Genomic DNA, 57671 nt, shown 5'->3' with positions numbered 1-57671 from the left:
AACGACATCTGCTATATATCAAAAGTTAGAAGCTTTTATAAAGAAATATTACACGAACGAATTGATAAAAGGAGCACTTCTTTTTATTGGTTTTGGATTATTGTATTTTCTGTTTACGCTTTTTATTGAGTATTTTCTTTGGTTAAAACCAGTTGGAAGAACGGTTTTATTTTGGATGTTTATTGGAGTAGAAGTTTTCCTTTTGTTCCGGTTTATCTTGTTTCCAATTTTCAAGTTGTTCAAACTTCAAAAAGGAATTGATTATAATCAGGCTTCTAAAATTATTGGAAACCATTTTACAGAAGTAAGTGATAAGCTAACGAACTTTTTGCAATTATCATCTTCTGAAAATTCAGCAGAAAGTTCAGAGTTAATGTTGGCTTCTATAGAACAAAAAGCGAATTCGTTGCAGCCAATTCCTTTTGGGAATGCAATCAATTTTAAAGCAAACAAGAAATATTTACCATTGGCTTTGATTCCAGTTTTGCTTTTTGCTGTGTTTTATATTTCTGGAAACAGCAATATCATTTCTCAAAGTTTAAATAGAGTGGTGCATTTCAATGCTACCTTTTTGCCACCGGCTCCCTTCAAATTTGTGGTTTTAAATTCGAATTTACAAACGGAACAAAACAAGGATTTCGTTATCAAAATGGAATCAGTTGGAAAGATAGTTCCGGAGAATGTGATGATTCATATTGGAGATGAAAGTTATTTTATGGAATCATCTCAGCCAGGAAAGTTTGAATTCAAAATTGAAAAACCAGTTGATAATGTTCAATTTTCTTTTGAAGGAAATTCGGTTTCATCAGACGAATATGAATTAAAAGTTATTACAGTTCCATCAATTGCGAACTTCGAAATGGTGTTGAATTTTCCATCTTATTTAAAAAAGAAATCAGAAACTATTCAAGGTACAGGAAATGCAATTGTTCCAGAAGGAACTTTGGTAAGCTGGAAAATGAATACACAATCGACTCAGGAGATTGTTTGGAAGGATGAGAATGCAGTTTATAAGTTCAATAAAGCTGAAAACGAGTTTAAATTGGCTAGAAATATCAGTCAAAATACAGAATATCAAATTCTTACTTCAAATAATAAGGTTAAAAACTACGAAAAACTGGATTATCAACTGTCAGTTATCAAAGATCAGCATCCAACGATTACCGTTTCGCCTGCACCGGACAGTTTAAAATTAGATAAGAATTATGTCTTGGGAAGATTGGGAGATGATTATGGTTTGTCGAAATTACAGATTGTTTACTACGAACGTAACAAACCAAATACAGCGAAGCGTGGAACCATTCCTGTAAAGCAAGCCGTATTTGATCAGTTCGTTTTTAATTTTCCAAGCAACCTTGCAGTAGAAGAAGGGGTGTCTTATGAATATTATTTTGAGGTTTTTGATAATGATGCGCCACATCATTTTAAGAGTACAAAGTCTTCTGTTTTTTCAGATAGAGTTGCTACTACAGATGAAGTTCAGGATATGGAATTGCAACAGCAAAATCAGAACATAAATAGTTTGGAGAAATCTTTAAAGAATCAGAACAAGCAATTTTCTGAAATGGATAAGATTCAAAATACCGGAAAAGAAAAAGATAATTTAGAGTTTAAAGATCAGCAAAAAATCAATGATTTTATCAAACGTCAAAAGCAACAAGACGAATTGATGAAGCAGTTTGCTGAGAAAATGAATCAGAATTTAGATAAGTTCAAAGACGAGAAGAAAGACAAAACAGCTGAAGATTTACAAAAGCGTTTAGATAATGCAGAGAAAGATTTGGAGAAAAACCAAAAGCTTTTGGATGAATTAAAGAATCTTAACGATAAATTGAATAGTGAAGATTTGTTTGATAAGATGGAAAAGTTCAAACAAATTAGTAAAAACCAATCTCGCAACTTAGAACAATTAGTTGAGTTGACTAAACGTTTCTATGTAGAGAAAAAAGCAGATCAGGTTGCTGAAAAATTAAATAAGTTAGCAGACCAACAAGAGAAGCTTTCTAATAAAGACAGTGAAAATACAAAAGACAAACAAGATGAAATCAATAAATCTTTTGATAAAATTCAGGAAGATTTAAAGGATTTGAAAGAAGAAAATAAAACTTTAAAAGCGCCTTTAGATATTCCTTCTGATGCTTCAAAAGAAAAAGATGTTGATTCTGATTTGCAAAAAGCTTCTGAGGAATTAGCTAAAAAGAATACTTCTTCGGCTAAGCCAAAACAAAAAAGTGCTGCTCAGAAAATGAAGAGCATGGCACAACAAATGCAGTCGAGCATGGAAGGTGGAGATCAGGAACAATTAGAAGAAGATGTTGCAATGCTTCGTCAGGTTCTGGATAATCTTCTGGCTTATTCTTTATCTCAGGAAGATGTGATGAAACAATTTAAGTCGATGAAGTTGGGTTCTTCTGCATATACAAAAAACATTAAAGTACAGCAGAATTTGAAACAACAGTTCAAACATGTTGATGATAGTTTGTTTGCTTTGTCTTTAAGAAATCCAAAAGTAGCGGAAGATGTAACGAAGGAAATTGGCAACGTACAATATAATGTAGACAAAGCTATAGAATCTTTAACCGACGTTCAGGTTCCAAAAGGAGTTTCACATCAGCAATATGCTGTTTCATCTGCAAACAAATTAGCTGATTTTTTAAGTGACTTATTAAATAACATGCAGATGTCAATGTCGAAACCGGGTGCGGGAAAACCAAAACCAGGAGAAGGACAAGGAATGCAATTGCCAGATATTATTCAAAAGCAAAAAGGTTTGGCTGATAAAATGAAGCAGGGAATGAAAGAAGGAAATAAACCGGGAGAAGGAAAAGAAGGACAAGGTCAAAGTGGAGAAGGAAAACAAGGTCAGGGAAAAGATGGAAAAGGTAAAGACGGAAAGGGAAATCAATCTGGTGGAAAAGGAAACGAAAATAAAGAAGGAAATGATGGGGAAGGAGATGCCGAAGCGATTATGGAAATATATAAGGAGCAGGTAAAACTTCGTGAAGCGTTACAAAAGGAATTAGCAAAGCAAGGTTTAGACTCTCAGGGAAAATCTGTAATTGATCAAATGAAACAATCTGAAAAGCAACTTTTGAATAAAGGTTTTAAGAATGAGAACCTTCAAAGGATTTTAAATATTCAACAAGAATTATTAAAATTAAACAACGCAGTTCAGCAACAAGGTCAGGATACGAAGCGTCAATCTGAAACAAACAAAGCTGAATTTTCTAATCGTTCGAATGCTTTACCAAGTTCACTTTTGGAATATTTAAACAGTGTAGAGATTTTAAACAGACAATCACTACCTTTGCGCTCGAATTTTAATCAAAAGGTTCAAGAATATTTTAATACAAAATGATCAATTTTAATTACGAAACCGAATTTACTTTAGATAACGAACAAGCCTTTTCTGATTGGTTAAGCGCTGTAATCGTTTCTGAGAATAAAAACGAAGGAGAGATAAATTATATTTTTTGTGATGATGAATATCTTCATAAGATAAATGTAGAATATCTGGATCACGATACGCTAACAGATATTATCAGTTTTGATTATACAGTTGGTAACGAACTGAACGGAGATATATTTGTTTCCGTAGAAAGAGTAGAAGATAACGCAAAGGATTTTAATGTTTCTTTTGAAGAAGAATTGAAACGTGTTTTAGCTCATGGTATATTACATTACTGTGGTTATAAAGATAAATCAGATAAAGATGCTGAGTTAATGCGTTCAAAAGAAGATGAAAAAATTGCAATGTTTCACGTGGAACAGTAGATTAAAAATCCAATTTTTTAGATTCCAAATTCCAATTGTTTCACGTGAAACATATAATGAGTTTGAAATAAAAAGATGTTTCACGTGGAACATTTGACTTGAAGTTTGAATTTGAAGTTTGAATTTGAAGTTTGAATTTGAAGTTTTTTTAAGGTGTTCCACGTGGAACGTTGGTAACTTGAAAACTCAGTTTCTGAAGTGAAGACTTACAATGTTTCACGTGGAACAGTTTTCTTTTCTATTTGGAATTTGGAATTTGCCAAATTCGTAATTGCGAGTCAGCACCGTTCCACGTGGAACAAAAGAATAAAGAATTTAATTCTGAGAGCCAACTTAAACGGTTTCCCAGAGAATAGAAAATAAAATGTTTTTAGAAGAATACGATGTTATAGTAGTTGGTGCAGGTCATGCTGGATCTGAAGCCGCGGCAGCGGCCGCAAATTTGGGATCGAAAACCTTATTGGTTACGATGAGCCTGCAGAACATTGCGCAGATGTCTTGCAATCCAGCGATGGGTGGAATTGCAAAAGGACAAATCGTGCGTGAGATTGATGCGCTTGGAGGGTACTCTGGAATTGTTTCAGACCGAACCGCAATTCAGTTTAAGATGTTGAACAAATCAAAGGGACCTGCAATGTGGTCGCCGAGAGTTCAGAGTGATCGAATGCGTTTTGCTGAAGAATGGAGAATGATGTTGGAGGGTACTCCGAATTTGGATTTCTACCAAGAGATGGTAAAAGGTTTGATTATCGAGAACGGAAAAATAAAAGGAATCAAAACTTCTTTGGGAGTAGAGATTCGATCTAAATCTGTTGTGTTGACAAACGGAACTTTTTTGAATGGTTTGATTCATATCGGAGAAAAACAATTTGGAGGAGGAAGAGCAGGAGAAAGTGCCGCAACCGGAATTACCGAAGATTTAGTTAAAGCAGGTTTTGAATCGGGAAGAATGAAAACAGGAACGCCTCCGAGAGTGGATGGACGTTCTTTAGATTATTCTAAAATGAATGAAGAAAAAGGTGATGCAAAACCGGATAAGTTTTCTTATTCTGATTTGACAACTCCATTGACGCATCAAAGATCTTGTCACATGACATACACGTCTTTGGATGTTCATGATATTTTGAGAGAAGGTTTTGATCGTTCACCAATGTTCAACGGAAGAATCAAAAGTCTTGGTCCAAGATATTGCCCTTCGATTGAAGATAAAATAAATCGTTTTGCTGATAAGGAACGTCACCAGCTTTTTGTTGAGCCGGAAGGATGGAATACTTGTGAAGTATATGTGAATGGATTTTCGACTTCGCTTCCAGAGGATATTCAATTTAAAGCTTTGAGTTCTGTTGCCGGTTTCGAGAAAGTGAAATTTTTTCGTCCAGGTTATGCAATCGAATATGATTATTTCCCGCCAACGCAATTGAAACATACTTTGGAAACAAAGTTGGTTGAGGGATTATATTTTGCCGGACAGATTAATGGAACGACAGGATACGAAGAAGCAGCTTCGCAAGGATTGATGGCTGGAATAAATGCGCATTTAAAAGTGCATGAAAAAGCACCATTAATTTTAAAACGTGATGAAGCTTATATTGGAGTATTGATTGACGATTTAATTACGAAAGGAACGGAAGAGCCTTATCGTATGTTTACATCAAGAGCAGAATACAGAACATTGTTGCGTCAAGATAATGCGGATTTCAGATTGACTCCAATGTCACATGAAATTGGTTTGGCTTCTGAAGCTCGTTTGCGCCGAATGGAAAAGAAATTAAACGAGTCTGAAAAAATGGTTGCCTTCTTCAAAGAGACTAGTGTTTCGATTGCGGAAACGAATCCAATTTTAGAAGCAAAAGAAACGGCTCCAATTACACAAGGTGATAAAATGTTCAAAGTATTCTCTCGTCCGCAAATTGATTTGGAGGACATGATGAAGTTTGCAAAAGTAAAGGAGTATATCGAAGCAAATGACGTTGATCAGGAAATTTTAGAGCAAGCCGAAATTCAGGTTAAATATTCTGGTTATATCGAAAAGGAGAGAAACAATGCTGATAAACTTACTCGTTTAGAAGAAGTAAAAATTCCGGAAAATTTCGATTATGATAAAATCAAATCGATGTCGATTGAAGCAAAACAAAAATTGAGCAGAATTCGTCCTGTGACAATTTCACAAGCGTCAAGAATCAGCGGAGTTTCTCCGAGTGATATTTCGGTTCTTTTGATTTATATGGGAAGATAAAATAATATTGTTTCAGGTTTCAAGTTTCAGGTTTTGCCGGAACGTGAGAACTGAAACAAATTTAGTTTTGATACCTGAAACTTGAAACAATTTTTTAATTGTTCCACGTGAAACTATTTATAAGCCTTAAAAATATATTTTACCAAATCCTATTAAAAAACCTATAATATAAAATGGACGTTTTAAATAAAAAACATTTTCTTACTGTAAAAGACCATTCTGTTTCGAAAGAAATTTTTGAGTTGTATCATGATGAAACTTTAGACATGTTGATTACATCTCCACAACCCGCTTTGGAAAATCTTGGGAGATATTATGAAAGCGAAGATTATATTTCGCACACGGATAATAAACGTTCGCTATTTGAAAAAGCGTATCATTTTGTAAAAAATATTGCGCTGAAAAATAAATTGAATTTAATAAATTCTGAACAACAGCATAAAGGAAGAATTTTAGACATTGGTGCCGGAACTGGAGATTTTTTATTGACAGCAAAAAATGACGGTTGGGAAACTGTTGGAGTGGAGCCAAGCGAGCGGGCAAAAAATATTGCGATACAAAAAGGAATTTCTTTCGTGAACGAAATTGATGCACTTAAAAATAATTCTTTTGACGTGATTACAATGTGGCACGTTTTGGAACACGTTCCAAATTTAGAACTTCAAATTCAGGAATTAAAGCGTTTGCTAAAACCAACTGGAACATTAATTGTTGCGGTTCCAAATTTTAAATCATACGACGCAAAATATTATAATGAATTTTGGGCAGCTTATGATGTGCCAATTCATTTTTGGCATTTCTCAAAAAAAGCCATTCAATCGCTTTTTGAAAAAGTAGATATAAAATTGGAAAAAGTGCTTCCAATGAAATTTGATTCTTTTTATGTGAGTTTATTATCCGAAAAATACAAAACCGGAAAAATGAACTATATCAGTGCTTTTTTGGTCGGATTAAAATCAAATTTAAAAGCGAGTAGTACAAAAGAGTATTCATCCCACATTTATGTCTTAAAAAACAAGCAAAACGTAATTTAAGCGCGTTTCTGGCATCTTTTTGCCTTTATTGAGGGGAATTTATGTCTTTTTTGAGAAAACGTTTCTAATAAAAGCTATTAAAGCCGGTTTTAATAGTGTTGAATTATTGACATTTTTCTTTCCATAAATAAAAACAATATCATAAAATTATAGCATTTTTTAAACTTTATGTTGGTGCTATTTATTTTTTTATATTTTTGTCTTCAATACATTAAAAAAATAGAAATTTAGAAAATGAAAAAAGCATTAGTAATTATCGCACTTTCAATTTTGGTTGTTTCGTGTAATAAAGCAACAGAGGTTAAGGAAGTAAAAACAGCTTACGTTGATACTTCAGTTTTAATGAAGGAGTACACTGAAGCGAAAGATCTTGAGGCAAAATACAAAGCTCAGGCAGAAGAAAAAGGAAGACAGCTACAAGCGGAAATTACTCGTTTTAAACAAGACGCTGCTAATTTTCAAAGTCAGGCACAAGCAAACGGACAAGCTTGGGCACAACAAAGAGGAGCTGAATTGCAAAAAAGAGAGCAACAATTGGGTTATGCTCAACAAGCATTATCTCAACAATTGCAACAAGAAAGTGGTGTTGAAATGGATTCTCTAATCAGTGGAGTTAAAAAATTCATCAAAGATTACGGTAAGAAAAACGGTTATTCTTATATCTACGGTACAGGAGATGCAGCATCTATTTTATATGCTGAAGAGAAATATGACATCACAAAAGACATCATTAAAGCTTTGAACGATAAATATAAAGCTGAGCCTAAAACGGAAGCTCCGGCTAAAGAAGAAGCTAAAAAATAATACCAAACAAACTAACTAAATTTAAAACCTAAATCTGCAAAGATTTAGGTTTTTTCTTTTATAAAAAGGCGATACTTTTGGTATTTCAATACACGCCCAATGCAAAACGTTTCAGAAGCTGCTGCTTACACCTTACAATTCATCAATCAAACGCAAAAATCTATATTTCTGACTGGTAAAGCAGGTACAGGAAAGACGACTTTATTGCGCGAAATCATTGCGACTACACATAAAAACACCGTGGTGGTGGCACCTACCGGAATTGCAGCCCTAAATGCTGGCGGCGTGACCATTCATTCGATGTTTCAACTTCCATTTTCGGCTTTTTTACCGACTTATGAGGAGAGTTCACAGTTTACAGAAACGGTAAAATTTGAAAATAAAGAGTCGTTACGCAGGCATTTCAAAATGAATAATGTAAAGCGTAATGTGATCAGAAACATGGAATTGCTGATTATTGATGAAGTGAGTATGCTACGTGCCGATTTGCTTGATGCGATTGATTTTATGATGCAGACGGTTCGCCGAAATACACGTGCTTTTGGAGGTGTTCAGGTGCTGTTTATTGGGGATTTACTGCAATTGCCGCCCGTAATTCGGGATGAAGAATGGCGCACTTTGCGTAATTATTACAAAGGAAAATTCTTTTTTCATTCGCATGTAATTCAGCAAAATCCACCTTTATACATTGAATTATCGAAGATTTATCGCCAGAGTGATGATAAATTCATTTCGGTTTTGAACAATCTCCGAAACAATCAGATTACACCACAGGATATTCAGATTTTGAATGAATATGTAAAACCCGATTTCGATTTAAAGAACAATCCTGGTTATATAACATTGACCACACATAATGCGAAAGCTGATTCGATGAATGAACAGGCTATAGGTGATTTAGCGGGTAATGAATACGCTTATCAGCCTTTTGTGGTGGGAGATTTTCCTGAAAAAATATTTCCTGTTGAAGAAAATCTGAAGCTAAAGATTGGCGCACAAGTTATGTTTGTAAAGAATGATTTGTCTTTTGAAAAGCGCTATTTTAATGGGAAAATGGGCGTTATCAAATCCCTTTCGCCCGAAGAAATTTTTGTTCATTTTCCGGAGGAGAATAAAACGATTGAAGTGGAGAAGTACGAATGGAAAAACATTCGCTACAAAGTAAACGAGCTCACAAAAGAGATTGAAGAGGAAGTTTTAGGCACATTTGCGCACTATCCGCTAAAATTGGCCTGGGCGATTACGGTGCATAAAAGCCAGGGATTAACTTTTGAGAAAGCTGCGCTCGATGTATCGCAAGTTTTTGTTCCTGGACAAGCCTATGTTGCATTATCGCGTTTAACGTCTTTAAACGGCCTTATTTTGCTTTCTCCGCTGCAAATGAATGGTATTTCGAACGACCAGGATGTAATGGACTATGCTTTGAATAAAGCGACGGAAGAAGTCCTGAAAAATTCATTGCACTTTGAAACTAAAAACTTTATTCATAACTATTTGATTAACAGTTTTAACTGGACAGATTTAGCTCAGGAATGGCGAAATCATCGTTTTAGTTATAATGAAAATGCGGTTAATTCAGAAAAAGCGAAACATTCCGTTTGGGCACACAAGCGTTTAGAAACAATCGATTCGTTGGTTGATCCTTCGCAGAAATTCATTCAGCAGCTCAATAAAATTTTCAGCAAAGAAAATGTCGATTTATATTTTGTGCAGGAAAGGGTAGTGGCGGCCTACGATTACTTTTTCAAATCTATGGACAAGCTGGTAACCGATCTTTTGCAGAAAATGGCTGAAATTCAGAAGTTTAAAAAAGTAAAGGAATTTTACGAAGAACTAGCTCTTTTGGACGATTTGCAGACCAAAGCTGTTTTGCGCTTAATGAAGGCCAAATTACTCATCGAAATTGTTGTTGCAGGTGAAACCATCTGTAAAGAGAAATTGACGTCTACAGCGATTAAAAACTATAAAACGGACAAGGTTTCTAAGATACGCGAGGAATTTAATATGTTGAATACTGATATTTTTAAATTGGATGAACCTACAGTGCGTTATACAGCCAGAAAATTAGATAAAAGTACGCCAAAAGAAATAAAGAAGACTACAGTTGAAGAAACGCATGATTTATGGCTGGAGAAAAACTCCATTCAGGATATTGCCAGAATTAGAAAACTTAATGTTCAAACTATTGAATTGCATTTGGTTAAATTAATTCAGGCGAAGAAAGTTGATATTTCTGATGTCCTGTCGTACGATAAAATCCTGGCTTTAAGAGAAGCTTTTGAGTTTTATCAGGAAGAATCTCTGAATGGTCTGAAAGAGAAACACGGTGATGAATTCACCTGGGACGAACTTAAAATGTTCAAAGCCAGCATCAATTGATTTTCTATTTTGTAACTTAGTGTTTGAAAGTAGAACAAATCATTCAAACATTATGTAAAATAGAAAATTATGAGAAAGATAATTTACATCATATTTTTTGCTTTAGGCATTCAAAATATTTCCGGTCAGGATTTAAAACCAGCCTATCAAAAATTCGTTAAAAGCTTTATTGCCAATATAAAAAGTAACAACAAAGAAGGAGTGGCAGCTTTTATTCGTTATCCGCTTGGAAGAGAATATCCAATTCCTGCCGTTAAAAATAAAGCCGATTTTATAAAAAGATACGACCAAATTTTTGATGCAACGCTGAAGAAGGAAATCATAAGTTCAAATCCCGCAAAAGATTGGTTTGAAATGGGTTGGCGTGGCATTATGCTAGGTCAGGGTGATATTTGGATGGATACAACCGGCAAAGTAAGTACAATAAATTACCAATCGCAGGCCGAGAAAGATCTTAAAAACAAATTGATTGCAGGCGAAAAAGGAAAACTACACCCATCAATAGCCATTTTTAAAGCTCCGGTTTATGTTTTAGAAACTTCTAAATTTAGAGTTAGAATTGATGACTTAGGAAACGATAATTACAGATATGCTTCCTGGGCCATTAAAAAGCCTATGAGTCAAAAGCCTAATTTGATAATCACTAACGGAAAATGGATCTCAGATGGAAGTGGAGGTAATAGCCATTACGAATTTAAAAAAGATGCTTATTTGTATGAATGTTATATCATTGTGATTGGTACAGATGATTCTCCTCCGGCTTATTTATCAATCTCACAGAATGGAAAAGAGATACTCAATCAAAACGCAAAAATAGTGACCAAATAAGAAAGAACCTGTTTCATGTGGAACAGGTTTTTTGGTTTTTATCAAAATAATAATGAGCTGAATTAATGCGTTATAACCTTAAAGTTTTTTATGTGAAGACATAAATTAATTACTTTTATATTTGGAACTTAATAATCAGATTAATAATCAATTAAAGTGTTTTTAATATGAAAAAAGTAAATCTGTTTCTGGTTTTAGTACTGTTTTTGTGTGGTTTCGTTTCAGCTCAAACGGTAAAACCTGAGTATCAAAAATGTATAAAAAGCCTTATCGATACCATTAAAAGTGATAAGAAAGACGCTATTGCGGACATGGTTGCTTATCCTTTAAAACGTGAATATCCAATACCAGATGTTCTTGATAAAGCTGATTTTATCAAACGTTATGATGAAATTTTCGATACCACTTTAAAAAATGAAATTACAAAATCGGATCCCGCAAAAGATTGGACTGATATGGATTGGCGTGGTATAATGCTAAATAAAGGTAATGTCTGGATGGATTTTGACGGACGTTTGACCAGTGTTAATTACCAATCAAAAGCAGAGATTGACCTCAAAAAGAAACTGATTGCTGCTCAAAAGAAGGAACTGGATTCCAGTATTGCCTTTTTTCTAAAACCGGTCTGTGTTCTGGAAACAGAAAAATTCAGAATCAGAATTGATAATCTGGGAAATGAGAATTATCGTTATGTTTCCTGGCCAATTGAGAGGGCGATGAGTGAAAAACCTGATTTGATAATTTATAGAGGGAATTTTGTTGTAGAAGGGAGCGGAGGAAACCATCAATATGAATTTAAGAAGGAAAATTATACATATGAATGTGCCTTTATAGTAGCTGGCGAAAAAAATGAGCCTCCGGCGAAACTAACTATTTATCAGGGCGGTAAGGTGATTCTTTCTCAGAACGCTAAGATAATTGCCAAATAAAAAACCTGTTCCACATGAAACAGGTTTTTAAGGAATAAATTAAAAAAAAAGCCTAATCTTCTGATTAGGCTTTTTGAATGTTATAAATTTTCGACTAGAATCCAGGCATCTGGATTTTCACCTTTTTGTATTTCTTTTTGTGCTTTTTGAGCTTCAGACATTGTAGCATAACTTCCGTATAAAACCGGGAATAAGCCGTGCTTGTTTTCACCAAGCATTCGGGCCTCATAACCATCTTTAATCAGTTGATTATACGCTTTTCTTGCATTTTCTTCACTTCTGTATGCACCAGCCATAATATGATAAGGCATGACTTTTACAACTTCTGTTTTTGCAGAATCGACAGATAAAGTTACTGCAGGCAAAGGATTCTCAATAAAGAATGTAGCTTCCTGAATTTTATTCTCTACTTTTTTCTGAACCGCATTTTCTACTACAAGTGTTTTTGTAGTTATCTGATTTTGGTACAAAGGATAACCGATGCTTCCTGTAATTCCAAGGCCTAAAACAAAAATTGCCGCGTATTTCAGTAACGAATTTGAAGATCTTGATTCCTCTTCAGAATCGTGTAATTGATATACTTTCGATTCTTCAATTTCCTGTATTTTTTTCTCAAAAATTTCTCTTTTTACCATAGGAGCAACAAACGGACTAAGACCGAAAGAACTCGTTAGATAATTAGTTTGATCACTTGGAGTGAAAACCATATTATTATCGGCATTTAGACGAATATCACCGATGTTTTTGATATTTAAAACACCAGATTCCTCTAACGTCTTTTGCCAGCTTAAGACTTCAAATGCAATAGCACTTACAGCAAATCCATATGATGTTTTTTCTGTTAGCGCGATGTGATTTGCCAACAAACCATCATTGTTTTTCAAAAGACTGTTAAATGCGATCGTTTTTCTCGGTGGAGAAAACGAATTTGTACTTGAATTAAGCTGCGCCGATTGAATTTCGGTTAAAAATGCTCCAAACCCTGGAACCGTTACACACTGATAACGATACAATAACTGTGCTATATAAGTTTCGATTTTCATAGTAACAAAGTTATACATCCAATATAGTTATCAAAATTTTATTCACAATTTTTATTAACAATTCTGATAATTTTATAGACAATTAGTTTTCAGTTACTTAAATAAAAGTAGCTTTTTGTCAAAACTGGTGCGAAATCTTTAATATTTATTTTTTTATAAGAATTTACTTCTAATTTATATATTTGCGCTTCTTTTAATTTCAAAATAATTTGTTTTTAAAAGATATTTTTTATCCTTTCAATAATCTTTTTCGAAGCCATGTCAGACCAGGAATTATTTTATTTATTAGCCTTATTAAAAGTAGATGGCATTGGTGATATTATGGCCAAAAAATTATTGACGCATTTTGGGAATTCTGAAGCTATTTTCAAAGTAAAAAGTAATCAAATTGCTGGCATTGATGGAGTTGGTTCGGTTTTGTTACGGAATCTAAAAGATAAGACTGTCTTTGAAAAAGCGAATAAAGAATTAGAATTTATTAAATCGAACGCTATAAATGTTTCTTTTTTTCAGGATGAACATTATCCCGATCGACTCAAACATTGTATAGATTCTCCTGTTTTGATCTTTACCTCTGGAAATATTAATTTAAAAAACAAAAAGTTAATCAGTATTGTCGGAACAAGGCAGATTACCTCATACGGAATGGAATTCTGTAAAAAATTTATTGAAGATTTGGCGCCGCTTGAGCCTGTAATCGTTAGTGGTTTTGCTTACGGCGTTGATATTGTTGCACATCAATTGGCGATGGATAATAACTTACAGACTATTGGAGTTTTGGCACACGGCCTGAATCAGATTTATCCCAAAACGCACAAAAAATATATTGCCAGAATGGAAGAAAATGGTGGATTCATAACCGAATTCTGGAGTTCCTCAAATCCGGATAAGGAGAAATTTGTACGTCGAAATCGTATTGTGGCCGGAATGACAGAAGCCACAATTGTAATCGAATCTGCAGATAAAGGTGGGTCTTTGATCACGGCCAACTTGGCGAATGATTATAACCGCGACGTTTTTGCCGTTCCAGGGCGTGTTACAGACAAGTACAGCCAGGGCTGTAATGATTTGATCAAAACGCAAAAAGCAAACGTTCTGACAAGCGCTGCAGATTTGGTTTATGTGTTGAATTGGGACATTGAAAACAAGTCAAAACCCGTACAGAAACAATTGTTTGTAGAATTAGAAGTAGAAGAGCAAAAGATTTATGATTTCCTGCTCAAGAACGGAAAAGAATTACTGGATGTTATTGCACTTCAATGTGATTTTCCGATTTATAAAATCTCAGGTCTCCTTTTAAATATGGAACTTAAAGGAGTAATTCGGCCTTTGCCAGGGAAATTGTTTGAAGCAATTTGATTAAAAAAAGCCAAATAGAACCGTTCTATTATATCCGTTCAGTTTTGAATCTCCACTTAATTATCGGGTTCTTTATAATTCCAAAAAGCTTCCTCTATAGCACCTTCAAGAAGGCAAGAAGCAGTATATGATATATCAACTAACCAATCATCAATTTTTGATATTTGTTCGTTAGTAATCAAATTATTACTTTGTAACATTCCTTCAGGATAAAGTGCCCACATTCTTGCGTAATGACAAATTCCCCAAACAGAAGAGATTATTTTTTTATCTACAAAATCTTTTTCTAATTCTGGTGCCAAAACTTTCAAAGCCTGCATAATTAAATGATAATTTTCTTCATGTAGAATTCTGTTAAATGGACGTAATTGACCGAGAAAACCATTTTGCCATCTTTCACTGGTTATATTTTCATGTTGGGCGCTTTGGTACATTAATTCTTCTATTGCATCTTCTTTTGTCATAATTTCAATATTTTAAAGAATGATTATTTTCCAAATCCAAGAACTTCTCGAACTTTGGCCAAAACACCATCGGCAACAACAGAAGCTTTTTCAGCACCTTTTTTCAATAAGGCATCAACCTCTTCAAGGTTTTTTATGTAGTAATTGTATTTTTCTCTTTCGGTTTTAAACTTTTCGGTAATCAATTCAAACAAAGCTTGTTTGGCGTGACCGTAACCGTAATTTCCACCTAAATAATTTGCTCTCATTTCCGCAATTTGTTCTTCAGTTGCTAATAAAGAATAGATCGCAAAAGCGTTACAGGTATCTGGATTTTTTGGTTCTTCAAGTGGTGTACTATCGGTTTCAATACTCATTACCTGCTTACGCAACACTTTATCATCCAGGAAAATATTGATAATATTATTGGCAGATTTACTCATTTTTCCGCCATTTGTTCCCGGAATCAACATACTGTCTTCTTGTATTTTAGCCTCAGGAATTACAAAAGTTTCTCCCATCTGATGGTTGAAACGCGAAGCAACATCACGCGTAATTTCTAAATGTTGTAATTGATCTTTTCCAACAGGAACAAATTCAGCATCATACAATAAAATATCGGCAGCCATTAACATCGGATAAGTAAAAAGTCCGGCATTAACATCGTCTAAACGATCTGATTTATCTTTGAAAGAATGTGCCAGAGTCAATCTTTGGAAAGGAAAAAAGCAACTTAAATACCAGGTTAATTCGGCTGTTTGAGTCACATCAGATTGTCTGTAAAAAGTAACTTTATCTGGGTTTAAACCACAAGCAAGCCATGCCGCTGCGGTGCTATAAGTATTTTCTCTTAATGTTTTGCCGTCTTTAATTTGTGTAATCGAATGTAAATCAGCGATAAACAAATAAGATTCGTTTGCAGGATTATTCGATAATTCAATTGCAGGTATGATTGCTCCTAATAAATTTCCCAAGTGTGGCGTTCCAGTACTCTGAACACCAGTTAGTATTTTTGCCATTCTAGTTTTTCTTGATCTTTAAAAAGCAAAGGTCGTGATGTTTTTTTTAACCGCAAAGCCCGTAAAGATTTTACCAAATTTTTTAGAAAAGTTTTTGGCAAGTTTTTTTAACGCAAAGCGCGCGAAGGATTTTCGCAAAGGAAAGAAGGTGAATTACTTTGAATGATTGCTTTGCAATAAGTTCGCAAAGCTTTATTTATAAGTTGTTTACAACTCTTCTGATTCCGTTTTTTAAAAGTGTTTCACTAAAATTTATGAGTAGGCCTAATTTGTAATTTCCAAGTTTTAAATAAGTCAATGTTTGTGCTAAATGATTAACGCTAAGTGATTGTACGCTTTTTATTTCGATTAGAAATTTGTTTTCAACAAGCAAATCAATTCGGTACCCACAATCAAGTTTAACTTCTTCAAAAGTTAAAGGCATTGCTTTCTCTTTTTCTACCAGAAGTCCGCGTTGCGTAATTTTATAAAACAAACATTCTTTATACACATTCTCTAATAAACCAGGCCCAAGTTTTTTGTGAATTTCAATTGCGAGTCCAATTATAATATTTGATATTTCGTTTTCTGTCATTTGTGTGTGAGTCTTTTTAAACAATGTGTAAATTTAATAATTAATTTCTTATTAAATTTTAATTAATTAAATAAGCAAACAATTAAAGGATCAGGTACATCCATCCTCCCCGAACTTATTGCAAAGCAATTCTATTATACTATTTTAACTTCCTTCCTTTGCGAAAATTCTTAGTGCACTTTGCGTTAAAAAACTATAGATTTCGCGCTTAAAAAAAATCTTTATTAAAATTCGTTTCGCTTTTCTTACATTTGAAACCATGAAAGGAATTAAGATTGTTTTTTGGATTTTGTGGCGCATTTGGTTTTACGTTGTAATGGCCATTCCGATATTGATTATGCTGCCATTTCTGCTGATTTCGATTATATCTGAGAGTGGATATCCCTATTTCTTTAAAATGGCCCGCATTTGGGCTAAATTCATCCTTTTTGGGATGGGGTTCTATTACTTAGTCGAACGCCAACAGAAACTCGAAAAAGGAAAGAGTTATATGATAGTCGCGAATCATACTTCAATGACAGATATTATGCTGACATTAGCGGTGGTGCGAAATCCGTTTGTTTTTGTTGGAAAGAAAGAGCTGGTTAAGATTCCGTTATTTGGATTTTTCTATAAAAGAACTTGTATTTTGGTTGATAGAAATTCTTCAAGAAGTAAGAATGAAGTTTTTAAAAGGGCACAAAGCAGACTTAATCAAGGACTTAGTATTTGTATTTTTCCGGAAGGAGGAGTTCCAAACGATGAAAGTATTTTATTGGATGAATTTAAAGACGGCGCTTTTCGTTTAGCGATTGATCATCAAATTCCCATTGTTCCGATTGTTTATCCGGACAACAAGGAAAGATTCTCCTATACTTTTTTAAGTGGTAGCCCTGGAAAAATGCGTGTAAAAATATTACCTTTTATAGAAACTAAAGGATTAACCGGAGAAAGCAGGAAAGAACTTCGGGATAAAGTGAGACAAGTCATCTACAAAGGTTTACTCGAGTTTCAAAAAGTAAAAAATTAAAGAATAATTTAAAAGCCGACTAATTGTAATAATTAGTCGGCTTTTCTTTTGAATTAAAACCCCCCATTTTATATTCAAAAACTTATCTGTGGATAATTTTTTCTGAAATAAATCGTAATACTTTTTTAAATTTTAGCCTGGTTTTTTTACGGTTTTTATTCAACAACACTTCTAGTTTCTCTTTCATAATAAAAAAATCTTAAGGTTGATAATAAAGAGTTTTAGTTACAACTCAAGTTAATGTTACAATATTACAGATAGTGAAAAATGAAAAAGGTTGCGTCGAAATGAAATCATTTTTGTTAAAAGAATAAAAACCCGTCAGCACCAAACAAGCCAACGGATTTTTATTTAAAACAAATCAACCAAATTTATTCTAAAAACCTTCAAATTGGGTACCTATTAAGTACCAAACTCTTATGTCTCTTTATAAGATGAATTAGTTTTAAAAGGTTGCGTCATATTTTAATTTTTTTTTAAAATAAAAAACCCGACAAGTTTTAAGTCTTGTCGGGTTAGAATGTAAAGTCTTGTTTTAAGGTGACTTATATATGAATTATGCGTTTGCTAATTCTTTGATATGTGCTTTAATTTTAGCTTCTAATTCATCAGCCAATTCCGGATTGTCTTTAATTAAAGCTTTTACAGCATCACGACCCTGACCTAATTTAGTATCGCCATAACTGAACCAGGATCCTGCTTTTTTAACGATATCAAATTCAACAGCCAAGTCAAGAATTTCTCCTGTTTTAGAAACACCTTCTCCATACATAATGTCGAATTCGGCAGTTTTAAAAGGCGGAGCTACTTTGTTTTTAACCACTTTTACTTTAGTTCTGTTTCCAATTACGTTTTCTCCATCTTTAATTTGAGAAGAACGACGAATATCTAAACGTACAGAAGCGTAGAATTTTAAGGCATTACCACCCGTTGTAGTTTCAGGATTTCCAAACATAACACCAATTTTCTCTCTCAACTGGTTGATGAAGAAAACAGTACAGTTTGTTTTACTGATTGTTCCCGTTAATTTTCTCAAAGCCTGAGACATCAAACGTGCATGAAGACCCATTTTAGAATCTCCCATTTCACCTTCGATTTCACTTTTTGGAGTCAAGGCAGCAACCGAGTCAATAACCACAATATCAATTGCTCCTGAACGAATTAAGTTTTCAGCAATTTCCAATGCTTGTTCCCCATTGTCTGGTTGAGAAATGATTAAGTTTTCGATATCAACGCCTAATTTTTCAGCATAATTTCTGTCAAAAGCGTGTTCTGCATCTATAAAAGCAGCTATTCCACCAGCTTTTTGAGCTTCGGCAATTGCGTGTAAAGTTAAAGTTGTTTTACCAGAAGATTCCGGTCCGTATATTTCGATAATTCTTCCTTTTGGATAACCGTTTACTCCAAGCGCTAAATCTACACCAAGAGAACCTGAAGAAATAGTTTCAACTTCTACAATGGCTTTATCGCCCATTTTCATTACGGTACCTTTTCCGTAAGTCTTATCTAGTTTGTCAAGCGTAAGTTGTAACGCTTTTAATTTGGCATCTTTCTCTGAACTCATCTCTTTTTTTTCTTTTTCTTTCATCTAAATTTTTATAATTCTTTCATTCTCAAAACAAATCAGAAATTAAATATCGTACTGACTTAGATTTGTATCAGGCTTGTAATTTTGTAAAAATACTTCTTTTTTTTGAAGTTTCATTGTTCCAAATTGTATCAAAATGCACTATAAAAATAGCGCTTTTAATTCTGTAGCTTCGGCTGGTTTTATTTTTCCGGCAAGCAGTAAACTCAATTGTTTACGACGTAAAGCAGCTTCAAAACGCTGAATTTCTAAGTCGGTTTGCGGTATAATTGCAGGAACTTCTACTGGTCTTCCGCTATCATCTACTGCAACAAAAGTATAAATTGCTTCGTTAGCTTTGGTTCTGCTTCCGGATTCACGGTCTTCTACCCAAACATCAATAAAAACTTCCATAGAACTTTTAAAAGATCTGGAAACCTTTGCTTCTATTGTGACTACGGCTCCAAGGGGAATGGCTCTGTTAAAAGCAACGTGATTTACAGATGCTGTTACTACAATTCGGCGTGAATGTCTACGGGCAGCAATACTGGCGGCGCGATCCATACGGGCTAATAATTCACCACCAAAAAGGTTGTTTAAAGGATTTGTTTCGCTCGGTAAAACTAAATCAGTTAATATAGTCAGCGATTCTGAAGGATGTTTTGGATTCATTTTTTATAATGTAAAATTTAAAATAAAGCGGCTGATTAATTCAACCAATAAACAGCCATAACGGCTGGAATAAAATATATTACAATGGTTCTTGCGCCATCATAATCTTTAGCCAATCGTTGTCCGAAAAGCATCATTAATAAAGAAATGCATGAAAAAATAGCGCCATAAAAACCAAATTCACGACCACTATTTGTTAATAATTGTATGGCGCCGACAACACATAAAACTCCGGAAATTAATTCTAAAACTAAAAGATGTGCTAACGCAAGTGGCACTTGGTTTTTTAATGGAGTTTTGGCAAAATGCCCTTTGAGCCATTCTACATTATCTTTCCAGTAAAAAATTTTTTCGTAGCCTGATTGTAAAAAAGTTAAGGCCAAAAAAGCTAACAGTAAAATTGAGGCAACATTATTCATTTGAAAATTATTTTTTATGAATTAAACGAGTCAGTTTTATAGATAAATCAGTTAAAATTATTTTTGCATTTCCGTTTCTTTCAATGTGATACATGGCATCTGAAAGTTCTTTGAAAATATCATGAATGTTATTCCCGTTTACAAAAGGAGCAAAATTTTCGAGTTTAAACTTGTCGACTCTTGGTTCAATGTAAACTAAACTAGGAGCTTCATAATTTAACAAAAGCGCCTGTCTGAACATTTCAATACAAAACTGAATGAATTTTTTCTGGCTTTCGCGTCCAAGCCCTGCAATTTCTTCACTCCAGGTAATTAAGTCCTGAATGGCAGCGGCATTTCCTTTTGCCCTAAATGCGGCACGAACCCAATTGACAAACCATTGCTCAAAAGGATATTCCGAATCATCTTCTTTTAATAAGGAAACTGCCTTGTTGAAATTTCCCTGTGCCTGATGTGCAATTTTTTTTGCCAGATTTGCATCGATATTTTCCTGAGAAACTAATGCTTCAGCAATTACTCTTTCTGGTAAACCATTAAAGTGAATTACCTGACAACGAGATCGAATGGTTTGTATAATATCTTCTTCATTTTCAGAAATCAGAATAAAAATGGTTTTATCTGATGGTTCTTCTAAGAGTTTTAATAATTTATTTGAAGCGGCGATATTCATTTTATCGGCCATCCAGATAATCATAATTTTATAACCGCCTTCGTATGATTTTAACGAAAGTGATTTTAAAACTTCCTGAGCATCTTCAACACGAATTTCTCCTTGTTTGTTTTGAACGCCAAGCATTTTATACCAGTCAAATAAACCTCCATAAGGCATTTCCTGAATAAAAGTTCGCCAGTCCTGAATAAAATCTAAGCTCTTTGGTTTTGTTTTTACATCTTCTGTAGTAACTGTCGGATATATAAAATGCAAATCGGGATGTGAAATGTTTTGAAACTTCAGATTGCAGGAATCGTTTCCGTTTTCGTTTCCGTTTTCGTTTCCGGTGTTGTTGCATAAAATATACTGCGCGTAAGCAATGGCGGTAGATAATGTACCACTTCCTTCTGGTCCAATGAATAATTGTGCATGCGGAATTCGTCCTGAAGCAGCACTTTTTATCAAGTGACTTTTGATGTAATCCTGACCTAAAATTTGTGAAAATTGCATGAAGCAAAGATATAAGAAAATGATGTAGTCAAAAATTTTCGGGAAAAAGTTTATAAGGCTACTTTTTATTTCTGCTTTTTATGAAAGGTTTTTAACTTAATTTTTTTTGTTTTTGATCTCAGCTTTTGTTAATAAAGGGATTAATTGAGAGAGATATTAAGAATATTTTGTTAATAGTTTTTTTTAAAAATTGATAATTATGGTTTTTTTTTGGCTATAATTTTGTAAAAACCAAGAATTGTCATGTGTAATATCTTACAGTTTTGGCTTTAACGTTTTTAACAAAAAGCTCGTTAAAACGCACATTTTCTCGACATAAGACTGAATTTTAAGTTTTTTTTAAGGATTTTTTTTGAAAAAAGAAATCAATAAAGTTGCAATTTAAGTTAATTTATATATTTTTGTTTTCATCAATAACAACTATAAATAAGAATCTATGAAAGGGAAAATTATTTTATTTAGTGCACTTTTTTTATTGACAACCGGAGCTATTTCAGCACAGGCAAAAAATGCTCCGAGAAGTATAATTAGTACAACGGCTCTTATTCGTAAATACCATGACCAAAAAGAATTGAGTGGTATGCAAAAAGGTGAGCTTTTGGAATTATACATTGAGCGTATTAAAGTTTTAGTAAAAACTCTCCCTTACATTGCTTTGGTTACCAAACCAGGTGTTACGATGGCAGATTTAGGTATTCCAGACGATTCTGAACACAAAAAAGTGTTGGATAACCAAGCTATCGGAACAACAACATTCTTAGATACAACAGTAGAATTTCAGAGAAAAATGATGCCTTATTCAGACAAAGGGAATCTGATCGCTGCTATTTTATTTTACGAAAGCACATTGAAATCATTGCACGAATTCAACGATTTGAACGAGATGTAATAAAAAAATATTTTTTAAAACCTTTTTCAAAGTCTTTACGTAAATGAGCTAGATTTTCATAACGTTAAATTTTGAAAGAGATAAAAACAATAACTCGTTCTCGATGTGTTCTGAATAAGATCAGAAAACCAGAGATGAGTTTTTATCATTTACGCATACCCAAATTTATTATTAACCGTAATACCCCCTATCATGAAAAAAATTACTCAAATGATCTGCGTGCTTTTGACAGTTACTGCAATGAGTGCTCAACAAGAGAAAGGAATTATGGGCTACACTAATTGGTTGAACAACTGGACCGAATTTAAGCCTAACAAAGTAGAGTATGGAGAAGCAAACCAAATTTTAGCAGGAAACATTTCTGTTAATACTAAATTGCTGAAGAGGAATATTTATGTTTTGCAAGGAAACGTTTATGTTACAAACAATGCTGTTTTAACAATCGAGCCTGGAACTTTAATTATTGGTGATTTCGAAACAAAAGGAACATTGGTAGTTACAAAAGGTGCGCAAATTATTGCAGACGGTTTAGAAACTGATCCAATCGTATTTACATCAAACCGCAGCCAGAAAAAAGCTGGAGACTGGGGTGGAGTTGTAATTCTTGGTGATGCTCCAATCAACAAATTTGGAAATGTAGGTTCTTATAACTTAGATCTTGATCCAACGCTTACTACTTATGGTGGTGACAATGTTGCTGGAAACTCAGGAATTTTAAGATTTGTGAGAATTGAATTTGCTGGAAAAAAAGTAAAAGGAGCTGATACTTTCAATGGTTTAACTCTTGCGGGTGTTGGAAGCAAAACAGTTGTTGAAAACGTAATGGTTAGCTATTCTGGTGGTGACTCATTCGCTTTCTTTGGAGGTGATTTTAACGCTACTAAATTAGTTTCTTATAAATCAATCAACGACGATTACAAATTTACTCAAGGTGTACAATGTCGTTTATATAACTCATTAGCAGTAAGATCTTCTTATTTATCAAGTAATAAAGACGGATCTCGTTGCATGGAAGTAAAATCATTCGAAAAGAAAAATGAAACTGATTTTACTAAAAAACAAACTTTAGTTGTAGCCACAAATATTACAATGCTTAACGACAGTGAGAACATCAAAGCTGATATTCAGGCTGGTTTAGTAAAAGAGGCAATTTATGTTGCTGAAACTGCTTCACTAGAAATGAAAAGAAGCGTAATCTCTGGATTTAATCCTGCTGTTTTATTAGACAGTAAAACAGAGATTAACGATGCTAATCTTAAGAAAATCAAAATTGAAGAAATGTATTTTAACCTATGTAATGGAAACATCTTTACAGAATACAATTCTAACAATGAAGATTTAGAAAGCTGGTACGGAAATCCTGTGTTTTTCAATGTTATGGCACAAAGTGATAACAAAGAAACATTCATTGATATTTTCAATCCTAAAAAGCCGGATTTCAGATTACAATTAGGAAAAATCACAGCGTCTAGCGGTAACAAATAATTGATTTCGATTTTTATTTTAGAGCGTAAATTTTATTAATAAAGTCCCCAGACACAATTTATGTATCGTCTAATACCGGACTAAATAAAGATCAAAACATAATGGCCCCAACTATAAAAAAGTATTTTATTTATATAATATTTTTGGTATCTCCTATTGCGTTAAGTTTACATGCACAAAGCACAGAGGCTAGCAAAACAGCTTCTTTTACTGCAAAATGCGACAGAACCGCGTCAATTGTTTTAAACCAAAATAATGATATAGCTGATAAACGTATCAGTAAATTAGATGATAATTCTAATCAGTTAATAGCAGGGCTATCCATCCCCAAGGATAGCCTTTCTATAGCGACTGAAGCGAACACTCAATCTACTACAAATTGTCAGGAGAATTCATCGATTACAGCTTTTTATTCTGTTCTTGCAAAGGACATTATCGAAAACTATAAATATGACTTTTCTGAAACATTTATCGATATTCTGTTTTTTGAAGATATAGACTTAGCAAGAACTCGTACTATATGATTCAAAAAACTACTTTAACTTTATTGCGTTTTTTCCTTTTTTTTGGTATCATCTTATGTACTAAAACGAATACCTATGCACAGGTCAAAGCTATAAACCCACAAGTTTTATCGTTTGACAGAATTTGTGCAGATAATGCAACGGAGTATAATGCAACTTTTACGTATTCTGGTTTTCCAGCAGAAACTGTTTTCGTGGTAGAGCTTTCAACTAATAATTTTACAACAATTATTACTGCAAGAACGATATCAGTTTCAGATCCTGCGGTTAATCAAAAAACTATAAAATTTGCAGTTCCCTCTGATCTTCCAGGATCTGACACATACAGTCTTAGAGTTTCAACAACTGGTTTTTCAAGTAGTAAATTTGTTTCATTTGCTTTAAAGAATGCTTTTCCTATTTATTACAAAGCACATGATCGACAATATACAATAAACAATTTTAACGGAACAGCAACCTTTTGTTCCGGAGGTAGTATTTTGTTAACTATCGATCCAGACTCTACAACCCCGCCGAATGACTCTCCGTTAAAGTATTCTTTTTTGACCTATAACTGGTATAAGGACAATGGTGTTTCTACACCTCCAACTCTTATGGCAGGAGCTACGGGACCAAGTTATAGTGTTACTGCTGAGGGTGTTTATTACGTTGAAACAAATTACGGAACTTGTACTTCTGAATCGTATTCAAATCGTGTTACTGTTTCTACTTCTGCTTCTGGTTCTTCAGTTACAGTTGATTCAAGTTTAGGAAACCCATTTTGTGCTAATGGATCAGGAACAGTCTTAACGGCTACTTCTGGAAATAGTTATGTATGGAGGAAAGATGGTGTAATTATTAATGGAGTTAGTACTCGTACTTATACAACTAATGAATCAGGTACATATTCTGTAGAAGTTGATTTTGGTGGTTGTAAAGCTTCAGGATCTATCAATCTTACCAGTAATAGTTTTACTGCCAGTATTGATGTTGCCGATACAGTTGAACTTAAAGAAGGAGAGACTTTAAATGTTAGTGTTACAACAGATGCAACTACTCCAACTTATGAATGGTTTTTAAATGATAATAGTATTGCAGGTGCAACATCAAATAACTATTTGGTAGCCGCAGTAGGTAATTATAAAGTTAAAATTTCGCAGGCTTCAGGGTGTATTGACACAAAGGAATTTCTTTTTAAAGTTACCGGACCAGCCCCTCCGACAACTGTAATTCCTAATATAGTAAGCTTAAGTGGAAGTTATCCATACTGGAACATCCCTGATGTATATAAGACAGCCAGCACTAAGGTTATAGTTATGAGCTCAAATGGAGAAATTATGTATGATGATGTTGGAAGTAATTACGACCCCCAGGTCAATTCGTTTATTAAAGATTTTAAAAATGTAAATCCAGTTTACTACTATGTCATTCAATCAGACACAGGTGAAAAAAAAGGATCAATAACTGTGATAAAATAATATGAAGAAAATCCTACTATTCATAACTTTATTTTACGGTTTTTCAAATTCACTCTATTCCCAGGAAACTTCTGAGAATGGAGTTGTTTCGTTTTCATTACCTATCAGAAATTCATTAAAGTTCAATAGATATTTAATCAATCCGACATTTAGTTTTGTTCGCGAGTCCAACCCGTATGTAAGTTTTTATAACAAAAGACAATGGGTTCAATTTGATGATGCGCCAAATACTTATTTGTTTAATTACTCAGGCCGTTTTAGAGAAAACGAAGCTTTTGCAGTTGGCTTATTTCAGCAAAATTATGGTCTGATGACCGTTTTTGGCGGAGTAGTCAATTTTGCTCATAACATCGTTTTAGAGGAAGACAGCAACTTAACATTTGGTTTAAATGCAGGAGTGTATCAGAGTGGTTTAGATAAAGGAAAAATAGTTTCTGATGATCCAAATATCTTAAACGGAGATTATCCTTCAAATACATTGCTTACAGTTAATCCAGGTATTAATTATGGTACAGCATTGCTTGATTTCGGATTATCGGTAAACAATCTTATTCTTTACAATTTTGGTACAGGTGTGGTAAAAGAGGATCCGGAAAAGGCGATCGAATTGCATGCTATGTATACGGGATATCTTGATAGTTATGGCTTTTTTGACAGAAGTAAATTTTCAGGAATTGTAAAAACAGAAATTAAAAAAGATAAAACAGTTCTTTCTGGGCTTGCCATGATTGCTATTCCACAGGGAGTTTGGGCACAGGCCGGATACAATACATTGTACGGAATATCGGCAGGGCTTGGTGTAAATATTTCACCAAGCATTGCTATTGAATATAACTACGAAAGAGGAATGGGTGATCTTACGAATTTAGGGGGGTCCCATGAATTTGTAATAGCTTATAAATTCAAAAGTAAAAATTACTATTACGGTGATGATGATGAAGGTTCACTTATTGATCCTACAAAATCAAAACCGGTAATGGCCAAAAAAACGACTGCACCAGTTACACGAGTTGATGGGGCAGAAAAAGCAAAATTAGCTGCTGAGGCAAAGGCCAAAGCAGATGCAGAAGCACAACAAGTAAGATTGGCGGCTGCTGAAAAAGCCAAAGCAGATGCTGAAACGGCAAGAGTAAAATTATTAGCAGACAATAAGGCTAAGGCCGATGCTGCAGAAGCACAAAAATTAAAATTAGCTGCTGATTCGAAAGCAAAAGCCGATGCTGTAGCTGCTGCGAGAGCACAAACAGCAAATGCGAATAAAGCAGTTTCAACAGAACAAAAGACACAAGCTCAATTGGCGGCCGATAAAGCCAGAGCAGATGCTGAAGCACGTAGAATAAAATTAGCTGCAGATAATAAAGCAAAAGTAGATGCTGCTGCTGCTGCGAGAGCACAAGCATTAACTGCAAGTAAAACAGCAACTGGAGAACAAAAAACAGCGGCACAATTAGCTGCAGACAAATCTAAAGCAGATGCTGAAGCATTAAGATTAAAACTAGCTGCAGACAAATCAAAAGCCGATGCTGAAGCCGCAAAAGCGAAAGCGGCCGCTGCTAAGCAAGAGCCACAAAAAACAGCTGCACAATTAGCTGCAGACAAAGCAAAAGCTGATGCTGAAACACTACAGATTAAGTTAGCTGCCGACGCAAAAGCAAAAGCTGATGCTGCAGAAGCGAAAAGAAAAGCGGATGTAAAAGCAAAAGCGGAAGCCGCAGATCTTCAATCCATTTTAGCCGCAGATGCAAAAGCCAAAGCTGATTCAGATGCATATCAGGCTAAACTTACTGCAGATGCAAAAGCAAAAGCTGCTGCCGAAGTTAAAACGAAAGCAAGTATTGATGCTGCGAATAAAGCAAAATTAGCTGCTGATGCAAAAGCAAAAGCTGCTGAAGACGCTGCACTAAAAGAAAAATTAGCTGCTGATGCAAAAGCCAAAGCAGATGCAGAAGCAAGACAAGCATTAATTGCCGCCGAAGCAAAAGCTAAAGCTGATGCTGAAGCATTGAAAATAAAACTAGCTGCTGATGCAAAAGCCAAAGCGGATGCAGAAGCATTACAAGCAAAATTAGCTGCCGAAGCAAAAACTAAAGCAGATGCAGAAGCACTACAAGCAAAACTTGTTGCTGATGCCAAAGCTAAAGCTGATGCAGAAGCATTACAAGCGAAACTAGTTGCTGATGCAAAAGCCAAAGCAGATGCAGAAGCATTACAGGCAAAACTAGCTGCTGATGCAAAAGCCAAAGCAGATGCAGAAGCATTACAGGCAAAACTAGCTGCTGATGCAAAAGCCAAAGCAGATGCAGAAGCATTACAAGCAAAATTAGCTGCTGATGCAAAAGCCAAAGCAGATGCAGAAGCATTACAAGCGAAACTAGCTGCTGATGCAAAAGCTAAAGCCGATGCAGAAGCATTGCAAGCGAAGTTAGCTGCTGATGCCAAAGCTAAAGCGGATATGGAAGCATTGCAGGCAAAATTAATTGCTGATGCAAGAGTTAAAGCCGATGCTGAAGCTACTGCCAAAGCAAAAGCTGAAGCTGAAGCAAAACAATTACAAGAAGCAGAAGAGGCACGTTTAGCAAAATTAGCTGCTGATGCTAAAGCTAAAGCTGATGCAGAAGCATTGCAAGCGAAATTAGCTGCAGATGCTAAAGCGAAAGCGGATGCAGAGGCACTTCAGGCAAAATTAGCTGCCGATGCGAAAGCTAAAGCAGATGCTGAAGCTCTTAGGGTACAACAAGCGGCTGAAGAAAAAGCTAAAGTAGAAGAAGCAGCTCGTCAGGAAAAATTAGCTGCTGACGCTAAGGCAAAAGCAGATGCAGAGGCATTACAAGCAAAACTTGCTGCTGATGCTAAAGCAAAAGCTGATATGGAGGCTTTACAAGCTAAGTTACTTGCTGACGCTAAAGTAAAAGCAGATGCTGAAGCAACAGCAAAAGCCAAAGCTGATGCCGAAGCAAAACAATTACAAGAAGCAGAAGAGGCTCGTTTAGCGAAATTAGCAGCAGATGAAAAAGCAAAAGCGGATGCAGTAGCACTACAAGCAAAACTTGCTGCTGATGCAAAAGCCAAAGCGGATGCAGAAGCATTAAAAATAAAACAAGCAGCTGATGCCAAAGCGAAAGCTGAGGAAGATGCTGTGAGAGCTAAACTTGAGGCAGAAGAAAAAGCCAAAGCCGATGCAGACGCTCTTCAGTTAAAATTAGCTGCCGACGCTAAAGCTAAAGCTGATGCGGAAGCATTACAAGCCAGACTGGCGGAAGAAGCAGAATTGAAAGCTAAGTTAGCAGCAGATGCAGCAGCAGCAGCAGCAGCGTCAGCTCCAAAAGATGATTCGGCAAAAGAAATCGAGGCTTTATCAAAAGCCATAGATGCAGCAATTACATCACAAAAAGAGCTTTATGCACAGTTTACAACAACAGTGGCCAAAAAGCAAAAAGACCTGGATGATCTTAGAGAAGAAAATGATTTAAGTGAAAAAGGAATCTACAGAGAACCTAAACCGTTTAAGAGTGTTGCTGCAGAAAATAGTCAGTTAGAGGCTTTCAAAGTACAGCTTGCTGATGCAAACAGAACATCAAAAGAAGAACTTATAAAGCTTACCAATTTATATAACCAAAGATTAAGAAAAGTTCCAAATAAAAATGATGCTTTAAACAAAGCTTATCTTGAAAAGATAAACCAATTAAAAGCGGCTCAATTACAAATGGAACAAGATAGCGCTGCATTACTTGCAAATTTAGAGCGTATTAAGGCTGAAACTGAGATCGAGAAAAAACGTAGAATTAAGCGTGCAGCTTATGAAAATGATGAAGGAAGATATAATCAGGATATTGCTGCCCTTAAACGTATAAAGGAAACTACTAAAGTAAGTAGTACACCATTAACGGCAAGCGATTTTGATTTTGGTGAGGATCAGTCAAATATGCAGATCATCAAGAATATCAAAAACTCTGAAAACGGTTATTATATGATTATTGCGGTTCATAGTAGTGTTGAAAAAAGAGACGAATTCCTAACAAAAGCAGTTGCTGCCGGACGTTCAGATGTTAACTTCTTTTACAATATAGCAACAAGTAAATATTATATCTACTATGAAAAATTTGACGGTTTACCAGAAGCGACTAAGGCATTAGAAGCAAAAGGAAACAAACCATATAATGGAAAAATGGCTATTGTAAAAGTTGAGAATTAATACAAATTAGATTTTAAAGTTTAGCCTTCTTTGTGAGTTAAGAAGGTTCATTATTATAAATGTTTAAGAGTGCTGTAATTTATTTTTTGATGCCCCTTGAGGAATAAAATAAAAGCCAAAAACAAAAGAAGACCATGAAAAAACCTACTATTTTAAAAACGTTAATTGCAGTTGTATTTTTATTGCTAAGTTTTTCTTCTCATGCCCAGTTAAGAAAAGGCTTTACTACCAGATACACAACCAGTTTGAATGGAGATATTTTAGTTATTGGAAACAATAGCTTAAATAGAGATGGCGGAAGAAGAGAACGTCCTAATGTCAATTATGATGATCAAGGAAGTGGAAGTGAGGTAAATGACAATTTCGATATGAAATATATTGATATTGACAGCGAGACTTCTTTTAACTCAAGTTCCGCAACATTAAAAATTCCGGATGCAAGTAAAACTTGTTTTGAAATTGTTTATGCTGCTTTATACTGGTCGGGAACCTATCAGGGTACGGATAGAAGCAAAATCAATCATGTAAGATTAAAAACACCAACAGCAACAACTTATAAGGCTCTTACCGGAAGTATACTTTGGGATGAAGGCGGTACAGGTGTCAATAGCGCTTATGGTTCATTGCCTTATGCTTGTTTTGTAGATATTACAGATGATGTTAAAGCTGCAAAAGAAGGTGTCTATACCATAGCCGATGTGATGTGTTCTGAAGGTAAATTTTCGCCTGGTGGTAATTCAGCAGGTTGGTCAATTTTTGTAATTTATAAAGATCCATTATTGCCTAGTAAATATATTACTAGCTTTGATGGTTTTAGTATTATTAGAAGTAGTGATCCACCATTAGATATACCTATTTCTGGATTTAGAACAAATCCTTTTGGAAATGTAAATGTAAAATTAGCATTTAGTGCATTAGAAGGAGATAATAAATTAGAAGGAGACGGTCTTCAAATAATTGGTGGAAAAGCGTCAAGTGTATGGGGTGCAATTTCTTCATTAGTAAGACCTATTACAGCGGGTACTCCTCCCAAACCTAACTTTTTTAATAGTACCATAACAGATGGTGATGTTATTTTGGCAGGTCGTACTCCAAGTAGTAAAAATACATTAGGGTATGATGCTGGTGTGGTAACTCTTGATAATAGTGTTGGCGGGGTACAAAATAGTGTCATTCAAAATGATGAAACTAGTGCAACGCTTAGAATAAATACCTCTCAGGATTCGTATTTTATGTTTTTTAATGCATTGTCGGTAGAGATTATTGCGCCGAAAATTGTACTTAAAAAGAATGTTCTTAGTGATAAAGATGTAAATATTGGTTCTCAGCCAGTAACACTTAATCAGGAACTTAGGTATGAGATTAAGTTTAAAAATGAAGGTAACGATAATGCCAAGAATTTTACAATTACAGACGTTATTCCTAACAATGTAATTTTTAATGGGATTAGCGATATCTTAGTAATGGACACAAGAATTACTGCTACGTATACTGCTGCAACAAGAACACTTGTGTTTTCTATTCCTGATGAGTTAGTTATTGCAAAAGGAGCAGAGTTTACCCTTAAATTTAAGGTTAAAGTTGTAGACGATTGTAACGAGTTAATCGATGCATGTTCTAATGAAATTAAGAATACAGCTGTTTCTAAATATTATGGAGACAAAAATACTACACCTGGAGGTTTTGGAGAAGGTAGTTATTCTACTATATCTTCATGTAATGTGGGAGAACCTACATCTACAAACTTCTTGGTTGGTATAGATGAGTGCTTATTTAGTAGAGATGTTTCTTTATGCGGTACAGCAGTTTTAACAGCAGCAAATGGTTATTCAACCTATGTATGGAGAGATCCAAATGGTGTTATTTTTGGAGGTAACAATCGACAAGTTACCATCGATAAACCAGGAACCTACACTGTTAATAATAGCGGTGCGGCAAATTGTGAAGATATCCAACAGAAATTTGTAGTTATTGATTATCTGGCAAGCGCTAATAAGAATCCAATTAAAGGAGACAATATTGATCCTGCAACTGGATTAGCTTATGGTTGCGTTAGAGATAACAAACCGTTCCCTAAAATATTCTTGTGTGGTCTAAACGATAAGAGATTTATAGATACTCAGATTACGGGAGCCACAAGTATTACCTGGCAAGAAACAAAAGATGTAACTCCATCAACTAATCCTGATAGCTGTCCTTATGAAGGAGCTACAAACTGGACTACAGTTGAAAACGGGCCAACATTTACAGCAGACAGAGCTGGTGTATTTAGACTTGTAATTAATTACGGGAATAATACATGTGTTGCTACGCATTATTTTAATGTTTATCAAAACTTACTTGATCCTACTGTTAAGAAACAAGATATTGTTTGTAATACAAAAGGATCGATTACGGTTACAAATCCATTACCAAATACTGGATATGTTTACAGTTTGGACGGAACAAACTATCAGCCATCAAACATTTTTAATGATGTTGCTAAAGGATCTTATACAGTACAAATAAAACAGACAGTATTAGAAGTTGGACAAGTTTCTGCTTGTATATTTAAAATAGATGTAAACGTAGAGCAGCTTGATTTTACAACAGATCTTGAGGCAACACATCCACTTTGTAATGGCGAACAGGGAACTATTAAGGCAACTATTAATAATGTGCCGGGACAATACAATTTTATTCTAAGAAAGAAAGGTAGTACTGTCGAAATTCAAAACTCAGGTTTAATAAATAATAATATTATCACCTTCAATGGTGTTGATCCGGGAGTTTATGAGGTTCTTATGTCTACAGCAAATAATGGATGTAGTGTTATTAAAGAGATTGAAGTTTATGACTATCGTTTAACGGCTGTTGCTAATATTACTAAAACACCTACAGCATGTAGTGATGGTGAAATTACAGTTTCTGTTACAGGTGGAACTCCAAGACCAGGCCCACCACCATATTATTTATATTATGTAAATGGTAGTACAAACTTTGTTACAGATCCTAAAATTCCTGTAACAAGACCTTTGCCTGCCAGTGGCGAATATAATATAGTGGTTGTAGATGCTAATGGATGTACAGTAAATGTACTACCGGTAAAAGTTACTGAGTTACCAAAACCAAAAGTAACATTCAAAGCAGATAATATTAATTGTTATGGATCTAATAGTGGCGTAATTAATGTAGATATTACTCCTGGAGATTCTGGTTATGCAGTTTCATATAGTGTAAATGGAGGAGGTTTTAGTTCAATTGCTCCAATTACAAATTTGGCAGTTGGTAATTATTCTATAGTAGTTAAGTACACTTATAACGGTGTTGAGTGTCTTGATCCTGCTGTAAACGTTACTATTGACGGACCTGATGCTGCTTTAACAGCTTCGGCAGGTGTATCTGAATTAGCAGGTTGTGGACCAGCTGGATTTGAGCATCAAGGAAAAATTAGAATTACAAATGTTGAGGGCGGAACACCCGGTTATACTTATAGTTTTGATGATCAAAAAACTTGGTCACCAATAAACGAAGCCTTAGTTAATCCTGGAACATATACTGTATATGTTAAGGATAATGCGGGTTGTATTTATGCAATGTCAGGTATTGTTTTAGATCCTAAACCAGCAGACCCTAGTATTGAACCTGATCCTAAAATTGTTTACAATTGTGATGGTACTGGAATAGCAACTGTAGTAGTTAACAATACAGGAGGAGCAAATTATACATACGAGTATTATATTGATGGTACAGCAAATACGCCTATTACTAGTAATGTATTTAATAATGTTCGTACAGGAACACATGTAATATCTATAAAATACAAACTTGTAGGTGCTACAACATATAGTAACTTACTAAAAGAAGATTTTGGAAATGGAGTTGATGCAAAATCACCAGGTATTAATGTTAATTACTGCTGGGAAAAGCAAGATTATGTTACAGAATGTGGTGCGGGATTATGGCATGATTATCTTTTAAATGACGGAGAATATGTTGTTACAAAAGGAATTCTTGAAGATCATAGAAATGATTTTGGATGGGTTATCCCTAAGGATCACACCAATCCAGGATCTATTGATGGTAGATATTTAGCCGTAAACATTGGAAAAACAGCTGGAGAAGGTGGAATTTTATATAGAAAGACAATTTATGATATTATTCCTAATCAAGATATTAAAGTTCAATTTTACGCTTTAAACTTATTGCTTCAGGCAAATCAAAAAATAAAACCAAACTTAACGGTTGAATTACATAAAAATGGAGTTTTAATTCCAGGAGCATCTGTAAATACAGCTGATATTCTTCAAAATGAAAGCTGGAATTTCTTAGATAAATTATCTATTAATCCGGGTAATAATACGTCGCTAGAGTTTGTAATTAGATCCAATAGTGATAGAGAAGATGGTAACGATTTAGCTATTGATGATATTTTAGTATATCAAATGCCTAAATCATGTTTATCTGAGAAAAAAATCGATATTATTATTGATAGTAATAAAGCATTTAATGTTTTAGAACCAGAAATTCAAAATGTTGCTTGTAGTGGAGGTAATACAGGAGCAATTAAAATCACGGCTCAAAATTTCGATACTACAAATGGTTTCCAATATTCTATCAATGGTGGAACATGGAAAACGTCAACGGTATCACCTGTAACTGAAGGTGGACTAATTGCAGGTACCTATACTGTTGATGTACGTAGTGATGCTACAGGAACTTGTACTAAATCATTCCGTAAAACAATTGGTTCGGGAACTCCTGTAACAGTTACTGCATCGGTTACAGCACCATTGACTTGTACTTTAAAAGCAACAATTACGGCAGTTGCTGATGGAGGAACAGGGCCATATAAATATGAACTTAGAGGAGCTGATGGTGTAGCAGTTTTAGTTGCATTTCAGGATTTAGCAACATTTCCAAACATACTAAAAGGAAGTTATACTGTTGTTGCGCAAGATATTAATGGTTGTCCATCAGGGGCTTCTACTGTTGTAGTAGTAGATGATCCGATACCGCCTACAGCAAGTTTAGCTGATACATCAGATTTATGTTTTAATTCAGATAAAGCAACGATTGTTGTTACTGCCTCAGGAACAGGAACATTATCTTATAGTTTAGATGGTGCTCCGGGTGTTGGATCTAATACTTTTGCAAATGTTGGTGTTGGAACACATACAGTAGTAGTAACAGATAGTAATGGTTGTAAAGCAACAGTTTCTAATATTATAGTTGCAGAAGAATTAACAGGGAAGGCGAAAGTAACTAAAACGCTAGATTGTGACACCGTAGGAGCAACTATTAAGGTTGATATTGAAGGTGGTAAAACAACATTTACCTATAGAGTTAAAGAGGGCTCTAATCTTTACGGTCCAATTGTACCGGTTACAGGAACAACATTTAATTATACAGCTCCGGCTGCCGGAATTTATACTTTCGAAATTTCAGATTCTAATAGTCCTACAGCATGTAAAGCTGAAGTTACTGCAACAGTTAATTCAATCACAAAACCAACTGTAATAGCAACACCAGTTCAAGTTGCTTGTTATAATGCATCAACTGGAGAAGTTACTTTAACTGCCTCAGGTGGTTCTTTAAGTTATACCTATAGCTTCAACAACAGTTTATTTACAAATACTGTAAAATATACGGGATTAAAAGCGGGTATTCCTTATTCATATCAAGTAAAAGATACTAATGGCTGTACATCAGATATAGGGTCCATTACTTTGACACAACCAACAGCTGTTGACGGTACTATTTCTGCAACAGAAATAACATGTGGTACTACAGGAGTTGTTCCTGCAGTAGTTACAATTGAAGGTAAAGGCGGAAAAGCTGATTATACTTACAGCTTTAATGGTAATACAAATTATACAACAACAAACACTTTCCCTACAAGTACTGGTGGAACTATAACTGCTTATGTTAAAGACGCAAACGGATGCGAGGCTGGACCATTTTCTATTGAAGTTTTAGCTTTAAAGCAAATGGGCGGTATTACAATTACTGATAATGGTTACGATTGTTCTACAACTCCTCCGGGGGGTCATGTTAATATTGCAGCTATAAAGAATGGAGTTTCGGCACCAATTCGTTACCAAATTATTTCTGGCCCTGCTGGTTATAATACTGCAACTAATGCCGATGGAGAGTTTAAATCATTAACACCCGGACTTTATACATTTCAGGCAACAGATGAAAAAACAGGTTGTTTTGTTACCCAACCTTATACAGTAAAAGGAGCTCCGGATATTGTAGCTGGAGGGTCGGTAGTTACTACTATCAAATGTTATGGAGGTACAGGAAAAATTCAATTTACAGTTACCGGAGTAAAAAGCAGATATGATTATGTTGTTAGAGATGCTTTAAACAATTCTATTCAAAGCGGAAATAATATAGTTTCAACAAATACTACTGTTACGGTTAGCGCGGCTTTAGCAGCAGGTACTTATACCATTACAGCTAAAGACAGAACAACAAACTGTGAGGCAGTATATTCTGTTACTTTATCGCAACCAGCTAACCCGTTAGATGTTACTGCAACGGCTCCAAACGTAAACTGTAATAAGTACACAGTATTTATTACAGCAGAAGGTAAGGATGGAACACCGAGCTATACTTATGCAGTTGTTGAACACAATGCAACAGCTCCTACAGTTTTTGACGCTGATCCTAAATTATCAGTTAATACCGCTAATGGTACAAAATTGAGCTGGGATGTGTATGTTAAGGATGCTAACGGATGTACTGATTTTGTTAATGTAAATATTATAAAAGATCAGGTACCATCAGTTACGGCAACTTTAGATAATCAATGTACAGGTTCTGGAAATAAATTCAGAATTACAGCAACTGGTACTGGAGGTACTGGAACATTAGAATATGGAATTAATGGAGTTAATGGAGCATTTTCAACAAATAATGTATTTGATGTTGCAGCAAGTGCAACTCCTTATACAGTTTGGGTAAGAGATGCTAACTTATGTACAGCTTCAGCTACACCAATTACCGTTTATTCGCAATTAACTGCGACTAAAGTTGTAAAAGAGCTTGATTGTTCGCCAACAAAAGATGCAACAATTACAATTACTGCCAGTGGCGGAAAAACACCATATAAATATGAAGTTTCATCTAATGGAGGAACTACATACGGCCCAATGGCAACGAATGTTTACACAACTTCAACAGCGGGAACATTTTTAATAAAAATTACAGATGACAACAATTGTTCATTTGTAGAAAGCACTACAATTCTTTCAATTTCTAACCCAACCGTTACGATAGTTACGCAGGCAAACGTGAAATGTAATGGAGGATCAGACGGTTCAGTAAAACTTATTGGACACGGTGGTTCAGGCGGATTTACTTATAGCAATAATGCAGCAAGCGGATTTTCGAATGTAGATACTTTCTCAGGATTAGCTGCAGGAGATCATACTTTTTATGTAAAAGACAGTAAAGGCTGTACAGGAAGTATTATTGTTACTATTACACAACCAACGAAATTGGTTGCTACAGCAAGTGCTCCGGCATTTACTTGTAATACAAGCAATGTAAAACAATCTACTACAGTAACAATTGCTGTTCCAACAACTGGAACAGGTCCTTATGAATATAGTTTTAATGGAGGAGGATATAGTACTACTGTAAGAACTTTAGTTGTAAGCGATAACGGAACAGATCAGACAATTAATTTTTCTGTTAGAGATAAAAACCTTTGTGTTTTTTCTGACTCAGTTATTTTATCAAAATTAAATCCTCCAGCAATCACTTCTGTACAACCAAGTGTAGTTACATGTTTAGCTACAACTAGTACTGCGGTTGTGAATGTAACAACAGGAACAGGAGTTGGTGCTTTGCAATATGAAACAATTGCTCCTTCCCCAATTATCAGAGGAAAACAAACATCGAATTCATTTGCCAACTTAACTCCTGGAGATTACTTCTTCAAGGTTACCGATGCAAATGGTTGTTTTGATACAGAATCAATTACTATTAAAGCAGTTACTAATATTGCTATTAATGGTATTACTAATAATGATGTAAAATGTAAAGGAACTTCAACAGGAAACGGAACATATACTGTTTCGAATATTGCAACAGTTGGAGATTATACATTTTTATTGACAGCCGGAAACTTAGGATCTGGCACGCTTACAAAATCAAATAATACGTTATCATTAAATAATGTAGCAGTTGGCTCTTACACAGTACAAGTAACAGACAATGCAACAGGATGTTTCAGGAGTGCAACTATTGTTATTGCAGAACCTGCAAATAATGTAGATGTTACAGCTTTGGCTACCAAAATAAACTGTAATGATGATGTTGCAACCATTACGGCAGCTGGTGCTGGTGGAACGGCTACTTATAAATATGCAGTTGTAGAACATAATGCTACAGCTCCTACAACTTTCGCAGCAGGTGAAATCTTAACTGTTGACACTGCCGGCGGAACAAAAATGGAATGGGACGTTTACGTACAGGATGCAAACGGCTGTACAGATTTTGTTTCTGTTTTAATAGATACAGATCCAACACCTACTGTTACGGCTACTTTAGACAATCAATGTACAGCTTCTGGTAGCAATTTCAGAATTACTGCTACAGGTTTGAATGGAGTTGCTCCATTGAAGTATGGAATAAACGGAGTAAATGGAGCGTTTGGAACGCTTAATACTTTTGATGTTGCTGCACGTGCTACTCCTTATATTGTTTGGGTAAAAGATGCCAACGGATGTACTGCTCAGGCAGCAGCAATTATGGTTTACCCACAATTGACTGCACTTGCAAAAGTGACAAAACCATTAGATTGTACATTGTCACCAAAAGCTCAGATTACGGTTGATATCACTGGTGGAAAATCAACTTATACTTATAAAGTTGATTCAGGTTCTGGTTATGGTGCAAGCAATCCTGTATCAGGAAATCAGTTTGTATTTGATGCTCCAGCGGCAGGAGTTTACAAGTTTGAAATTACAGACTCAAATAGTCCTGCTTGTAAAATAGAAGCATCTGCTACTGTTATGGCCATTAGCAACCCAACTGTTGCTGCTGTAAATCAGGTAAATATTACTTGTTTTGGAGCAAATAACGGTTCAGTGAAATTAAAAGGATCTGGAGGTTCTGGAAGTGGTTATACTTATAGTAAGGATGGAGTTACATATTCAATTGTTGATACATTCAATGGATTAACACCAGGATTACATACTTTCTATGTAAAAGACGGTAAAGAATGTCCTGCGCAGGTAGATGTTACAATTTTAGAGCCATCTGCTTTAACAACAACTGCTAGTGCTGCTCCATTCTCTTGTAATCCAACTACGAATGCAAAACAGTCAACGACAGTAACAATTGTTCCTCCAACAACAGGAACAGCCCCTTACGAATATAGTTTTAATGGAACGTCGTATGATGCATTAATTAAAACATTAACAGTTCACGATAACGGATCAGATCAGGTTATAACTTTCTATGTTCGTGATAAAAACTTATGTGTTTACAGCAATACAGTAACTATTGCGAAATTAAACCCGCCAGTTATTTTTAGTGCTGTGCCAACGCCGGTTACTTGTACAGCTACAAAAAGCACTGTTACAGTAACAACAACAACTGGAACGGGAGTTGGAAATCTAGTTTATTCAATTACTGCTCCGGCAGCTTATGTAACTACGAATACAGACGGTATATTCGCGAATTTAGATCCGAATAATACGTATACTTTTAAAGTAGTCGATGAAAACGGATGTTTTGATACCGAAACTCTTAAAGTAAATGCTGTAACACCAATTTTAGTTACACCAAGTAAAATAAGCGATGTAAAATGTAAAGGCGACACCACTGGAATAGCGAAATATACAATTTCTGGATTTAGTGCAACGGCTAATTATGATGTAACAGTTACAACTGTTCCTGCTGGATTGTCATCTACATTAACACAAGTTGGAGATGTAATCACTTTAACTAATTTAAAAGCCGGTGCTTATACACTTTCAGTTGTTGACAAAACAACAAATTGTCCTGCAGATGCGACAGTTACTATTCTTGAGCCATTAAGAGCTTTAGAAGCATCATATGTTGCAGTAAATGCTAACTGTAAAGTTGGTACATCAAAAGTAACAGTAACAGCTTTGTATGGTACGTCACCTTACAAATACTCATTTGTACAAGATAATGCTGTAATAGGTACATTAACAAATGTAGCAAGTGCTAATTTAGACCCAAATGTAGCAACAGAATGGGATGTTTATGTAGTAGATGCTAATGGCTGTCAGGTAAAACTTGATGTTACAATTGAAAAAGATGATGCGCCAACAGTTACAGCAACGGCAGCGGGTCAATGTTTAGGAAATGGTACGTATACAATTACTGCTGTAGGACTAGGAAAAGCTCCTTTGACTTATAGTATTACTAATGCGACTACTGGTTTTGGTACTTCAAATACATTTGTAGTAGCGGCTTCAGGTAACTATAATGTATGGGTAAAAGACGGTAATGGTTGTGTTGCTCAAACAACTGCACCAGTTACTGTTTTAGATGCATTAACGATTTCAGCCAAATTAGATAAGAATATTACTTGTGTCCCAGGTTCTGTGGATGCCAAAATTACTTTAACAGTAACTGGTGGTAGTGGTTCTTATGCGTATAGTTATACAAGTACACCTGCTACTGCTACGGGAACTTTTTCAGGAAATGTTTTCACTCCAGATCTTTCGGGACTTGTCCTGCCAGCTACTGCTGCTGATTTTGTCTTTACAGTAACAGATACCAGTACTTTACCAATTGCTGACAGATGTAAAGCAACAACAACAGTACCAGTTCACATTACAATACCAGTTCCTCCACACTTTACAATGGTAGAAGGACCAAAAATTAGCTGTAATGGTGATGAATCAGGATCATTAAATATTACAATAGACCCAACAAAAGGATTAGCGCCATTTGTTATCAAGGTTTATAACAATGATATACCTAAAGATTATGGTACTCAAACTTCTGGTTTAGCTGCTGGTAATTATACAGTGACTATTACTGATGCAAAAGGGTGTTCTTATGAAGAAGATATTGAAATTAAACAGCCAGACCCAATTGTGGTTGATTATGATACAACACCTATGCAATGTGTTGGTGCAGGTGTATCAAAAGGTGAAATTATAATTAAAAGTGTAAAAGGTGGAACTGCCAATTACGATTATTATGTAACCGGTATTAACGGATACAATAAAGAAGTGCATGGTATTCCAGGTACTACGGTAGTTTTTGAAGTTGTAGATTTTGGTTTGTATCAAATTAGAGTAGTTGATAAAAACGGTTGTTCAAACATTATCAGTGATGTATTAATTGCTGCACCAGTAGATGAATTAGATGTTGAAATAGATACAGCATCTACCTGTGCTGCAACAGGAGGTTCTGCAACAATAACAATTAAAACTGCTTTTGCTGGAGATGGTCCATACCATTTCAATATATATAAAGGTCCAACCCCACCACAAATTTGGACTGCAGATGGAGTAGATGGATGGCAAGGTGAAACTAGTACGAAAGAAACTATTTATACTGGTTTAACTCCTGGCGTTAAGTATACTTTTATCATTTATGATGAAGACACAAAATGTTATTACTATCAGGTTGCACCTGATCCTGTTCCAACTAATTCTACTTTAACAGTAGAAAATAAAGTGGCAAGTAATATTACATGTACAACTGAAAATGATGGGAATGTTACATTTAATATTAAAAACATTTATACTTCATCAGTAGATGTAAGTTATCAAGTTTATGAATCTTTAACCAACAAAGCCATTGGTACTGCGGTTAATTTAACAATTGGAGCATCGACGTCATCGCCGAGCCAAAATGTAGGGCCATTGTCAGTTGGTACATATTATATTTTAGTAAGGGAAGTGGCAGGACCAAATTCTGGTTGTGCTGTCGCATCTACAACTTTTAATATTAAAAAATCGCCAATTTTATTATCACTTACAGCTTCTGCTACTTCAATTGCAGACTGTACGAACTTAGGTAAAATATCAGCTCAGGCAAAAGACGGAACAGGACCATATACTTACCAAGTTGTCCCAGTAGGAACAGCGTATGTAGATACTGATTGGGTTCCTGGTAGTACATTTACAAGACCAGGAAGCGTAGCCGGAATCACTTATGATGTTTATGCAAAAGATGATTACGGATGTATCAAATTTGTACCAGTTACGGTTTACAAATATGAAGTTCCAACAATTGATCCGATAGATCCTATTTGTTATGATGGTAAAACGCCATTTACATTTAACATCGTTGGTACAGTTGATCCAGCTATTGTAGGTGGTGCAACTTATAGTGTAAATTCAGGTGATTTCCAAGCATCTCCAAGTTTTACATTTAATGCCGCTGGAACCTATAATTTCGTTATCAAAGATGGTAAGGGATGTACAGCGACAACATCTGTAGAAGTTAAACCAATATTGAAACTTGATGCTGTTTTAACTAAAGAGCTTGATTGTTCTGTAACAGATATTAATTCTTCAAAAGCAATTATTACATTAACAGCTTCTGGAGGATACGGAACTACATATAGTTATGAATACTCTACAGATGGAGGAAGTAATTGGACTACAATGACTCCAACATTACAAGCAGATGGAGTTACAGTATTGCCAGACAATGTACTTCAGACGAATGTTCCTGGAGATTATATTTTCAGAGCTACAGATGAAGGAAACACAACTACTTGTCAGGTAACTAAAGAATTTACTTTAGATCCTATTCCTGCTATTGTATTTACTGTTGCAGAAACAAACATTACATGTCCTGGTGGTTCAGACGGTACAATTACTGTTGATGTTACTGCTGGTGTTGGTCCTTTTGAATATCAATTAGAAAAAGGAGGAGCAGTAATTGTAGGTTTCAATCCATCTAATGAATTTACAGGATTAGCAGATGGAAACGATTATGTGGTTACGGTTAGAGATGCAAAATTGTGTTTTGCTACAGAAAATGCAACCATAACAATTCCAGCCCCATTAGTAGCTACGGCAGTTTTAGATAAAAAATTAGCTTGTAATACTGATAATTCGACTATCAATGCAGAGATTATAGTTACTGTAACGTCTGGAGGAACTACACCATATCAATATAGTTTTGATAATGGAACAAACTTCAGCGATGATAATAAGTACACAACTAGCGATTCAGGTCCTGTAACAATTATTGTTAAAGACGGTAATGGTTGTGAAACGACATTACCAGTTGTGCCTATACCGGCATTAAATGCTCCATCAGGGATGAATATCAGTGGAACGCCGATTTATTGCTTACCAGCTGCAAGCCAAAAAAGTACCGTTACAATTAATAGTGTAACAGGTGGAGTTTTTGATGCTGCTAATCCTCTGCAATATGAGATTTTATCTCCTGTTGTGGTTGGTAAACAAACTTCTACGGTATTTGCAGATTTAGATCCAAGTACAGAACCTTATGTATTCCAGGTAACGGATATGAATGGTTGTACTTACAGAGATTCGTTCAAAGTAGATCCGGTAGTTAGTATTACGGTTTCTAGCGATTTGATTACGAATGTTTCTTGTATTGGTTTGAATGATGGTGCTGTGAAATTTACAGTGGCTAATTATGGTACACATGCTTATACTGCAGTTTTGACTACTGGAACAGGTACACTTACTAAAGTTGGTAATATCGTTACAGCAACAGATTTAGTAGCAGGAACATACGTATTACAAGTTACAGATGATATTACACAATGTACTAGTTCAGCAACTATGGTTGTTTCAGAGCCTACAGCATTATCATTAGCGCCAGATTTAAATCTGCATGCTGATTGTGATTCAGATGCGGTAGTAAGTGTTATCGCTTCTGGCGGAACAGGTCCTTACGAGTATTCATTTGTGGTAGCTGGTTCTGGATCAGGAGGAACTTACACTACTGATAGTGAGGTATCTTTAGATCCTACAACTTCTACCAATTGGGAAGTATGGGTAAGAGATGCACATAATTGTATAATTTCTGTACCGCTTGATATTACAATTGTAAAAGACCCATCGCCAACAGTTGCGATGCCAGCACCAATATGTTTTGAAGGTGTACCAGTAAATATAGATTTATCTATTGGTCAGAGTTTTGGAACAGGTCTTGGTCCGGTGACTTATAAAATTAATAATGCTACGCAGTCAAATCCTATTTATGCAATTACTGCTCCTGGATTATATGATATTAGTATTATAGATAAAAATGGTTGTGAATCTAATGTGGTGACTTACGAAGTGAAACCACAATTAGAGTTAGATGCTAAAGTAACAAGAGACTTAAGCTGTATCGTTGGAAGCGAAGATGCTCAATTTGAGTTGACGGCTAGTAACGGGCACGGTACTTATGTTTATTCATATACTTTAGACGGTGGAGCAAGTGTTCCAATGACATTAAATACGCTTACAAATAGCGCTTCGGGAACTTATGTATTTAAGGTAACGGACGCTGAAAATTGTGAAGCTACTTATACGATCGTAGTAGATCCAATAACTCCAATTGCATTTACTGTTGCTGAAACAGCTGTAAGTTGTAAGGGAGATTCTACAGGAATGATTTCTGTAAGTGTTACTTCAGGAAACGGACCGTACGAATACCAATTAGAGGATGGTGCGACTATTGTTACGCCTTACCAATCATTACCTCAGTTTACAGGATTACCTGCTAAAAACACTTATGTTGTAAGAGTTAGAGACGCTAAAATGTGTAATAATACTATGCCAGCGACAATAACTGAGCCTGTTGATGATTTAACAGCAATTTCAGATATTACAACAAAATTAGAGTGTACTTCTGGAAATGTGCCGTCACTTGCTGTTGTTACAGTAACTCCTTCTGGAGGAACAACGCCATATCAATACAGTTATGATGGTGGAGTTAACTATTCAGGTGATAATACATACGAAACAACTGCAGGAATTACTTTTGATGTTTACGTAAAAGATAAAAATGGATGTATTTTCATATTCCCTAATGGTGTTGATGTACCAGCTTTAACACCTCCAACAGGTTTTGGTTTCAATTTAGTTCAGGCGGTGACTTGTACTAAAGATGCTACAGTTGATGTTGTTAATGTATTAGGTGGAGCTTTACCGCTTCAATATGAAACGATTGCACCATCTCCTGTGATTAAAGGAAAACAACTTTCTGCAACTTTCACAGATTTAACTCCTGGATTCTATGTATTCCAGGTTACAGACAACAACGGATGTACGCGTAAGGAGTCTTTAACAATTTCTCCTGTAAACAACATTACTGTTGGAGGAAAATTAGTTAAAAATGTGTCTTGTAATGGTCTTTCTGATGGCTCTATTGAGTTTAAAGTAGAAAACCTTGCAGGTGGATACACAGCTACTCTTAATTCAGCTTTAGGTACTTTGGTAAAGTCAGGTAATATAGTTACTGTTACTAATTTGCCAGCAGGATCATATACTTTGACAGTTACTGATGCTATTACGGATTGTGTTAATACTGCCACTATTGTGGTTGGAGAACCGGCTGTTTTAGGCTTATCTCTTGTATCACAAACAGCTGCAAATTGTTACTTAGGTGCTGTAGTTACAGTGAAAGGAACAGGAGGAAGCCCGTTATACAAATATGCATTTGTTCGTAATAATGTAACACCAACAGCTTCAGACTTTACTGATAGTGATTTCGCTGTTTTAGATTTCACTTTAGATAAAGACTGGGATGTTTATGTACAAGACAAGAATCTAATTTGTTCTGCTAAAATTGATGTAGAAATTACAATAGATGATTTACCAACAATTGATATAAATAAAAATATATATTGCTATACTGGTGGTCCGGTTGCAATTGAAATTACCGGAACTACAGATGACGATATTGTTGCCCCACCAATGTACAGTATTGGAAACGGTTATTATGCAAGTCCATTCTTTACATTAAATGCACCAGGAACTTATGAATTCTTTATTAAAGATGGTAATGGTTGTTTGGCAAAAGCAACATATGTATTGAGACAAGAATTGTTGATAGAGGCAACTCTAACACAAGATTTGAACTGTACAACAAACGATGCAACAATTACATTGTCAGCGTCGCAAGGAACAGGTGCAGGAACATATTCTTTCGAATATGATTTTAATAACAGTGGAATTTTCACAGCAGTTCCAACATTACCATACAAACCAACTGCTGCAGGTACTTACACTTTCAGAGTGAAAGATGCACAATGTTCAACAGTTTCTGTTCCGGTAATTGTAACTCCACTTACGATCCCTAAGTTTACAGTAGATACCGTAAACGTACGTTGTGAAGGAGATTTAAACGGAAGTATTGAAGTTACGGCTAAAGATGGTGTAGCGCCATATCAGTATAGTATAACTGATGGAGCAACAACTTCACCATTACAAGCTTCAAATCTTTTCACAGGATTAAAAGCAGGTACCTATACTATAAACGTTGTAGACAGTAAAAACTGTCCGGCAACTTCTGCTCCTGTTACAATTACAGAGCCAACTAAATTAACAGCGTCGCATGTGGTTAGTCCATTTGGTTGTGATACTTCAAATACAGCAAAAGATGCAGTAATTACATTAACGGCTCATGATGGTACAGGACCTTACAGCTACAGTTTTGATAATGGTTTGACTTTTGGAGATTCTCCATCACATACTGTGAACACGGCAAATACTGTAAGTTATGTTATCGTTGATATTAATGGATGTAGAGCTATAGGAACAGCAACTGTTCCGGTATACAATCCACCAACAAAATTCGATTTAGCTGCTACGCCAATTTATTGTAATAATGCGGCTGGAACAGCAACAGTAACGGTATCAAATATTACCGGAGGTGAACCAGGATACACTTATGCGATTATTGAGCCAGTAGGTTCTGCTACTTCGAACACACTTGGAAGTTTTGATAATCTATTACCAGCAACATATGTAATAAAAGTTACAGATGATAATGGTTGTAGTACGTTAAATTCAATTGAAGTTAAAAAAGCAAGTGAAGTAAATGTTGAAGCTCAGTTGTTAAGTGATGTTGCATGTAATGGTGGAACAACAGGTTCTATAGCCTTTACAATCAGTAATTACATTACTCCTGCTAATTATACATTTGCATTGTCTCCTAATAACGGAACATTTACACAAAGTGGAGATGTAGTTACTTTTACAGGATTAACAGCTGCAAATTATACATTTACAGTTACAGATGTTACTTCAGGTTGTACAGATAGCGTTGCTAACTTCTTAGTTAATCAGCCAAGTGCTCCGCTAAGTTTTACTATGACAGCTACAAATATTAGCTGTGATAATAAAAATGCAACTATTATAGTAAATGCTGTAGGCGGAACTCTTGATTACAGCTACGCAGCTGTAGTTTCAGGACAACCAGCTCCAACAGCTTATAGTTTAAGTAATAAATTAGAAGTTGATACAAATAATGGAACATCATGGGATGTTTATGTGAAAGATTTTAATGGATGTACTACGTTAGTACAAACGCAAAACATTTTAACTGATGCTCTTCCAAGTGCTATAACTGCAAATGTTACTAGCCTATGTCCAAGTGCAACAGGAACTTATGAGATTGTAGTTTCTGCGACTGGTAAAGCTCCATTAGAATATAGTATTGGATCTGGATTCCAGTCTAGTCCTAGCTTCGAGGTAAATTCTTCTGGATCTTATGATGTTACCGTAAAAGATGGTAACGGATGTACAGTTACTGTAACAGCGGCTGTTGTAATCGATGGAGCTTTAGATTTACAATTAGACATTCAGGCATTACCAAGTTGTGATGCTCCTGATGGTAGAATTTTTGCAAAAGCAACCGGAGGTTCAGGAAATTACAGATATAGTTCTGGTGCGTATGTTCCGGTGACTGGTGCTACAGCTACATTCAACAATGTTTCATATGGTTCTCATACAGTGGTGGTAACCGATTTAACGACGGGATGTAAAGACACAGTGATTGTTGAATTATCAAAAGCTACTGAGATTACTGGTTTAGCTTTAGATAAAACAGATGTAACATGTAATGGAGGTTCTAATGGTAGAATCATTGTTAACCTTGCTCCAAATGCACCAGGTGTAAACGATAATCCAATTTACAGATATACTTTAACAGGAACAGCTATTGGTAATGTACCAGTTAGTGTTGGTCCTCAGGATAGTAACATATTTGATAATTTATTACCTGGAGATTATACAGTTAGAGTAACTTCAGGAAGAGGTTGTAATGCTCAGGTAGATACGAGAATTACACAACCAACTCCAATTGTAGTTAATGCACCAACAATTACACCTTTCAGTTGTACTGCTGGCACAAACACTACAAATTTTGCAAGTATTACAGTTAATTCTGTGACTGGAGGAACAAATCCTTACGTTCTTTATGTGTTCAGTAAAAACGGAACTGTTGTTCAAAGCAGCGATTCTAATGTTTACAACGAAACTGATCTTGCAGGAGGTTCTTACTCAGTAAAAGTATTTGACAGTAAAGGTTGTGAAGGTTCTTCTACAGCTCCAATTGTAATTGCACCGTTCATTACTATGAATGATATTAATGTTACTGTTGTAACTCCAATAACTTGTATTAATAACGAAACTATTCAGGTTTCTGTTGCGACAACTGGAGGAACTCCAACAGCATTAGTTTACACACTTACAGGTGCAAACGGAACTGTTTTCAATCAAACAAACCCAACCGGATTGTTCTCTGGATTAGCTATAGGGAACTACGCAATTACTGTGTTCAACCCAACAACAGGATGTACAATAAAAGATTTCCATTACATATTCGACCCTAATACTTTTGCTATCGAAGTAGCGCCTGTAAAAGGAGAAGTTTGTTACGGAGACTCTGACGGAAGCGTAGACTTGACATTTGTTGACAATCAATTGAACCCAACAAATGACGCAGGAGCATTTACGTATACTATTACAGGTCCGGTACCAAGTTCTGGAACTACGACAAATGCGGGTCCAATTAGAATATTAGGTTTAACAGCAGGTCAGTATTCAGTTACAGCGAAGTTGGTTAATAGACCAGAATGTACGGTTACGACCGTATTTACAATCAATCAGCCAGCAGCTGCATTAATGATTGCTAAAACTCAAGGACCTATTACATGCGTAGCAGGTAATAATGACGGAGCAATTACAGTATCTGCCTCTGGTGGATGGGATACTAATTATCTATATGAATTGGTAGGACCAGTTAATGTGGCATATTCAACTCAATATGAGTTTAAAGGATTAACTGCAGGTAACTACACTATCAATGTTAAAGACGGTAAAGGATGTATTGCAACAACAACGGCTCAATTAGTTAATCCAACACCAATTGTTGTTAATGCAACAGCAAGTGCTACAATGTTAACTTGTTTTGATAATGAGGACGGAGTTGTGACTGTTGACGTAGTAACGGGAGGTTCAGGAAATTATACTTATACCTTAAACGGTGTATTAGCTGACGGAACTGTAATCGTTGTAGAATCACAAGGCACTAAACAATTTACAGGATTAAAAGCAGGAACATATACAGTAACTGTAAAAGATACCTGGGGTTGTGAGAATATTTCTAACACAGTAGTAATTGATCAGCCAACAGAAGTGAAAGCTGAGCTTACTATAGCTAGAAATGAAACATGTCAACTAGTACCAATATTGAAAATTACAGCAACAGGCGGAAAAGCACCATACTATTATAGTGCTGACGGAACTAATTATTCAGTTTCGTTCAATTCAAGTATTGATATTACATTGCCAAAAACTACAGTTAAGACAGCTTACAAGTATTTTGTTAAAGACTCAAATAACTGTACAAGCACAATATCAAACACAGTTGAAGTTCCAACAGTTCCAAAACTTGATTTTACAAGCTTGGTAGATGTTGATATTAAATGTAAAGGAAGTGCCGAAGGTACAATTACAGCTATAGCAACAGGAGGATTAGGAAACTATATTTATACACTGCAAGATGCTGCAGGAGTTGATATTACTCCAGCGCCAACACAACTTACTCCAGGAGTATTTACTGGGTTAGCTGTTGGAAATTACAGAGTAAAACTAGAAAGTTCAGATTGTTCGGTAACTTCTGCACCAATTGAAATTTCGCAGCCTAATGTAGAATTATCAGCTGTGGCAATACCAACAGATGTTACATGTAATGGTTTCAATAATGGAAAAATTACGGTAAATGCTGCTGGTGGAACGGGAGTTTATAAATATGCTATCGAACCGGAATTCAGACAGTTCTTTGACAAAAATGTATTCGAAAACCTAAAACCAGGTTTCTATGATGTATTAGTTCAGGACGAAAATGAATGTTACATATTCATCAAAGATGTTGAAGTAAAAGAACCAGCACCATTAACAGCAGCGTTAGTAGATGGTACTTTATTCCCTGAAACATGTGCTGGTGAAAAAGATGGTTCATTTAGTATTATAATTTCTGGAGGTACAATTGATTACAGTGTGAGCCTGGATTCAGAAACAGGTCCATTTACTCAAGGTGCTGTAGGTCAGACAACGTTTGATTTTGATAATCTTTCAGGAGGTCCTCATATTGTTTATTTCGTAGATGCATCAGGTTGTAACGGTCAGGTAGACATTGCAATGGATGAAGCAGTAACGCTTAATCCAACAAACGTAGTTAGCTATGATTGTGTGAACAATACAGCTGCAAACATGGTTACAGTAGATGCTGGTTATGATGGTGACCCTGCTGAGATTGATTACCGTTTAGATGGTGGTCAACCACAAATGAATAATATCTTTACTAATCTTGCCCCGGGTAAGCACACGATTAAGGTTACACATACTAACGGTTGTAATGCAGATACTAGTTTTGAAATTCTGGCTGTTGAGAAGTTAGACATTACAGTAATTGAAGAGCCAGGTGTTTGGAACACTCTTATTGCTTCTGCAGTAGGCGGTGGTGGAGATTATATGTATAGTATCGACGGTGGTAGCTTTAGTCATGAAAATAAATTTATTATTTACAAAACAGGTACTTATACAATCACGGTTATGGACAAAAACGGTTGTACAGATTCTCAGGAGTACTATATTGAATATGTAGATGTTTGTCTTGATAATTACTTTACACCTGCCGGTTCAACAAATACTGCTTGGGGTCCTGGATGTACAAACATTTATACAAATTTAATTTTCTCAATTTTCGACAGATACGGACGTGAGATTGCTAAATATCACTATGGTCAAAAATGGGATGGAAGATACAATGGAGAGGAATTGCCATCTGGTGATTACTGGTATGTTCTTAAACTAAATGACGAGAAAGATGCAAGAGAGTTTGTTGGACATTTCACTTTATACAGATAACAAAATAATGCCCCTTATGATGTTGTCTAAAAAAATCATTACAATGAAAAAATTAATTTTATCCTTAGTACTCATGGCTGTAACATCAGGTTACAGCCAAGAGTTAAACCTACCAGTGTTTACCCAGTATTTGGCTGACAACCCTTTCGTGCTTTCGCCTGCTTATGCGGGGATTGGTGATAATCTTAGAATTAGAGCCAATGGACTAACCCAATGGGTTGGAATTAAGGATGCACCAGAAAATCAATCGCTCTATGCTGATTTTAGAGTCTTGGATCGTTCCGGGGTTGGAATCTCGGTTTATAACGATAAGAACGGTTATACAAGACAGACCGGTGCCAAAGTTTCGTTTGCGCATCACTTGATTTTGGATTACTATTCCAAGCAATATTTGTCTTTTGGACTTTCGTATAACTTCAACAGTTTCCGAATAGATATTGATGAATTCAATAATACTATTGAGCATCCTATTCTGGATCCTTCTGTTACAGATAATCGTTATACAACGAATAATAACTTTGATATTAGTGCCTTGTATCGTAACAAGAATTTCTACGTAAGTTTTAATGCCAACAACGTTTTAAAGAAAAATACAAATAAATACCGCGGTGTAGAACCTAATTTGCTTTCAAATTATCAGGTATATACGGGAATGGTTTTTAAGGACGGAGAAAACAGCCGTATCGAGTACGAACCATCTATTTTCTACCAGTATTTTGCAAGTGATAAACGTTCTACAACCGATTTTAACTTCAAGTACAGACGTTACAATCGTTACGAAGATTATTACTGGATTGGAGTTTCCTATCGTTTCTTAAACGACCAGTTTCCAAAACCATTATCAGTTGGGCCAATGGCAGGTTTTATGAAGTCTAAATTTTACTTTGGATATTCTTACCAGATAATGTTCAATGATCTTGGAAACTACAATACCGGTACACACGTAGTTACTATCGGATTCGATTTCTTACAGTCTATCAGTAACTGTCCTTGTACGCAAGGTCCTGTTCACGACTAATAATTTAAAGTTGAAAGTACTGCAGTCTGAATTTTTATTTTGAAGAAAATTTAAAGAAGATTTATACTGCAGTATGCTTAACTTCATAATGGTATAAGCAACCATTTTTCTCTTTTTTAATTATTAATTTGTTTTTTTTCATAAATTACATCGTTTTCGTTGTTATTGATAGGTTATTTTTACATATTTCAAATTTAATACTACTCTAAAAGTTCTATATTTGTTTTTCTTTCAAAAAATTAAAAAATTATCAAATGAAAACTTTAAACGATTTCGATTTTAAAAATAAAAAAGCGATCATCCGTGTTGACTTCAATGTGCCATTGGATGAGAATTTTAATGTAACAGATGCAACTCGTATCGAAGCTGCAAAACCAACAATTGACGCAATCTTAGCTCAGGGCGGAAGCGTTATTTTAATGTCACATTTAGGAAGACCAAAAGGTGCTGAAGAGAAATATTCATTAAAACATATTTTAAAAACAGCTTCTGAAATTTTAGGAGTTGAAGTTAAGTTTGCTACTGATTGTGTTGGAGAACCAGCTCAGACAGCAGCAGCAGCTTTAAAGCCAGGTGAAGTTTTATTGTTAGAGAATTTACGTTTTCATGCTGAAGAAGAAGCGGGAGATGTTGCTTTTGCAAAAGAATTAGCGTCTCTTGGTGACATTTATGTAAACGATGCTTTTGGAACGGCTCACAGAGCACACGCTTCAACAACAATTATTGCACAATTTTTTCCAACTGAAAAATGTTTCGGAACATTATTGGCAAAAGAAATTGAGAGTTTAAATAAAGTTCTTAAAAATAGCGAGAAACCAGTTACTGCAGTTCTTGGAGGTTCTAAAGTTTCTTCAAAAATCACAGTTATCGAAAATATCTTAGATAAAGTAGATCACATGATTATTGGCGGAGGTATGACTTTTACTTTCGTTAAAGCACTTGGTGGTAAAATTGGTGATTCTATTTGTGAAGATGATAAACAGGAATTAGCACTTGAAATTTTAAGATTAGCTAAAGAAAAAGGAGTTCAGATTCATATTCCGGTTGACGTTATTGCTGCTGACGATTTCTCAAATACAGCAAATACACAAGTGGTAGATGTAAAAGAAATTCCTGATGGATGGCAAGGTCTTGATGCAGGTCCTAAATCATTGGAAAATTTCAAAAAAGTAATTTTAGAATCTAAAACTATTTTATGGAACGGTCCTCTGGGTGTTTTTGAAATGGAAACATTTTCAAAAGGAACTATCGCTTTAGGCGATTATATTGCGGAAGCTACGCAAAATGGTGCTTTTTCATTAGTAGGTGGTGGTGACTCTGTTGCTGCTGTAAAACAGTTCGGTTTTGAAGACAAAATGAGCTACGTTTCTACTGGTGGTGGAGCAATGCTTGAAATGTTAGAAGGAAAAATTTTACCTGGAATCGCTGCGATTCTGGACTAAAAAATCACAATTAACATTTTTTTGCATATTTTTTATTGGTAATCTCTCTAAGTTTGCAAAAGTAAGGTTTCTATATTTTGTTGATTTATAGAATTTTAAAAAAATGTTATATGATTATAAAGAAAATCTCCTTAGCGGTTACAGCTCTTTTTTCGATAACGATGTTTGCGCAGGAAACTGCCACAACTTCGCTGGATATTAGGCCAGAAGTAAAGCTGTCGTACTTAGATTCTGTAAAGAGTTCTTTCAAAAAGGACGAGGTGGCTACAAAAGTAGATAGTCTCTGGATGAAGGAATGTTTGAGTTTAGATATCTACAATGATTTTTCAAATGATATTCAAACCGTAAATACAGATCAGGATGTTAATGCCGAATTGCCAACAGAGCTTTTAAAACAGCGCTTGCAGGCAATGAATGAGAAATCTCCTTTTAATATTGAATACAATCAGGGATTAGAAAACATAATAAAGTCATTTCTTAAGAACCGAAAAAAATCGATTTCCCGATTAATGGCTTTATCAGAATATTATTTCCCAATTTTTGAGGAAACTTTTGCCAAACAAAATATTCCTTTAGAAATTAAATATTTAGCTATTGTAGAATCTGCTTTAAATCCTAAAGCAGTTTCTAGAATGGGCGCCACGGGTCTCTGGCAATTTATGTACGGAACCGGAAAACAATACGCACTTAAAATCGATTCTTACGTCGATGAACGCAGTGATCCATTGAAATCGACTGCTGCAGCTTCAGATTATTTTTCTAAAATGTATACTATTTTTGGCGACTGGGAGCTTGTTTTGGCTTCTTATAATTCAGGTCCCGGAAATGTGACCAAAGCGATTCGTCGCTCTGGAGGTCAAACAAAATATTGGGATATTCGTAATAATCTTCCAAAAGAAACGCAAGGATATGTACCGGCTTTCTATGCAACAATGTATCTTTTTGAATACCACAAAGAACATGGTATTAATCCGGAAAGAGCTGTCGTTAAAAACTTCGAAACGGATACAGTTAATGTTAAAAGCGAAATGTCGTTCAAACAAATTGCCGATTTGTTAGACATGCCACAATCTCAAATTCAGCTTTTAAACCCTTCTTATAAATTAAATGTTGTTCCTTTTTATCAGGGAGAAAATCATTTTATTCGTTTACCAAAAGATAAAATCGCAACCTTTGTTAGTAACGAAGACAAGATTTATGCTTATGTGAGACATGAAGCTGAAAATAAAACAATGTCAAGTCGTTTGGCTTTAAAAGTTACGCCTAAGGCAAAAGCACACTTGAATAAAGCAATTGATACAGATGTTCAGTTGTACAAAATTCAAAAAGGAGATAATTTAGGTGCTATTGCTGAAAAGTATGATGTCAGTATTAGTGAGCTAAAGAAATGGAATAATCTGAGATCAAATTCAGTTGCACTGGGAAGAACGTTAAAAATTAAATCTAACGTTGATCCGCTTAAAATTTCAAAAGAAGCTAAAACAATTCCTGCAATAGACAAAAAATCAGACGAAGCCATTGCTGCAGTTGATGATAAAGAGAAAGCAGCAGCTCAGGCACAAGAATATGTTGTCGTGGCTGGAGATAATTTAGGAAGCATTGCTAAAAAATTCGGTACGACTATTGCTGATCTGAAAGAGCTTAATAATCTAACATCAAACAATATTGGTTTAGGAAAAACTTTAGTGATTTCTAAAGAAATTCCGGCGATTGAGGAAACCGCTACAGTTAATACAGCAATTGCTTCAAACGCATCAATCGATTCTTTCAAAAAGAAAACAGCTTCTGCAAAAAGCATGGGTGAGGATTATTACGTTAAAAAAGGAGATTCATTATATAGTATTTCAAAAAAATATCCTGGAGTTACAATTTCAGATATTAAAAAATGGAATGGCATTAAAAATGAAGATTTAAAACCGGGAATGAAACTCAAAATAAACGGATAAAAAAAAATCATTTAAATTTGGGTTTTATTTCATAAATTAATAAAATGAATAAAACCCATTTTTTATTGGTACTAATCCCGTTTCTGTTGTTTTCGTGTTTAAAAACCGAAAAACAACCTGAACCTGTTTCGGGTAAACCCAATACCATTTCAGTCATTATAGACGATCAGTTGTGGTACGGAGAAGTGGGTGATAGCATTCGAAATAAATTCGCCTCTCCAGTTTGGGGTCTTACTCAGGAAGAACCCCTTTTTACAATTAATCAATATCCCGCCAGATTACTCGAAGGTTTTGTTACCGATAGCCGAAGTATTATTGTAGTGAAAAAAGCCGCTACAGATAAATTTGAGATTATCAGAAGCAAAGCATTACCCCATAACACCTTTCGCATTTACGGAAAATCGGTAGATGATATCATTTGTAGTCTCGAAATGAACGGATCGCAAATTATCAAGCTCATTCGTGATGCTGAGATCGAAAAAATCCAGCAAGACAACAGCAAAGCCTTATTAAATCCTGCCGTACTGAAAAACAAATTTCATATTGGAGTTCAAATCCCGGTTGGATATGAATATATGCTGCATAAAAAGAACTTTATTTGGCTAAAAAAAGAAATTATCAGCGGTAATACAAGTCTTCTTATTTATCAGGTTCCTATAAAACAATTGACTAAAACTTCAGACATTGTTGGTAATATCGTTAAAATGCGCGACTCAATCGGACTCTACATCAAAGGCCGTGAACCCAATACGCAAATGATTACCGGAGAAGCTTATGCACCATATTTTTCGACTATTTCCTTAGATGGAAAAAAGACATTTGAAACCAAAGGCACCTGGGAGTTGAAGAACGATTTCATGACCGGGCCCTTTATCAATTACGCAATTGTGGATGAAGCCTATAATCGAATTTTAGTGATTGAAGGTTTTTGTTATTCCCCATCCAATCAGGAAAGAGATCTAATGCTGGAGTTAGAAGCCATTATAAAATCTGTCAAAATTGATAAAAGATAGTCTACAATAATTTTCATACTTTTGTTTTAACAAACATTAAATCAGTTAATTATGAAAAGTTTTTATGTAGGATTATCAATGTTGGTGCTGTGTTTTGTTTCTTGTAAAAAAGAAGTAAAACCAGAAACGGAAGCCGTTACAGTGACGGATAGCGTTAAAACAGAAGAACCAATTGCTGAGCAGCCTTTAGATTCTGCAACGCAAATGAAATTATGGACTGAATATGCTACTCCAGGAAATGAGCACAAAATGATGGCAGACGAAACCGGAACCTGGAATTGTGATATGACTTTTTGGGAAGGACCAAATGGGAAACCTAGTAAAGCTACCTCTACGGCAAATATCAAGATGATTCTTGGCGGCCGTTATCAGGAATCAATTTATAGCGGAACTATGATGGGACAGCCATTTGAAGGTAAAAGTACTCTTGCTTATAATAATGCGAGTAAAGAATTCACCACTACTTTTATTGACAACATGGGTACAGGCATGATGGTTGCCATTGGTAAATATGATGAAGCCAATAAAAGCATGAATTTTAAGGGCGATATGGTTAGCCCATTAAATGGTAAAAAAACACCTTATCGGGAAGTCTATACTATTGTTGACGCTAATACCCGTAAGATGGAAATGTATGATACTAAAAATGGAGAAGAATATAAAAGCATGGAAATTATCATGAAAAGAAAATAATCTTTGTCTTAAACAAATAAGGCGTAATACTTTATAGATCCCGATTGCAAATTGCAATCGGGATTTCTATTTTATAATATTTGATGTAATTTTACAGATTAACAATAACTAAAACGACAAACAACAATAGAATGGAACTAAAATGGAAAATAAAGCCGTTTGAGGCATTAACGGTTCATGAGTTATATGATTTGCTTAAAGTAAGAAGCGAGATCTTTGTAGTGGAGCAAAATTGCGTTTATTTGGATATAGATGGCAAAGACAAGAAAGCATTACACTTAATTGGCGAATACGATGGTAAAATTGTGGCTTATTCCCGTTTGTTTGATGCCGGAATTAGTTTTGATAATGCTTCCATCGGAAGAGTTGTTGTGGATGCCAATTACCGCGATAAAAAATGGGGCCACGATTTAATGCGTGAAG

Annotated in this window: 30 protein-coding genes (2 of these 30 running past the window's edge); 22 read left to right on the top strand and 8 right to left on the bottom strand. The window is 35.2% G+C overall.

Annotated features, from left to right (window positions below; translation table 11 throughout):
* From BUA98_RS02140 to BUA98_RS02105, 8 genes are all read left to right on the top strand, one after another.
* A protein-coding gene (locus tag BUA98_RS02140; protein ID WP_072970010.1) for a coiled-coil domain-containing protein crosses the window boundary here: on the top strand, positions 1–3358 show its 3' portion. Its footprint begins 5 nt before the window's first position; only the last 3358 of its 3363 coding nucleotides appear in the window; its start codon lies off the left edge, out of view; the stop codon is at positions 3356–3358.
* Entirely contained in the window at positions 3355–3774 is a 420-nt protein-coding gene (gene ybeY, locus BUA98_RS02135; RefSeq protein WP_072970009.1) for an rRNA maturation RNase YbeY, read from the top strand. Before BUA98_RS02140 ends, ybeY begins: the two co-directional genes overlap by 4 nt.
* A 364-nt stretch (positions 3775–4138) precedes the next feature.
* The gene (mnmG, locus tag BUA98_RS02130; RefSeq protein ID WP_072970008.1) at positions 4139–6010 is read left to right on the top strand and encodes a tRNA uridine-5-carboxymethylaminomethyl(34) synthesis enzyme MnmG; all 1872 of its coding nucleotides are present in this window, start codon (positions 4139–4141) and stop codon (positions 6008–6010) included.
* A 173-nt stretch (positions 6011–6183) separates the two neighbouring features.
* A complete protein-coding gene (locus BUA98_RS02125) occupies positions 6184–7044 on the top strand; it encodes a class I SAM-dependent methyltransferase (protein ID WP_072970007.1) in 861 nt (286 codons plus the stop codon).
* A gap of 234 nt (positions 7045–7278) precedes the next feature.
* A complete protein-coding gene (locus BUA98_RS02120) occupies positions 7279–7848 on the top strand; it encodes an OmpH/Skp family outer membrane protein (RefSeq protein ID WP_056196666.1) in 570 nt (189 codons plus the stop codon).
* Positions 7849–7947: 99 nt separating this feature from the next.
* On the top strand, positions 7948–10227 hold the full coding sequence (locus BUA98_RS02115; protein WP_072970006.1) for a helix-turn-helix domain-containing protein: 2280 nt from the start codon (positions 7948–7950) through the stop codon (positions 10225–10227).
* 69 nt (positions 10228–10296) lie between these two features.
* Positions 10297–11055 (top strand): hypothetical protein, encoded by a 759-nt coding sequence (locus tag BUA98_RS02110; RefSeq protein ID WP_072970005.1) that lies wholly within the window; start codon positions 10297–10299, stop codon positions 11053–11055.
* A gap of 167 nt (positions 11056–11222) precedes the next feature.
* On the top strand, positions 11223–11984 hold the full coding sequence (locus BUA98_RS02105; protein WP_072970004.1) for a hypothetical protein: 762 nt from the start codon (positions 11223–11225) through the stop codon (positions 11982–11984).
* Between the two features lie 80 nt (positions 11985–12064).
* On the opposite strand, the gene BUA98_RS02100 is transcribed toward BUA98_RS02105, so the two are convergent.
* Positions 12065–13027, bottom strand: a complete 963-nt coding sequence (locus tag BUA98_RS02100; RefSeq protein ID WP_072970003.1) for an HU domain-containing protein — start codon at positions 13025–13027, stop codon at positions 12065–12067.
* Positions 13028–13285: 258 nt separating this feature from the next.
* On the opposite strand from BUA98_RS02100, the gene dprA reads away from it, so the two are divergent.
* A complete protein-coding gene (gene dprA / locus BUA98_RS02095) occupies positions 13286–14386 on the top strand; it encodes a DNA-processing protein DprA (RefSeq protein ID WP_072970002.1) in 1101 nt (366 codons plus the stop codon).
* Positions 14387–14442: 56 nt separating this feature from the next.
* Here the strand turns inward: dprA and BUA98_RS02090 are convergent, their stop codons facing one another.
* The 3 genes from BUA98_RS02090 to BUA98_RS02080 all read right to left on the bottom strand — a co-directional run bounded on the left by BUA98_RS02090 (position 14443) and on the right by BUA98_RS02080 (position 16422).
* On the bottom strand, positions 14443–14850 hold the full coding sequence (locus BUA98_RS02090) for a hypothetical protein (RefSeq protein ID WP_072970001.1): 408 nt from the start codon (positions 14848–14850) through the stop codon (positions 14443–14445).
* 23 nt (positions 14851–14873) lie between these two features.
* Entirely contained in the window at positions 14874–15848 is a 975-nt protein-coding gene (gene trpS / locus BUA98_RS02085; RefSeq protein WP_072970000.1) for a tryptophan--tRNA ligase, read from the bottom strand.
* A gap of 196 nt (positions 15849–16044) precedes the next feature.
* Entirely contained in the window at positions 16045–16422 is a 378-nt protein-coding gene (locus BUA98_RS02080; protein ID WP_072969999.1) for a GxxExxY protein, read from the bottom strand.
* A gap of 259 nt (positions 16423–16681) precedes the next feature.
* Between BUA98_RS02080 and BUA98_RS02075 the strand changes: the two genes are divergently transcribed.
* A complete protein-coding gene (locus tag BUA98_RS02075; RefSeq protein WP_072969998.1) occupies positions 16682–17431 on the top strand; it encodes a lysophospholipid acyltransferase family protein in 750 nt (249 codons plus the stop codon).
* A gap of 556 nt (positions 17432–17987) precedes the next feature.
* Here the strand turns inward: BUA98_RS02075 and recA are convergent.
* The 4 genes from recA to BUA98_RS02055 all read right to left on the bottom strand — a co-directional run bounded on the left by recA (position 17988) and on the right by BUA98_RS02055 (position 21251).
* Positions 17988–18995 carry a recombinase RecA gene (recA, locus tag BUA98_RS02070; protein ID WP_086065163.1) on the bottom strand — a complete coding sequence of 336 codons (1008 nt, stop codon included), beginning with the start codon at positions 18993–18995 and terminating at the stop codon, positions 17988–17990.
* A 165-nt stretch (positions 18996–19160) separates the two neighbouring features.
* The gene (locus BUA98_RS02065) at positions 19161–19670 is read right to left on the bottom strand and encodes an acyl-CoA thioesterase (RefSeq protein ID WP_072969996.1); all 510 of its coding nucleotides are present in this window, start codon (positions 19668–19670) and stop codon (positions 19161–19163) included.
* A 35-nt stretch (positions 19671–19705) separates the two neighbouring features.
* The gene (locus BUA98_RS02060; RefSeq protein WP_072969995.1) at positions 19706–20089 is read right to left on the bottom strand and encodes a DoxX family protein; all 384 of its coding nucleotides are present in this window, start codon (positions 20087–20089) and stop codon (positions 19706–19708) included.
* A gap of 7 nt (positions 20090–20096) precedes the next feature.
* Entirely contained in the window at positions 20097–21251 is a 1155-nt protein-coding gene (locus tag BUA98_RS02055; protein WP_072969994.1) for a DNA polymerase III subunit, read from the bottom strand.
* 436 nt (positions 21252–21687) lie between these two features.
* On the opposite strand from BUA98_RS02055, the gene BUA98_RS02050 reads away from it, so the two are divergent.
* The 12 genes from BUA98_RS02050 to BUA98_RS01995 all read left to right on the top strand — a co-directional run.
* Positions 21688–22140, top strand: coding sequence for a hypothetical protein (locus tag BUA98_RS02050; RefSeq protein ID WP_072969993.1), 453 nt, complete (start codon positions 21688–21690; stop codon positions 22138–22140).
* A 192-nt stretch (positions 22141–22332) separates the two neighbouring features.
* Complete coding sequence (locus tag BUA98_RS02045; RefSeq protein WP_072969992.1) at positions 22333–23625, top strand: hypothetical protein; 1293 nt, start codon at positions 22333–22335, stop codon at positions 23623–23625.
* Positions 23626–23726: 101 nt separating this feature from the next.
* A complete protein-coding gene (locus BUA98_RS02040; RefSeq protein WP_072969991.1) occupies positions 23727–24149 on the top strand; it encodes a hypothetical protein in 423 nt (140 codons plus the stop codon).
* Positions 24146–25606 carry a gliding motility protein SprC gene (gene sprC, locus BUA98_RS02035; RefSeq protein WP_072969990.1) on the top strand — a complete coding sequence of 487 codons (1461 nt, stop codon included), beginning with the start codon at positions 24146–24148 and terminating at the stop codon, positions 25604–25606. The genes BUA98_RS02040 and sprC overlap by 4 nt, the downstream gene beginning before the upstream one ends.
* A 1-nt stretch (position 25607) precedes the next feature.
* Positions 25608–29798, top strand: a complete 4191-nt coding sequence (locus BUA98_RS02030) for a PorP/SprF family type IX secretion system membrane protein (protein WP_072969989.1) — start codon at positions 25608–25610, stop codon at positions 29796–29798.
* A gap of 134 nt (positions 29799–29932) precedes the next feature.
* A complete protein-coding gene (locus BUA98_RS02025; protein WP_072969988.1) occupies positions 29933–51136 on the top strand; it encodes a T9SS type B sorting domain-containing protein in 21204 nt (7067 codons plus the stop codon).
* A gap of 43 nt (positions 51137–51179) precedes the next feature.
* Positions 51180–52154, top strand: a complete 975-nt coding sequence (locus BUA98_RS02020) for a PorP/SprF family type IX secretion system membrane protein (RefSeq protein ID WP_072970569.1) — start codon at positions 51180–51182, stop codon at positions 52152–52154.
* 254 nt (positions 52155–52408) lie between these two features.
* On the top strand, positions 52409–53596 hold the full coding sequence (locus BUA98_RS02015) for a phosphoglycerate kinase (RefSeq protein WP_072969987.1): 1188 nt from the start codon (positions 52409–52411) through the stop codon (positions 53594–53596).
* Between the two features lie 110 nt (positions 53597–53706).
* Positions 53707–55542, top strand: coding sequence for a LysM peptidoglycan-binding domain-containing protein (locus tag BUA98_RS02010; RefSeq protein ID WP_072969986.1), 1836 nt, complete (start codon positions 53707–53709; stop codon positions 55540–55542).
* 44 nt (positions 55543–55586) lie between these two features.
* Positions 55587–56555, top strand: coding sequence for a DUF4837 family protein (locus tag BUA98_RS02005; RefSeq protein WP_072969985.1), 969 nt, complete (start codon positions 55587–55589; stop codon positions 56553–56555).
* 51 nt (positions 56556–56606) lie between these two features.
* On the top strand, positions 56607–57248 hold the full coding sequence (locus BUA98_RS02000; protein ID WP_072969984.1) for a DUF1579 domain-containing protein: 642 nt from the start codon (positions 56607–56609) through the stop codon (positions 57246–57248).
* Between the two features lie 131 nt (positions 57249–57379).
* Positions 57380–57671, top strand: partial view of a GNAT family N-acetyltransferase gene (locus BUA98_RS01995; RefSeq protein ID WP_072969983.1) — the 5' portion only. 158 nt of this gene lie beyond the right edge of the window; the window shows 292 of its 450 coding nt (coding positions 1–292); the start codon lies at positions 57380–57382; its stop codon lies off the right edge, out of view.

This window comes from Flavobacterium saccharophilum (assembly GCF_900142735.1).
In the GTDB taxonomy this organism is placed as follows: Bacteria; Bacteroidota; Bacteroidia; order Flavobacteriales; family Flavobacteriaceae; genus Flavobacterium; species Flavobacterium saccharophilum.
This window is presented reverse-complemented; position numbering and strand designations above follow the sequence as displayed.

Excerpts from the sequence above, each read along its gene's own strand:
- BUA98_RS02100 (WP_072970003.1), bottom strand. The coding sequence starts at position 13,027 with ATGAAAATCGAAACTTATATAGCACAGTTATTGTATCGTTATCAGTGT.
- BUA98_RS02055 (WP_072969994.1), bottom strand. The coding sequence starts at position 21,251 with ATGCAATTTTCACAAATTTTAGGTCAGGATTACATCAAAAGTCACTTG.
- BUA98_RS02000 (WP_072969984.1), top strand. The coding sequence starts at position 56,607 with ATGAAAAGTTTTTATGTAGGATTATCAATGTTGGTGCTGTGTTTTGTT.
- BUA98_RS02005 (WP_072969985.1), top strand. The coding sequence starts at position 55,587 with ATGAATAAAACCCATTTTTTATTGGTACTAATCCCGTTTCTGTTGTTT.
- BUA98_RS02120 (WP_056196666.1), top strand. The coding sequence starts at position 7,279 with ATGAAAAAAGCATTAGTAATTATCGCACTTTCAATTTTGGTTGTTTCG.
- sprC (WP_072969990.1), top strand. The coding sequence starts at position 24,146 with ATGATTCAAAAAACTACTTTAACTTTATTGCGTTTTTTCCTTTTTTTT.
- BUA98_RS02065 (WP_072969996.1), bottom strand. The coding sequence starts at position 19,670 with ATGAATCCAAAACATCCTTCAGAATCGCTGACTATATTAACTGATTTA.
- BUA98_RS02090 (WP_072970001.1), bottom strand. The coding sequence starts at position 14,850 with ATGACAAAAGAAGATGCAATAGAAGAATTAATGTACCAAAGCGCCCAA.
- trpS (WP_072970000.1), bottom strand. The coding sequence starts at position 15,848 with ATGGCAAAAATACTAACTGGTGTTCAGAGTACTGGAACGCCACACTTG.
- BUA98_RS02110 (WP_072970005.1), top strand. The coding sequence starts at position 10,297 with ATGAGAAAGATAATTTACATCATATTTTTTGCTTTAGGCATTCAAAAT.
- BUA98_RS02010 (WP_072969986.1), top strand. The coding sequence starts at position 53,707 with ATGATTATAAAGAAAATCTCCTTAGCGGTTACAGCTCTTTTTTCGATA.
- BUA98_RS02015 (WP_072969987.1), top strand. The coding sequence starts at position 52,409 with ATGAAAACTTTAAACGATTTCGATTTTAAAAATAAAAAAGCGATCATC.
- mnmG (WP_072970008.1), top strand. The coding sequence starts at position 4,139 with ATGTTTTTAGAAGAATACGATGTTATAGTAGTTGGTGCAGGTCATGCT.
- BUA98_RS02105 (WP_072970004.1), top strand. The coding sequence starts at position 11,223 with ATGAAAAAAGTAAATCTGTTTCTGGTTTTAGTACTGTTTTTGTGTGGT.
- BUA98_RS02080 (WP_072969999.1), bottom strand. The coding sequence starts at position 16,422 with ATGACAGAAAACGAAATATCAAATATTATAATTGGACTCGCAATTGAA.
- BUA98_RS02040 (WP_072969991.1), top strand. The coding sequence starts at position 23,727 with ATGGCCCCAACTATAAAAAAGTATTTTATTTATATAATATTTTTGGTA.
- BUA98_RS02025 (WP_072969988.1), top strand. The coding sequence starts at position 29,933 with ATGAAAAAACCTACTATTTTAAAAACGTTAATTGCAGTTGTATTTTTA.
- BUA98_RS02030 (WP_072969989.1), top strand. The coding sequence starts at position 25,608 with ATGAAGAAAATCCTACTATTCATAACTTTATTTTACGGTTTTTCAAAT.
- BUA98_RS02050 (WP_072969993.1), top strand. The coding sequence starts at position 21,688 with ATGAAAGGGAAAATTATTTTATTTAGTGCACTTTTTTTATTGACAACC.
- BUA98_RS02020 (WP_072970569.1), top strand. The coding sequence starts at position 51,180 with ATGAAAAAATTAATTTTATCCTTAGTACTCATGGCTGTAACATCAGGT.
- BUA98_RS02060 (WP_072969995.1), bottom strand. The coding sequence starts at position 20,089 with ATGAATAATGTTGCCTCAATTTTACTGTTAGCTTTTTTGGCCTTAACT.
- BUA98_RS02125 (WP_072970007.1), top strand. The coding sequence starts at position 6,184 with ATGGACGTTTTAAATAAAAAACATTTTCTTACTGTAAAAGACCATTCT.
- BUA98_RS02075 (WP_072969998.1), top strand. The coding sequence starts at position 16,682 with ATGAAAGGAATTAAGATTGTTTTTTGGATTTTGTGGCGCATTTGGTTT.
- BUA98_RS02045 (WP_072969992.1), top strand. The coding sequence starts at position 22,333 with ATGAAAAAAATTACTCAAATGATCTGCGTGCTTTTGACAGTTACTGCA.
- ybeY (WP_072970009.1), top strand. The coding sequence starts at position 3,355 with ATGATCAATTTTAATTACGAAACCGAATTTACTTTAGATAACGAACAA.
- BUA98_RS02115 (WP_072970006.1), top strand. The coding sequence starts at position 7,948 with ATGCAAAACGTTTCAGAAGCTGCTGCTTACACCTTACAATTCATCAAT.
- recA (WP_086065163.1), bottom strand. The coding sequence starts at position 18,995 with ATGAGTTCAGAGAAAGATGCCAAATTAAAAGCGTTACAACTTACGCTT.
- dprA (WP_072970002.1), top strand. The coding sequence starts at position 13,286 with ATGTCAGACCAGGAATTATTTTATTTATTAGCCTTATTAAAAGTAGAT.